Source organism: Amycolatopsis sp. WAC 04197 (assembly GCF_003947475.1).
Classification (GTDB): domain Bacteria; phylum Actinomycetota; class Actinomycetes; order Mycobacteriales; family Pseudonocardiaceae; genus Amycolatopsis; species Amycolatopsis japonica.
In genome coordinates, this window is record NZ_QHJK01000009.1 from 454,099 (window position 1) to 510,203 (window position 56,105).

Annotated in this window: 52 protein-coding genes (1 of these 52 running past the window's edge); 19 read left to right on the forward strand and 33 right to left on the reverse strand. The window is 69.2% G+C overall.

From position 1 onward, the window contains the following. On the reverse strand, positions 1-1,149 hold the 5' portion of the coding sequence (locus tag DMC64_RS32165) for an HNH endonuclease signature motif containing protein (protein ID WP_125736541.1). 33 nt of this gene lie to the left of the window's left edge; 1,149 of the gene's 1,182 nt are visible here — the first part of the coding sequence; the start codon lies at positions 1,147-1,149; its stop codon lies off the left edge, out of view. A gap of 109 nt (positions 1,150-1,258) precedes the next feature. Further along, positions 1,259-1,555: a hypothetical protein gene (locus DMC64_RS32170; protein ID WP_233629894.1), complete on the reverse strand. Its 297-nt coding sequence runs from the start codon at positions 1,553-1,555 to the stop codon at positions 1,259-1,261. Positions 1,556-1,642: 87 nt separating this feature from the next. Here DMC64_RS32170 and DMC64_RS32175 point away from each other — a divergent pair, with 87 nt between their 5' ends. Further along, complete coding sequence (locus tag DMC64_RS32175) at positions 1,643-2,689, forward strand: acyl-CoA desaturase (RefSeq protein ID WP_125736542.1); 1,047 nt, start codon at positions 1,643-1,645, stop codon at positions 2,687-2,689. A 31-nt stretch (positions 2,690-2,720) separates the two neighbouring features. Beyond that, complete coding sequence (locus DMC64_RS32180; RefSeq protein ID WP_037343583.1) at positions 2,721-3,071, forward strand: hypothetical protein; 351 nt, start codon at positions 2,721-2,723, stop codon at positions 3,069-3,071. Here DMC64_RS32180 and DMC64_RS32185 read toward each other — a convergent pair. From DMC64_RS32185 to DMC64_RS32210, 6 genes are all read right to left on the reverse strand, one after another. After that, entirely contained in the window at positions 3,059-4,192 is a 1,134-nt protein-coding gene (locus DMC64_RS32185; RefSeq protein WP_125736620.1) for a S8 family peptidase, read from the reverse strand. The genes DMC64_RS32180 and DMC64_RS32185 overlap by 13 nt on opposite strands. Positions 4,193-4,314: 122 nt before the next feature. Beyond that, entirely contained in the window at positions 4,315-4,869 is a 555-nt protein-coding gene (hsaB, locus tag DMC64_RS32190; RefSeq protein ID WP_038516026.1) for a 3-hydroxy-9,10-secoandrosta-1,3,5(10)-triene-9,17-dione monooxygenase reductase subunit, read from the reverse strand. After that, the gene (gene hsaC / locus DMC64_RS32195) at positions 4,866-5,780 is read right to left on the reverse strand and encodes an iron-dependent extradiol dioxygenase HsaC (protein WP_038516029.1); all 915 of its coding nucleotides are present in this window, start codon (positions 5,778-5,780) and stop codon (positions 4,866-4,868) included. The genes hsaB and hsaC overlap by 4 nt, the downstream gene beginning before the upstream one ends. After that, on the reverse strand, positions 5,780-6,628 hold the full coding sequence (hsaD, locus tag DMC64_RS32200; RefSeq protein ID WP_125736543.1) for a 4,5:9,10-diseco-3-hydroxy-5,9,17-trioxoandrosta-1(10),2-diene-4-oate hydrolase: 849 nt from the start codon (positions 6,626-6,628) through the stop codon (positions 5,780-5,782). The genes hsaC and hsaD overlap by 1 nt, the downstream gene beginning before the upstream one ends. After that, positions 6,628-7,803, reverse strand: a complete 1,176-nt coding sequence (hsaA, locus tag DMC64_RS32205; protein WP_037343573.1) for a 3-hydroxy-9,10-secoandrosta-1,3,5(10)-triene-9,17-dione monooxygenase oxygenase subunit — start codon at positions 7,801-7,803, stop codon at positions 6,628-6,630. Before hsaA ends, hsaD begins: the two co-directional genes overlap by 1 nt. Positions 7,804-7,846: 43 nt before the next feature. After that, positions 7,847-9,445, reverse strand: a complete 1,599-nt coding sequence (locus tag DMC64_RS32210; RefSeq protein WP_125736544.1) for an FAD-binding protein — start codon at positions 9,443-9,445, stop codon at positions 7,847-7,849. 99 nt (positions 9,446-9,544) lie between these two features. On the opposite strand from DMC64_RS32210, the gene kstD reads away from it, so the two are divergent. From kstD to DMC64_RS32245, 7 genes are all read left to right on the forward strand, one after another. After that, complete coding sequence (gene kstD, locus DMC64_RS32215) at positions 9,545-11,215, forward strand: 3-oxosteroid 1-dehydrogenase (RefSeq protein ID WP_125736545.1); 1,671 nt, start codon at positions 9,545-9,547, stop codon at positions 11,213-11,215. Further along, positions 11,212-12,351: a Rieske 2Fe-2S domain-containing protein gene (locus DMC64_RS32220; RefSeq protein WP_125736546.1), complete on the forward strand. Its 1,140-nt coding sequence runs from the start codon at positions 11,212-11,214 to the stop codon at positions 12,349-12,351. The genes kstD and DMC64_RS32220 overlap by 4 nt, the downstream gene beginning before the upstream one ends. Continuing rightward, complete coding sequence (locus DMC64_RS32225; protein WP_037343565.1) at positions 12,348-12,608, forward strand: hypothetical protein; 261 nt, start codon at positions 12,348-12,350, stop codon at positions 12,606-12,608. The genes DMC64_RS32220 and DMC64_RS32225 overlap by 4 nt, the downstream gene beginning before the upstream one ends. Further along, on the forward strand, positions 12,605-13,630 hold the full coding sequence (locus tag DMC64_RS32230) for a ferredoxin--NADP reductase (RefSeq protein ID WP_125736547.1): 1,026 nt from the start codon (positions 12,605-12,607) through the stop codon (positions 13,628-13,630). Before DMC64_RS32225 ends, DMC64_RS32230 begins: the two co-directional genes overlap by 4 nt. Before the next feature lie 9 nt (positions 13,631-13,639). Continuing rightward, positions 13,640-14,503 (forward strand): MaoC/PaaZ C-terminal domain-containing protein, encoded by an 864-nt coding sequence (locus tag DMC64_RS32235; protein WP_125736548.1) that lies wholly within the window; start codon positions 13,640-13,642, stop codon positions 14,501-14,503. Positions 14,504-14,555: 52 nt separating this feature from the next. Then, positions 14,556-15,305 (forward strand): class I SAM-dependent methyltransferase, encoded by a 750-nt coding sequence (locus DMC64_RS32240; protein WP_125736622.1) that lies wholly within the window; start codon positions 14,556-14,558, stop codon positions 15,303-15,305. A gap of 99 nt (positions 15,306-15,404) precedes the next feature. Further along, positions 15,405-15,866 (forward strand): riboflavin kinase, encoded by a 462-nt coding sequence (locus DMC64_RS32245; RefSeq protein WP_037343555.1) that lies wholly within the window; start codon positions 15,405-15,407, stop codon positions 15,864-15,866. Between the two features lie 264 nt (positions 15,867-16,130). Here the strand turns inward: DMC64_RS32245 and DMC64_RS32250 are convergent, their stop codons facing one another. The 7 genes from DMC64_RS32250 to DMC64_RS32280 all read right to left on the reverse strand — a co-directional run bounded on the left by DMC64_RS32250 (position 16,131) and on the right by DMC64_RS32280 (position 22,966). After that, the gene (locus DMC64_RS32250; RefSeq protein ID WP_125736549.1) at positions 16,131-16,700 is read right to left on the reverse strand and encodes a DUF5134 domain-containing protein; all 570 of its coding nucleotides are present in this window, start codon (positions 16,698-16,700) and stop codon (positions 16,131-16,133) included. A 73-nt stretch (positions 16,701-16,773) separates the two neighbouring features. After that, positions 16,774-17,943, reverse strand: a complete 1,170-nt coding sequence (locus DMC64_RS32255; protein WP_037343549.1) for a lipid-transfer protein — start codon at positions 17,941-17,943, stop codon at positions 16,774-16,776. After that, positions 17,943-18,338, reverse strand: a complete 396-nt coding sequence (locus tag DMC64_RS32260; protein WP_037343547.1) for a MaoC family dehydratase — start codon at positions 18,336-18,338, stop codon at positions 17,943-17,945. Before DMC64_RS32260 ends, DMC64_RS32255 begins: the two co-directional genes overlap by 1 nt. Then, entirely contained in the window at positions 18,335-19,249 is a 915-nt protein-coding gene (locus DMC64_RS32265; protein WP_125736550.1) for a bifunctional MaoC family dehydratase N-terminal/OB-fold nucleic acid binding domain-containing protein, read from the reverse strand. The genes DMC64_RS32260 and DMC64_RS32265 overlap by 4 nt, the downstream gene beginning before the upstream one ends. Then, the gene (locus DMC64_RS32270) at positions 19,246-20,418 is read right to left on the reverse strand and encodes an acyl-CoA dehydrogenase family protein (RefSeq protein WP_125736551.1); all 1,173 of its coding nucleotides are present in this window, start codon (positions 20,416-20,418) and stop codon (positions 19,246-19,248) included. Before DMC64_RS32270 ends, DMC64_RS32265 begins: the two co-directional genes overlap by 4 nt. Positions 20,419-20,422: 4 nt before the next feature. Further along, positions 20,423-21,487, reverse strand: coding sequence for an acyl-CoA dehydrogenase family protein (locus DMC64_RS32275; protein ID WP_125736552.1), 1,065 nt, complete (start codon positions 21,485-21,487; stop codon positions 20,423-20,425). Positions 21,488-21,574: 87 nt separating this feature from the next. After that, positions 21,575-22,966: a wax ester/triacylglycerol synthase family O-acyltransferase gene (locus tag DMC64_RS32280; protein WP_125736553.1), complete on the reverse strand. Its 1,392-nt coding sequence runs from the start codon at positions 22,964-22,966 to the stop codon at positions 21,575-21,577. A 66-nt stretch (positions 22,967-23,032) separates the two neighbouring features. On the opposite strand from DMC64_RS32280, the gene DMC64_RS32285 reads away from it, so the two are divergent. Further along, positions 23,033-24,274 (forward strand): alpha/beta hydrolase, encoded by a 1,242-nt coding sequence (locus DMC64_RS32285; protein ID WP_125736554.1) that lies wholly within the window; start codon positions 23,033-23,035, stop codon positions 24,272-24,274. Between the two features lie 368 nt (positions 24,275-24,642). Here the strand turns inward: DMC64_RS32285 and DMC64_RS32290 are convergent, their stop codons facing one another. From DMC64_RS32290 to DMC64_RS32300, 3 genes are all read right to left on the reverse strand, one after another. Beyond that, positions 24,643-25,827, reverse strand: a complete 1,185-nt coding sequence (locus DMC64_RS32290) for an SWIM zinc finger family protein (RefSeq protein WP_125736555.1) — start codon at positions 25,825-25,827, stop codon at positions 24,643-24,645. Continuing rightward, positions 25,827-28,613: a DEAD/DEAH box helicase gene (locus tag DMC64_RS32295; protein ID WP_370325206.1), complete on the reverse strand. Its 2,787-nt coding sequence runs from the start codon at positions 28,611-28,613 to the stop codon at positions 25,827-25,829. Before DMC64_RS32295 ends, DMC64_RS32290 begins: the two co-directional genes overlap by 1 nt. Before the next feature lie 94 nt (positions 28,614-28,707). After that, positions 28,708-30,783, reverse strand: coding sequence for an acyl-CoA dehydrogenase (locus tag DMC64_RS32300; RefSeq protein ID WP_125736557.1), 2,076 nt, complete (start codon positions 30,781-30,783; stop codon positions 28,708-28,710). 145 nt (positions 30,784-30,928) lie between these two features. Here DMC64_RS32300 and kstR point away from each other — a divergent pair, with 145 nt between their 5' ends. Next, positions 30,929-31,576 carry a cholesterol catabolism transcriptional regulator KstR gene (gene kstR, locus DMC64_RS32305; protein ID WP_038523880.1) on the forward strand — a complete coding sequence of 216 codons (648 nt, stop codon included), beginning with the start codon at positions 30,929-30,931 and terminating at the stop codon, positions 31,574-31,576. A gap of 60 nt (positions 31,577-31,636) precedes the next feature. On the opposite strand, the gene DMC64_RS32310 is transcribed toward kstR, so the two are convergent. From DMC64_RS32310 to icmF, 3 genes are read right to left on the reverse strand one after another with little or no spacing between them, the layout of a single operon-like run. Then, entirely contained in the window at positions 31,637-32,626 is a 990-nt protein-coding gene (locus tag DMC64_RS32310; RefSeq protein WP_125736558.1) for a TIGR03557 family F420-dependent LLM class oxidoreductase, read from the reverse strand. Beyond that, on the reverse strand, positions 32,623-33,468 hold the full coding sequence (locus tag DMC64_RS32315; protein WP_125736559.1) for an LLM class F420-dependent oxidoreductase: 846 nt from the start codon (positions 33,466-33,468) through the stop codon (positions 32,623-32,625). The genes DMC64_RS32310 and DMC64_RS32315 overlap by 4 nt, the downstream gene beginning before the upstream one ends. A gap of 43 nt (positions 33,469-33,511) precedes the next feature. Further along, positions 33,512-36,748, reverse strand: coding sequence for a fused isobutyryl-CoA mutase/GTPase IcmF (icmF, locus tag DMC64_RS32320; RefSeq protein WP_125736560.1), 3,237 nt, complete (start codon positions 36,746-36,748; stop codon positions 33,512-33,514). A 135-nt stretch (positions 36,749-36,883) separates the two neighbouring features. Between icmF and DMC64_RS32325 the strand changes: the two genes are divergently transcribed. The 3 genes from DMC64_RS32325 (at position 36,884) to DMC64_RS32335 (ending at position 38,570) form a co-directional block, all read left to right on the forward strand. Continuing rightward, complete coding sequence (locus tag DMC64_RS32325; protein WP_038516088.1) at positions 36,884-37,222, forward strand: helix-turn-helix transcriptional regulator; 339 nt, start codon at positions 36,884-36,886, stop codon at positions 37,220-37,222. Continuing rightward, positions 37,215-37,868 (forward strand): DUF899 domain-containing protein, encoded by a 654-nt coding sequence (locus tag DMC64_RS32330; RefSeq protein WP_125736561.1) that lies wholly within the window; start codon positions 37,215-37,217, stop codon positions 37,866-37,868. Before DMC64_RS32325 ends, DMC64_RS32330 begins: the two co-directional genes overlap by 8 nt. A 144-nt stretch (positions 37,869-38,012) precedes the next feature. Next, a complete protein-coding gene (locus DMC64_RS32335) occupies positions 38,013-38,570 on the forward strand; it encodes a dihydrofolate reductase family protein (RefSeq protein WP_125736562.1) in 558 nt (185 codons plus the stop codon). Between the two features lie 37 nt (positions 38,571-38,607). Here DMC64_RS32335 and DMC64_RS32340 read toward each other — a convergent pair whose 3' ends face one another. The 4 genes from DMC64_RS32340 to DMC64_RS32355 are packed head-to-tail and all read right to left on the reverse strand — an operon-like array spanning position 38,608 to position 43,825. Further along, positions 38,608-39,171, reverse strand: a complete 564-nt coding sequence (locus DMC64_RS32340) for an ATP/GTP-binding protein (RefSeq protein ID WP_007033694.1) — start codon at positions 39,169-39,171, stop codon at positions 38,608-38,610. Between the two features lie 28 nt (positions 39,172-39,199). After that, complete coding sequence (locus DMC64_RS43030) at positions 39,200-39,946, reverse strand: DUF742 domain-containing protein (protein WP_199755164.1); 747 nt, start codon at positions 39,944-39,946, stop codon at positions 39,200-39,202. Positions 39,947-39,953: 7 nt separating this feature from the next. After that, positions 39,954-40,406, reverse strand: coding sequence for a roadblock/LC7 domain-containing protein (locus tag DMC64_RS32350; protein WP_005166055.1), 453 nt, complete (start codon positions 40,404-40,406; stop codon positions 39,954-39,956). Next, positions 40,403-43,825 (reverse strand): nitrate- and nitrite sensing domain-containing protein, encoded by a 3,423-nt coding sequence (locus DMC64_RS32355; protein WP_125736623.1) that lies wholly within the window; start codon positions 43,823-43,825, stop codon positions 40,403-40,405. The genes DMC64_RS32350 and DMC64_RS32355 overlap by 4 nt, the downstream gene beginning before the upstream one ends. A gap of 978 nt (positions 43,826-44,803) precedes the next feature. Here DMC64_RS32355 and DMC64_RS32360 point away from each other — a divergent pair. Both DMC64_RS32360 and DMC64_RS32365 read left to right on the forward strand, forming a co-directional pair. Further along, positions 44,804-45,232 carry a DUF485 domain-containing protein gene (locus tag DMC64_RS32360; protein ID WP_037343422.1) on the forward strand — a complete coding sequence of 143 codons (429 nt, stop codon included), beginning with the start codon at positions 44,804-44,806 and terminating at the stop codon, positions 45,230-45,232. Continuing rightward, positions 45,229-46,803, forward strand: coding sequence for a cation acetate symporter (locus DMC64_RS32365; protein WP_037343421.1), 1,575 nt, complete (start codon positions 45,229-45,231; stop codon positions 46,801-46,803). The genes DMC64_RS32360 and DMC64_RS32365 overlap by 4 nt, the downstream gene beginning before the upstream one ends. Before the next feature lie 60 nt (positions 46,804-46,863). On the opposite strand, the gene DMC64_RS32370 is transcribed toward DMC64_RS32365, so the two are convergent. Beyond that, a complete protein-coding gene (locus DMC64_RS32370) occupies positions 46,864-47,433 on the reverse strand; it encodes a TetR/AcrR family transcriptional regulator (RefSeq protein ID WP_125736563.1) in 570 nt (189 codons plus the stop codon). A 137-nt stretch (positions 47,434-47,570) separates the two neighbouring features. On the opposite strand from DMC64_RS32370, the gene DMC64_RS32375 reads away from it, so the two are divergent. Next, positions 47,571-48,992 carry an MFS transporter gene (locus DMC64_RS32375; RefSeq protein WP_125736564.1) on the forward strand — a complete coding sequence of 474 codons (1,422 nt, stop codon included), beginning with the start codon at positions 47,571-47,573 and terminating at the stop codon, positions 48,990-48,992. Here the strand turns inward: DMC64_RS32375 and DMC64_RS32380 are convergent. The 5 genes from DMC64_RS32380 to DMC64_RS43035 all read right to left on the reverse strand — a co-directional run bounded on the left by DMC64_RS32380 (position 48,989) and on the right by DMC64_RS43035 (position 52,173). After that, the gene (locus tag DMC64_RS32380; RefSeq protein ID WP_005166062.1) at positions 48,989-49,342 is read right to left on the reverse strand and encodes a DUF3817 domain-containing protein; all 354 of its coding nucleotides are present in this window, start codon (positions 49,340-49,342) and stop codon (positions 48,989-48,991) included. The two genes, DMC64_RS32375 and DMC64_RS32380, sit on opposite strands and share 4 nt — an antisense overlap. Before the next feature lie 23 nt (positions 49,343-49,365). Then, positions 49,366-49,737 (reverse strand): hypothetical protein, encoded by a 372-nt coding sequence (locus tag DMC64_RS32385; RefSeq protein WP_037343419.1) that lies wholly within the window; start codon positions 49,735-49,737, stop codon positions 49,366-49,368. A gap of 428 nt (positions 49,738-50,165) precedes the next feature. Beyond that, the gene (locus DMC64_RS32390) at positions 50,166-51,050 is read right to left on the reverse strand and encodes a lytic transglycosylase domain-containing protein (protein WP_037343417.1); all 885 of its coding nucleotides are present in this window, start codon (positions 51,048-51,050) and stop codon (positions 50,166-50,168) included. A gap of 131 nt (positions 51,051-51,181) precedes the next feature. Next, positions 51,182-51,664, reverse strand: coding sequence for a hypothetical protein (locus DMC64_RS32395; protein WP_037343415.1), 483 nt, complete (start codon positions 51,662-51,664; stop codon positions 51,182-51,184). Between the two features lie 353 nt (positions 51,665-52,017). After that, positions 52,018-52,173: a hypothetical protein gene (locus DMC64_RS43035; RefSeq protein ID WP_162182762.1), complete on the reverse strand. Its 156-nt coding sequence runs from the start codon at positions 52,171-52,173 to the stop codon at positions 52,018-52,020. Between the two features lie 133 nt (positions 52,174-52,306). Here DMC64_RS43035 and DMC64_RS32400 point away from each other — a divergent pair, with 133 nt between their 5' ends. Both DMC64_RS32400 and DMC64_RS32405 read left to right on the forward strand, forming a co-directional pair. Next, positions 52,307-53,092, forward strand: a complete 786-nt coding sequence (locus tag DMC64_RS32400) for a crotonase/enoyl-CoA hydratase family protein (RefSeq protein WP_125736565.1) — start codon at positions 52,307-52,309, stop codon at positions 53,090-53,092. Between the two features lie 10 nt (positions 53,093-53,102). Further along, complete coding sequence (locus tag DMC64_RS32405) at positions 53,103-53,627, forward strand: GNAT family N-acetyltransferase (RefSeq protein WP_125736566.1); 525 nt, start codon at positions 53,103-53,105, stop codon at positions 53,625-53,627. Positions 53,628-53,701: 74 nt separating this feature from the next. On the opposite strand, the gene DMC64_RS32410 is transcribed toward DMC64_RS32405, so the two are convergent. Both DMC64_RS32410 and DMC64_RS32415 read right to left on the reverse strand, forming a co-directional pair. Further along, positions 53,702-54,850, reverse strand: a complete 1,149-nt coding sequence (locus DMC64_RS32410; RefSeq protein ID WP_037343411.1) for a CaiB/BaiF CoA-transferase family protein — start codon at positions 54,848-54,850, stop codon at positions 53,702-53,704. Between the two features lie 29 nt (positions 54,851-54,879). Beyond that, positions 54,880-56,031 carry an acyl-CoA dehydrogenase family protein gene (locus DMC64_RS32415; protein ID WP_037343499.1) on the reverse strand — a complete coding sequence of 384 codons (1,152 nt, stop codon included), beginning with the start codon at positions 56,029-56,031 and terminating at the stop codon, positions 54,880-54,882. Positions 56,032-56,105: the final 74 nt, after the last annotated feature.

Below are 56,105 nucleotides of genomic sequence, written 5' to 3' on the forward strand. Positions count from 1 at the left end.
GCGTGGGTCGTGGAGTGGTTCGGGGGCTGCGGTGTAGGTGCGGCCGGTGGGGGTGGTGATGGTCATGCCGCCGTTGCCGGTGGGTTCCGCGGTCCAGCCGGGTTCTTCTTTGAGCATGTTGTGGATCTTGCAGGCGGCGTGGCAGTTGTGGTGGTCGGTGTCGCCGTGGCGGGCCCAGGTGGTGATGTGGTCGATTTCGGAGAATTCGGCGGGTCGGTGGCAGCCGGGGTGGGTGCATTCCCGGTCCCGTGCCTTGATCAGACGGGCCAGCGAGGCAGGGGGTCGGTAGGTGCCGGGGCTGGCTTCGAGGAGCTGTCCGGTGGTGGGGTCGGTGATCAGCCGGGACCAGGTCGAGCCGGGATCGGCGGCGATCTCCCGGGTGAGCCAGCCGGGGATGGGCCCGTAACCGGCCAGCGTCGCGGGATCCTCACGCGCACCGGTCAGGGTCAACAGGTCGACATAGACGTGGACGTGCGCGCGAGGCGTGCCGTGACCGTCCTCGGCCAGCAGCCGTTCGGCGAAGATGTCCGCACGGTGCTGATCGAGAGTGCGGGTCTTGTCGGATTGGCGGCGGGCTTTGGCCGCACGGGACAGGGACGCGTAGACCGAACTGGCGACTTCGACGGGAAGGTAGCCCGTCAGTTTGGACATGGTCTCGTCTTCGTGGTCCAGCGAAACATGCCGCAGCGCGCGTTTCTTTTCGGCGCGTTCCCGATAACCGTCGGGGTCGAATTTCTGCACCGCGTGATCCACCGATTTTCGGATCGCCGTCGGGTCACGACCGGCGAGCCGCTTGGTCATGAACGCGTCCACCAGCGCGGCGACCTCGTCGGACACCTCGCGGGTCAGCTGGCTGACCTTCGACGCTTTGTACAGATCGATGTCACCCTTCTCCAGCGCCGCCAACGTGTTCGGCAACCGGCGAACCAGCGCGCACGAGGTTTCGACCAGCAGGTACGCCTGATTGCGAGAGACCGAGAAGGCCAGAGCGACCTCCTCGGTCACCGATCTTCGAGAACCACCCACCCCAGCGAACCGGGCTATCGAATGCACCTGCCGCCCCTGAGCACGGCGAAGAACCACCTCCTCGTCATAGGCGGCGTCGAGAAACTGAGCGGCCTTCGGATTGAAAGCAAGAGACTGGGTCATGACCAAGATCATACTCGAACATTCGTTCGACCGCCACGAATGGAGCAGCGACCGGGCGAAACCTCAGAAAATCTTCCCCGCTGAGCGAAGGCCCTCCGGAGCCGGACGCTCACTGCCCGCCGAGCGCTTGCCGCCATACCTGTTCGAACTCGTCGCCGGTGATCCTGGACGCCACGAACTCCCGCTGCGCGTTGATCTCGGCGAGCGGCGGAACGGGGACCAGTCCCAAACCTGTGCCGCCGACCTCGCGCTCCTCGTCGGCCCAACCGAGCCTGCCGTCGCGGAACCGCTCCACTTTCCGGCGCTCATAGCCATCGATGCCGACCTCACTGAGGATCTCCACAGGCTCCTCAGCGAATTCGTGCGCCCACACGACACGCAGGTACCACATCCGCGCCCTGATCATCACGACCTCAGGGTAGGGCCAACCCCCGCACCAACCCACCGGCGCACCGCATTCACCCCACCCCCGCCCCGAACCAGACTCACAACGGTGACCGCAAACCTCCGCACAGGCAGCGATTTCGCCCGCCTGTCCCGCCGCGTCAGCGAAGCGGGCCTCCTCGACCGCCGTCCCGGCTACTACGTCTTCCGCATCGGCCTGGTCGCCACCCTCTTCGCCGGCGGCTGGATCGCCTTCTTCGCGATCGGGGATTCCTGGTGGCAGCTGGGGATCGCCGTGTTCCAGGCGGTGATGTTCGGCCAGATCGCCTTGCTGTCGCACGATCTCGCGCACCGCCAGGTGTTCCGGACCCGCCGCCCGAGCGAGATCGCCGGCCGGATCGCGGGCAATCTCGGCGTCGGCATGAGTTACGGCTGGTGGATGGACAAGCACACCCGCCACCACGCGAACCCGAACCACGAGGACCTCGATCCCGACGTCGATCCGGACATCCTCGTCTGGTCGAAGGAGCAGGCGCGGGCCAGCAAGGGACTTCCCCGGTTCATCGGCCGCTACCAGGCGTTCCTGTTCTTCCCGTTGCTCACCCTCGAAGGCCTGAACCTGCACTTCTCCGGGATCCGCGCGGTGTGGAAGCCGGGTCTGCGACGACGCGGGCTCGAAGCGGCCTTGCTGCTGACGCATTTCGCGCTCTACTTCAGCGCGCTGCTCGTGGTCCTCTCGCCCGGCAAGGCGCTCGCCTTCTTCATCGTCCACAAAGCACTGTGGGGTGTCTACATGGGATCGATCTTCGCGCCGAACCACAAGGGGATGCCGATCCTGTCCGGCGACACCGAACTCGACTTCCTGCGCAAGCAGGTGCTCACCTCACGCAACGTCCGCGGCGGCCACGTCGTCGATGTCGCGCTCGGCGGGCTCAACTACCAGATCGAGCACCACTTGTTCCCGAGTATGCCGTCGCCGCATCTTCGCCGCGCCCGGCCCATCGTCCAAGAATACTGCGCGGAAATCGGCGTCCCGTATCACGAGACGGGACTCCTCGAGTCGTACTCGCTCGCGTTGCGGAGCCTGCACGAAGCGGGTGAGCCGATCCGACTTTCGTCGGGTTCACCGGCTGAGACGCCCGCCGGACGCCGTTGACACTCCAGATACGGCTTCTTACGTTCAGTGCATGTCGCCCCCGAAGATCTTCCCCGGCGCCACCCTGCATCCAGAACCGTTCCCGCGGGCCCTGCGCGCGGCGATCACGGCCAGCGGGCTCCCGCTCGACCGGATCCGCCATCGCCTCGAACTCCGCGGCGTCTCCATCAGTGTGCCGACGCTGAGCCATTGGCAGTCCGGCAGACGGAGACCGGAACGCCCGGAATCGCTCCGGGCGCTCGCCGAACTCGAACAACTGTTGTCCTTGCCGCCGTTGGCCTTGCGTTCCTTGCTCGGCCCGCCCCGGCCCCGCGGACGAAAGAGCTCGGTCCCGGCACAGCGCCGGGACCGAGCCACCCCCGAGGAAACCTATCCGACGTAGAGCGTGCGGTTCGGGCTGCCGCTACCGGGGTTGGTGACCTTCCCCGGAGTCGAAGCGCTGATCAGCGCCTGAGCGACCTGCGCCGCGGTGGCGCCGGTGTGCGTCGAGAGGTACAGCGCCGCGGCACCCGCCACGTGCGGCGCGGCGAACGAGGTGCCGTTACCGGTGTAGGTCGCGGTGTCGTTGTCCTTCCAGGCCGAGGTGATCGAGACGCCCGGCGCGAACAGGTCGACCACGGAACCGTAGTTGGAGAAGGAAGCGCGGCGGTCGGTGCGGTCCGCCGCGGCGACCGTGAGCGCCTCGGTGACCCGCGCGGGCGAGGTGTTCGCGGCGTTCACGTTGGAATTGCCGGCGGCGATCGTCCAGGTGACGCCCGACTTGATGGAGTTCCGCACCGCGGTGTCCAGCGCGGTCGACGCGCCACCGCCGAGGCTGGCGTTGGCCACGGCGGGTTTCTTGGCGTTCTTGGTGATCCAGTCGACGCCCGAGATCACCCCGGCGGTCGTGCCGCTTCCGTCGGAGCCGAGAACGCGCACCGGGTACAGCGAAGCACCCTTGGCGACACCGTATTTCGCACCGGCGATCGTGGCCGCGACATGGGTGCCGTGACCGTAACCGTCGTCCGCGTTCGTGTCATTGTCGACGAAGTCGTAACCCTGCTTCACCCGCCCGCCGAAATCGGTGTGCGTGGCACGGATTCCGGTGTCGAGAACGTAGACGTTCACATTCGAAGCGGTCGTCGAGTAGTTGTACTTGCCGTCGAGAGGAAGATCGCGCTGATCGATGCGGTCGAGCCCCCACGACGGCGGATTCGTCTGCGTCGCCTCGGCGCGCAGCACCTTGTTCTGTTCCACGAAGGCGACCGCCGGGTCGGCCGCGAGCCGTTTGGCCTGCCGCTCCTTCAGCGCCACCGAGAAACCGCTGATCCCCTGCGTGTACTGCCTCCCGATGGCACCGCCGAACTTGCTTGCCAGCGAAGGCTTGTCGGCGGTCGAGCCGTCCTTGAGCACGACGATGTAGCTGTCGGCGACGGCGCCTTCCGCACCGGCGCCGACGATCGCGCCCTCGGCCGCCTGCGCCGGCGTCACGCCTGCCAAAACCGTGACGACGGCGGCGGCCAACCCGATTCCGGTCAGTCTGCGAGAATTCACGTTGCTGTCCCCATTCCTTGGTGAGCTTCCGCCGAAAACGCTAAGCGGAAGCCGCAAGAAAGGACAGCTTTACATTTTTTCGTTTATACGGATTAAAGCCAATCATCGGGACGCGGCCACGGCATGAGCGCGGCGAGCGCGTCCGTCACCGGTTCGGTCACCGTGTACCGCCCGCGGTGGAACAGCAGCGGCCGATCGTCGGACGGTTCCCCGAGCGCGGTGACCCGGCCGACGACGACGTAATGGTCCCCCGCCTCGTGCACCGCTTCGAGCGTGCAGTCGATCCACGTCAAAGCCCCGGTCAGCAAAGGAGATCCGGACGGCGCGGGGGTCCAGTCGACCGACGCGAACTTGTCCGCGCCCCGCGCGCCGAACACCGCGCTGACGTCTTGCTGGTCTTCGGCCAGCACGTTGACGGCGAACCGGCCGGACTCGGCGAGTACAGCCCATGTCCGGGAAGTCTTGGCAGGGCAGAAAAGCACCAGCGGCGGATCCAGCGAAAGCGCCGCGAAAGACTGGCACGCGAAGCCCACCGGAGCCTCGCCGTCGTGTCCGGTCACGACCGCCACGCCCGTGCAGAAATGCCCGAGCACCGTGCGGAACCGTGCCGGATCGATGTCCGCGCCGAGGTCCGTCACCGGGGTCACGACTGCCCCGGCGGCCTGGCGCCGACTGAAAAGTCGTGTCCCCACAAGGAAACCGCCGTACTCTCTCGGGCGATCCAGCTTTCGTCGTCCACCTGACGCCCCTCGCAGCCGTATTCGACATCGAAGCCGCCGGGGGTCTTCATGTAGAACGAGAGCATCAGATCGTTGACGTGCCGCCCGAGGGTCGCCGACATCGGCACCTTCCGGCGGATGGCCCGGTCGAGGCAGAGACCGACGTCGTCGGTGTTCTCCACTTCGACCATGAGGTGCACGATGCCGCTGGGTGTCGGCATCGGCAGGAAGGCGAGACTGTGGTGACGCGGGTTGCAGCCGAAGAACCGCAGCCACGCCGGCGCGCCGTCGGCGGGCCTGCCGACCATCTGCGGTGGTAGTTTCATCGAGTCCCGCAGCCGGAATCCGAGCACGTCGCGGTAGAAGCGCAAGGACGCCTCATCGTCGTGTGTGGACAGGACGACGTGCCCGAGCCCTTGCTCGCCGGTCACGAATTTGTGTCCGTACGGGCTCACCACGCGCCGATGTTGCAAAGCGACTCCGTGGAACACTTCGAGCGTGTTGCCCGAGGGGTCCTCAAAGGACACAAGGCCGTCGACCCGGCGATCGGCCAGCTGATCCGGCGTGCCTTCCTTGTACGGCACCGAGTGCGCGTCGAGCGACGCCCGGATCTCGTCGAGTTCGCCGGCGTTGGCGACCTCCCAGCCCGCGACGGCGAGCCTGTCGCGCTCGCCGGGGAACACCACCAGCCGCGCCGGGAAATCGTCCATGCGCAGGTAAAGCGCCTCGGGATTCGTGCCGGAGCCCTCGACCATGCCGAGGACCTTCAGCCCGTATTCGCGCCACGCGGCCATGTCGGTGGCTTCGATACGCAGGTAGGCGAGCGAACGGATACCCATCAGGAGGCTCCCAGGAAGTCGAGTGCCAGCCGGTTGAACTCGTCGAACTTCTCCAGCTGCGCCCAGTGCCCGCAGCCGCCGAACACGTGCAGCTGCGCACGCGGGATCGTCTTGAGCGCGAGCAGCGCGCCGTCGAGCGGGTTCACCCGGTCTTCCCGGCCCCAGATGAGGAGCACACGCTGGCGCAGGCGATGCGCCTCACGCCACAGCATGCCCTCTTCGTAGGTGTCGGGCTGGGCGAACGACTTCCCCATCGCCTTCATCGCCGCCAGCGACTCGGGCGCGCTCGCGGCGGCGAACCGTTCGTCGATCAGCTCGTCGGTGATCAAAGACTGGTCGTGCACCATGATCCGCAGGAAGGCTTCGAGCTTCTCCCGGCTCGGCCCCGGCGGGGCACTGAACCGGCCGAGGTTCTTGATACCTTCGGTGGGATCGGGCGCGAACAGGTTCACGCTCAGACCGCCCGGCCCCATCAGGACCAGCCGCCCGGCGCGTTTCGGATGGTTGAGCGCGAGCCGCACGGAAGCCCCGCCGCCGAGCGAGTTCCCGACGAAATGCGCCCGCTCGATCCCGAGTTCGTCCATCAGCCCGGCCACGGCGTCCGCGCTGTGCCGGAAGTACTGCGGATGCTCGGTCGGTTTGTCCGACCGGCCGAACCCGGGCTGGTCGATGGCCAGCGTCCGGTAGTTCTTGCCGAACACCGGGAGGTTGCGGCCGAAGTTGCTCCACGCCGACGCGCCGGGCCCGCCGCCGTGCAGCAGGATCACCGTCTCGGGATGTTCCGCGCCCGCCTCGTGGTAATGCAGCTTGAGTCCACCTTGGACGGTGACGTACTTGCCTTCGGTCATCAGACCATCGCATTCTCGACGGGCAGCCCGAAGGCGCCGGTTCCGAACATGACGTAGGCGCGCTCGGCGTCGTTCGCCGCGTGCACCCGGCCGGCGTGGGCGTCGCGCCAGAACCGCTGGATCGGGGTTCCGGCCTGCAGCGCGCGACCGCCGGAGTTCTCGAAAAGCCTGTCGATGGCGAAGATCGCGCGTTCCGTGCCGCGGACCTGGTCACGGCGGACCCGCAGCCGCGTGGGGAACGGGAGCTTCTCCCCCTGGCACGCCAGCTGGTACAGCTCGTCGATGTTGTGCGTCAGCTGGAGCCAGGCCGCGTCGATCTCGCTGGCCGCCTCCGCGATCCGCACCTTCGCGAACGGGTCCTCTTTGGACTGTTCGCCCGCGTACGCCGCGCGGACCCGCTTGCCCTGGTACTCGACGTGCGCGTCGTACGCGCCCTGCGCCATCCCGATGATCGGCGCGGTGATCGTGCTCGGATGCACCGAACCGTACGGCAGTTTGTAGAGCGGCCCGGGGTTGATCTCCTGTCCCGGCGTCTTGCACTTCGACGTCGCGATGAAGCTCAGCGCGCGGTGCTTCGGGACGAACACGTCGTTCACGATGATGTCGTTGGACCCGGTGCCACGCAGGCCCACGGTGTCCCAGACGTCTTCGATCGTGTAGTCGGAGATCGGCACCAGATAGGTGCAGAAGTCGACGGGTTTCCCGTCCTTGAACGTCGGCCCGCCCAGCAGCACCCAGGTCGCGTGGTCGCAGCCGGAGGAGAAACTCCAGCGCCCGCTGAGCCGGTAGCCGCCCTCGACGACGTCCGCCTTGCCCATCGGCGCGTACGACGACGAGATCCGGACGTCGGTGTCGTCACCCCAGACGTCCTGCTGCGCCTGCGCCTCGAACAGCCCGAGGTGCCACGGGTGGACGCCGAGGATGGAGGCGACCCAGCCGGTGGACCCGCACGCGCTCGCGACGAGTTTGACCGCGGTGTAGAAGCTCACCGGGTCGGCTTCGATGCCACCGAAGGTCTTCGGCTGCAGCATTTTGAAGAACCCGGTCTCCTGCAGGGATTTGACGGACTCCTCGGGAACGCGCCTGGCGTCCTCCGCCTCCTGCGCCCGTTCCCGCAGGACCGGCAGCAGCTCCCGGATCCCCGCGATCACGTCCTGCGCGGCGTGCTCGCTCATATGCGTTCCCTCTCTCGCCATACTCCGTGAACCGGATCCAAGACTAGAACACGTTCTCGTTTTTGTCGACCGATCCCCGGTCGAGCGCACTGTGCAGTCCGGCGCGCCGACCGGAAAACACGCAGTCGGCCAGCGACAGACCGCTCACATAGGACCTAGAACAGATTCCCACCGCGGTCCGGCCCGCCGCGTACAGACCGCGGATGGGAACACCGGCCCCGGATCGCACGGCACCGGTCTCCTCGTCGACCACCAGGCCGCCCAGGGTCAGCATCGGGCAGGGATAGCCGAGGTTGGGCTTGATCGAGACGTCGATCAGCGAATACGGCGCCCGATCCAGCGGCCGCGCGAATTCCGCGGGCTTACCCGTCGGATCCGCACCGGAACGCGCGGCCTCGACCGTGGCGGCGAGCCCGCCCGGATCGACGCCCGCCTTGCGCGCGACCTCGTCCAGCGACCCGGCGACGACCCGCTGCCGCAGGAGATAACGCACCTGAAGTCCTTGGAACCATTGGCTTTGCCCGCGCGCGTCCCGTTTGACCTCCCCGACGATGGCGTCGTCGACCAGCAGCCAGCCGCGGCCGCCGTGCCCGGTGATCATGCGTTCGCCGACGGCGGCGCCGTAGCGGGATTCGTCGATGATCCGGCCGCCCGTCTCGTCCACGAGCAGGCCGCCGAGGAACGCCGACGGCGGGGTGATGAACCGCCAGGCGGAGATCCGCCCGAGTTCGGCGGTGGCCCCGCCCGCCTCGACACCCATCCGGATACCGGATCCGTCGTCGGCCGAGGTCCCGAGCGCCAGCCCGCCCCGGTACGCGGGCGCGTGCTCACGCACCATCTCGCGGTTCGCGATGAACCCGCCCGCCGCGAGAACGACCCCGCGCGTGGCGGAAATCCGCAGCTCACGGCCGTATCGGCGTTCGATCCGCTCCGCCCGCCGGTGCAGCGACTTCCGCAGCGACGGCACATAGATCCCCGGCTTCGCGGCATACGCCGACAGCCTCCGGTGCGCGGCCCGCACGCGAGCGGGAGCGTCCCGCAGGGTGGACACCACGACGCCGGTGACGGTTCCGTCGTCGTCCACGATCAGGTTCCGCGCCGCCGTCTGCGGCAGTACCTGGATCCCGCGGCTCCGGACCGCCGCCATCAGGCGTTTCATCAGCAGTTTCCCGGAAGTGCCGGTCCCCTTGACGCGATGTCCGCGCGGCGCGGGCTTGGCCGCGTCACGGAAACCGCCGGCCGCCTCGCTACCCGAGTAGTACAGATAGTGCTTGTCGCTCGGATAAGACGTCTTGTACGGGCACAAACTGCCCTCGAAGGGCACGCCGTTGCCTTCCAGCCACGAGATCATCTCCGTACTCCCCGCGCAGAACCGCCGCAGGGTCTCCTCGGAGACGACGTCGCCGACCTCGAGCCGCAGGTAGTCGTACATCGCGTCGACGCTGTCGTCGACGCCCGCGTCCCGCTGCTGCGCCGTCCCGCCACCGGCGTAGACGACACCGCCGCTGACCGCGCTCGCGCCACCGCCGGAGAACCGGTCCAGCACGAGCACCCGGGCACCGGCGTCGGCCGCTTCGATCGCCGCGCAGGCGCCCGCCGCACCGAAACCCACGATCACCACATCCGCGACGAGGGAGTCCATGGCCCCACCCTAGAACTAGAACACGTTCTCGTCTATGGTGACTGGAGCAGCGCGGATGCTGCTCGATGCTTCCTACAACGTGTTTCAGGTGAGGGGCGTATGGAGTTCGACGTGATCGTGGCGGGCACCGGTGCCGCCGGGATGACCGCCGCACTGTCCGCAGCCCACCGGGGACTCGAGGTCCTGGTCGTGGAGAAGGCCGCCCACTTCGGCGGCTCCACCGCGCGCTCCGGCGGCGGCGTCTGGATCCCCGGCAACCACGCGCTGCGGGCGGCCGGGATCTCCGAACCCCCGGAGCGGGCGCGCGAATACCTCGAAGCGATCGTCGGTGACGTGGTCCCCGCCGAACTCCGGTCGGCCTTCCTCGACCGCGGCCCCGAGGTGCTGTCCTTCGTCTGCGACCACACGCCGTTGCGCTTCCGCTGGGTCCGCGGTTACTCGGACTACCACCCGGAAGCCCCCGGCGGGCGCGCCGGCGGACGCTCGGTCGAACCGGTCGCGCTCGACGGCAACCTGCTTGGCCCGGAACTGGCGAATCTGGAGCCGCCGTACAGCGCTCCCCCGCTGGGCGCGCCGATCACCCAGGCGGACTACCGGTGGCTGAGCCTGCTCGCCCGGCACCCGCGCGGCGTCCTCCGCGTGCTGAGCCTCGGCGGCCGCTGGCTCGCGGGCCGGATCCGCCGTCAGCGGCTGCTGTCCATGGGGCAAGCGCTTGCGGCCGGGCTGCGTGAGGGACTGCGACGGGCGGAGGTTCCCGTCTGGCTGAACACTCCCCTGGTGGATCTGGAGATCGAAGGCGACCGGGTGACCGGCGTCGTCGTCCGCCACGAGGGTGAGGACAAGACGATCCGCGCGCGGCTCGGTGTCGTCCTCGGCGCGGGCGGGTTCGAGCGCAACGAGGAGATGCGGGTCAAGTACCAGCGGGCGCCCATCGGTACGGAGTGGACCGTCGGCGCGGAGGCCAACACCGGCGACGCCATCGACGCCGGACTCAAACTCGGCGCGGCCGTCGATCTGATGGACGACGCCTGGTGGGGTCCGTCCATCCCGCTCACCGGCGGCCCGTGGTTCGCGCTCGCCGAGCGGTCGCGGCCGGGCTGCCTGATGGTCAACGGGCGGGGCGAGCGTTTCGTCAACGAGTCGGCGCCCTACGTCGAGGCCGTGCACGCGATGTACGGCGACGGGGACGGCCCCGGCGAGAACTTCCCGACCTGGCTGGTGTTCGACCAGCGCAACCGCAACCGGTACATGTTCACCGGCCTCGGGCCCCGCCAGCCGCTGCCCGGCCGCTGGTTCAAAGCGGGCATCGCGGTCAAAGCGAGCACCATCGCGAAACTCGCCGAGCGGATCGAGGTCCCGGCCGACGCGCTGGAGAACACCGTGCGCCGGTTCAACGGGTTCGCGAAAAGCGGCGTGGACGAGGACTTCCACCGCGGGCGCAGCGCGTACGACCACTACTACGGCGACCCGCGGAACAAACCCAACCCGAGCCTGGGCCCGCTGGACGTCGCGCCGTACTACGCGGTGAAGATCGTGCCCGGCGACCTGGGCACCAAGGGCGGATTGAGGATCGACCCGCACGCCCGCGTCCTGCGCGAGGACGGGTCGGTCATCGAAGGGCTTTACGCGGCGGGCAACACGAGTGCGGCGGTGATGGGCCGCACCTACGCCGGCCCCGGCGCGACGATCGGCCCGGCGATGGTGTTCGGCTACCTTGCGGCCGAGCACCTCGCGCAGCAAGATCACACCAAAGCGGGAGGCAGCCGATGACGACGGAATCCGTACGGCAGATCGACGCGGGCGCACCCCCCACGCGGTTCGCGCGCGGGTGGCACTGCCTCGGCCTCGCCGAGTCGTTCCGCGACGGGAAACCGCACGCCATCACCGCGTTCGGGACGAAACTGGTGGTCTTCGCCGATTCGTCCGGCAAGCTGAACGTGCTCGACGGGTACTGCCGCCACATGGGCGGCGACCTCACCCAGGGCGAGGTCAAGGGCGACGAGATCGCCTGCCCGTTCCACGACTGGCGCTGGAACGGAAACGGCAAATGCGTCTCGATCCCCTACGCCAAACGGGTTCCGCTGCGGGCACGCACGAAGTCGTGGCAGGTGCTGGAGGAGAACAAGCAGCTGTTCGTCTGGCACGACCCGGAGGGCAACCCGCCGCCGGACGACGTCGTCATCCCGCGGATCGAGGGCATCTTCACCGGTGAGTGGAGCAACTGGACCTGGGATTCGGTGCTCATCGAGGGCTCCAACTGCCGCGAGATCATCGACAACATGGTCGACATGGCGCATTTCTTCTACATCCACTACGCCTTCCCGACCTACTTCAAGAACGTGTTCGAAGGCCATATCGCCACGCAGTACCTCAACACGAAGGGCCGCCCGGACAAGGGCATGGCGTCGAACTACGGCGGCGAGGAGAACCTGCTGCGGTCCGAGGCGTCGTACTTCGGCCCGTCGTACATGATCAACAAGCTGCTCAACACGTACCAGGGTTTCGAGATCGAGAACGTGCTGATCAACTGCCACTACCCGGTCACCGAGAACTCGTTCGTCCTGCAGTGGGGCGTGAGCGTGAAGAAGTTCGAGGGTGTCTCGGACGAGCACGCGGACAAGATCGCCGGGAAGTTCGCCAAGGGTATCGGCGTCGGCTTCCTGCAGGACGTCGAGATCTGGCGGAACAAGACCCGTATCGACAATCCGTTGCTGTGCGAGGAAGACGGGCCGGTGTATCAGCTGCGCCGCTGGTACGACCAGTTCTATGTGGACGCGGCCGACGTCACCGAGGACATGACGCGGCGGTTCGAGTTCGAAGTGGACACCAGCCGCGCCAACGAGGTCTGGGCGGCGGAGGTGGCCGAGAACCTGGCACGACAGCAGGCGAAAGAGGCCGGGGTGTGAAGCCCGAGACCGTCGAATTCCTCACCGCCGGGCTGCGGCCGCTGACCTGCCGCTCGTGCGGGACGTGCGTGCTGGTCAAGAAGAACAGCATGCAGCACACCAGCATCCAGTGGACGAGTGACGCGTCCCGGAGCTGCCCGGTGTTCGCCGAGCAGAAGGCTTCCGGCGCGCAGACCGCGTTGCTCGACACCTGCGGCAATCTCACTGAGAGCATCGAGATCGCCTTGAAAGACGGACTGCTGGAGGTGCCCGAATGAGCGGTCCCGTCACCGTGACCGTGGCCGAGGTGATCACCGAGACGGCCGACGCGCGGTCGATCGTGTTCGACATCCCGGCCGAGCACGTCTCCTCTTTCGCTTACGCCCCAGGACAGTTCCTCACGTTGCGCGTGCCGAGCGAACGGACCGGCTCGGTGGCCCGCTGCTACTCGCTCTCCAGCGCGCCGCATGAGGGCCGGGTGCAGGTCACCGTCAAGCGCACCGCCGACGGCTACGGGTCGAACTGGCTGTGCGACAACCTCCAAGCAGGGCAAGAGGTCCAGGTGCTCCCGCCGGCCGGGGTGTTCAGCCCCGCGTCGCTCGACGAGGACTTCCTGCTGCTCGCGGGCGGCAGCGGGATCACGCCGGTGATGTCGATCCTCAAATCCGCGCTGGAACACGGCACCGGCAAGGTGGTGCTCCTGTACGCGAACCGCGACGAGAAGTCAGTGATCTTCGCGCGGGAGCTGGCGGACCTCGCCGCCCGGTACCCGGACCGGCTGGCCGTCGTGCACTGGCTGGAGAGCCTGCAGGGGCTGCCGACGGAAGCGCACCTGCGCGCGCTGGTGGCGCCGTACACCGCGCACGAGGCGTTCATCTGCGGACCCGGGCCGTTCATGGACGCGGCGCGCGCGGTGCTCAAGGACCTCGGGCTGCCGCGCAAGCGGATCCACCTGGAGCGGTTCCTGTCGCTGGGCGGGAACCCGTTCGAGGTGGCCGAGCCCGTCGCCGTCGAAGAGGCCGAGACCCCGGCGTCGGTCGAGGTCACCCTCGACGGCGAGACCAGGAACCTCGCCTGGCCGCGCCGGACGAAACTGCTGGACCTGTTGCTGGAAAAGGGCTTCGACGCGCCGTACTCGTGCCGCGAGGGGCAGTGCAGCGCGTGCGCCTGCCGGATCGTCTCCGGCGAGGTGAAGATGCTGAACAACGAGGTCCTCGACGGCGACGACATCGCCGAAGGCATCGTGCTGGCGTGCCAGTCCCTGCCGCTGACCGACGAGGTCACCGTCACCTACGAGTAGGAGTCCCCCGTGCCCATCGATCCTTCGGTCGCGATCGGCGCCGACCTCGGCGAGGTGAGTTTCGCCTGGACCGCCTCCGACGTGCAGCTCTACCATCTGGCGCTGGGCGCCGGCGCGGACCCGATGAGCCCGCGCGAACTGCGCTACACCTACGAAGACGGCCTCCAGGTGCTGCCGACGTTCGCCACCGTGGCGGCGAACCTGCGTGTGTTCGAGCCGCCCGCGGTCTCGTTCCCCGGCGTCGAGGTCGACCTCGGGAAAGTGCTGCACGGCAAGCAGGAAGTCATCGCGCACCGGCCCCTCCCGGTCTCGGGGAAGGCCGTGGCGCGGACGCGGATCGTCGACGTCTTCGACAAGGGCAAGGCGGCCGTGATCGTGAACGAGACGATCGCCACCGACTCGGACGGCACTCCACTGTGGACACTGCGGTCGAGCATCTTCGCCCGTGGTGAAGGAGGTTTCGGCGGCGAACGCGGCCCGTCCGACCGGGCCGAACCCCCGTCGCGGGAGCCGGACGCCGTCATCGACACCCCGACGCTGCCGCAACAGGCGCTGCTCTACCGGCTCTGCGGGGACCGCAACCCCCTGCACGCCGACCCCGCGTTCGCCGCGGCGGCCGGGTTCGACAGGCCGATCCTGCACGGCCTGTGCACCTACGGCGTCGTCGCGAAGGCGGTCACCGACGCGTGCCTCGACGGCGACACCGCCCGCGTCGCGTCGTTCTCGGCCAAGTTCGCCGGTGTCGTCTTCCCCGGCGAGCCGCTGCGGACCCGGGTCTGGCGCGAGCCCGCCGGGCTGCTGATCGCGACCACGGCGCCGGACCGGGACGACGCGCCCGTCCTTTCCGACACTTTCTTGACCACGACAGACTGAATCATCGTTCCCGCAGGTAGCGCACCTGGCTAGACTCGGCCGGGTGCGCCCCTTGATCTCGGACCCGTATGCCGAACTCGGCCGGGACTACGCGCGATCGAGACGGCCGGATCCCCGCGTCGCCGCCGCCATCACCGCGGCCCTCGGCGACGCGCGCTCGGTGGTCAACGTCGGGGCGGGAGCCGGTTCCTACGAGCCGGAAGACCGCGACGTGGTGGCCGTCGAGCCGTCACGGCGGATGATCGCGCAGCGTCCCGCCACGGCGGCGCCCGCCGTCCAGGCGTGCGCGGAAGGCCTGCCCTTCGCCGACGGCGCCTTCGACGTCGCCCTGGCCGTGCTCACCGTGCACCACTGGACGGACGTGACCGCAGGGTTGGCCGAGTTGCGGCGCGTCTCCCGCCGCCAGGTGATCGTGACCTGGGACCAGGCGGTGTTCGCGCGGTTCTGGCTGGTGCGGGACTACCTGCCGGAGATCGCCGAACACGAGAGCAGGCTGGCCTGCCTCGACCGGATCGTCGCAGAACTGACCGAGGCGGGTTCGGCGCCCACGGTGGCGCCGCTGCCGGTGCCGTCGGACTGCGTCGACGGATTCCTCGGCGCGTATTGGCGCAGGCCGGAGGCGTACCTGTCCGAGCGCGTGCGCGCGGGGATGTCCGGCGTGGCCCTGCTGGATCAGAACGTCGTCGCGACGGCCGTCGAGCGGCTGCGCGCCGATCTCGCGGACGGGCACTGGCACCGGCACCACGTCGGGCTGCTCGGCCGGACGGAACTCGACCTCGGCTATCGGCTTGTCATCACGTGACCGAGTACACAGTGGACACTCCCGGGTCGTGAACGGCGGTCGACCCCGGCCGCGAGGCATGGTATTCATGGCTCTCGTGACGGCAGGGACGGGAGCGGCATGACGACGGAGTACTTCGTGGTCCGTGGCCAGGTGGAGAAGGGCGATCAGCGGGGCAGGGAACTGGGTTTCCCGACCGCCAACATCGCGCTGCGCGACCAGGACGGCCAGGTCGGCGACGGAGTGTGGGCGGGCTGGGCCGAACGCGCCGACGGCACCCGGATCGCGGCCGCGGTCTCGGTCGGCAGGCGGCCGACCTACTACGGCGCGGACGGATACCGGCTCGTCGAGGCGCATCTGCTGGACTTCAGCGGCGACCTCTACGGCGAGGTGCTGACCGTATGGCTGGGCCACCACCTGCGCGAGCAGGAGGCGTACCCGTCGTCGGAGGCGCTGATCGTCGCGCTCAACAAGGACATCGCCGACGCGCGCAAGTGGGCCGCGGAGAACCCGGCCGGCGGTTTGCCGGACGCGGGTGCCGCGGAGGCCGGTGTCGTGCGGCGCGTGCCGCTCGGTTCCTAGACCGCCGCAGGACATCTGCTTCAAGCGGTCCGATCGCCCACGACCGCCGCGTGGCGAGGGCGCGAAAGCCACTTTCGCGACCTTAGATGTCTCGAAAGTGGCTTTCGCGACACGTCTTCCAGCCCGGCTCACCACTTACGCCCCTAGAACCGGCACTTCATCCAGGACTTCGGCACCGGCTTCCGACGGCCGTTGCGAAAGCCACTTTCGCAACGTTGAGTGTTGCGAAAGTGGCTTTCGCAACACGCGCGACGGCTCCCGCCCCTAAACGGCCGCACCCAGCAGCATGTAGCCCATGCCGAGCCCCATGATCACCCGGCACACCCGCCGCGACGTCTGACCGGAGGCCGTGGCGCCCCGCGACGCCAGCACCCCGGCGCGCACGGCGTCCGCCGCGAAATACGCGGCCACGGCGCCGAACAGCAGCGAAAGCCACAGCGCGGAAGTGCCGCCGGGGCCGGACATCACCAGCCACGGCCCGTGGGACACCTCGCTGTGCGGCATGAACGTCACCATGAACAGCATCGCGACGGCGGACACGGCGTGATGCCCGCACGACGAGTGCCCGGAGCGCCGCCCCTTCCACCACGAGACGGCGAACCACCCCGCGGTCAGCGCCAGCACCGCCTGCCAGCCCGCCGCCGGGATCGGGCCGCCCACCGGCGACAGCATCGCGACCATGGCGACGACGAGGAGCAGTTCGGCCAGGTCGCCGTTGCGGACCGCCGCGCCCTGCCTGCCGTAGTCCAGCCGGACGAGTCTCAGCACGCAGGGCAGGACGAGCGCCGCGAACACCGCGGTCAGGGTCCACGCGACGACGATTGGTCCAGACATGGCACCTCCCGGCCGGTAACCCCTTCACCGTGGCAGGTGGCGCTCTAGTACACCATCGGGCATTGAGGTGATCTCAGCCCGCGGTCAGGACCAGTCCGCTCGTGGGCACGCCGGTGCCGGCGGTCACCAGCACCCGCGCGGCCCCGTCGACCTGGTTGACGGCGTCGCCCCGGAGCTGCCGGACCCCTTCGGCGATCCCGTTCATCCCGTGGATGTAGGCCTCCCCCAGCTGCCCGCCGTGCGGGTTGAGCGGGAGCTTCCCGTCGAGTTCCAGGGTGCCGCCGCCGATGAAGTCCTTGGCCTCGCCCTTCCCGCAGAAGCCGAGTTCTTCCAGCTGCATCAGGACATAAGGGGTGAAGTGGTCGTACAGCACGGCGAGGTCCATGTCGCCAGGGCCCAGCCCGGACTGCTCCCACAACTGCCGCCCCACGACCCCCATTTCGGGCAGCGCCGGGAGATCGTCGCGGTAGTAGCTGGTCATCACGTACTGGTCCGGCCCGCTCCCCTGTGCCGCCGCCGCGATCACGGCGGGCCGGTGCGGCAGGTCGCGCGCCCGCTCGGCGCTGACGATCACCAGGGCGACCCCGCCGTCGCTCTCCTGGCAGCAGTCCAGCAGATGCAACGGTTCGGCGACCCAGCGGGAGGCCTGATGCTCTTCGAGCGTGATCGGCTTGCCGTAGAACCACGCCCGCGGGTTGGTCGCCGCGCGGGCGCGGTCGACGACGGCCACCCGGCCGAAATCCTCGCTGGTCGCGCCGTACTCGTGCATGTAGCGCCGGGCGAGCATGGCGACGGTCGCGGCCGGCGTCGCGATACCCATCGGGTAGTGGAACGCGTTGTCGACGCCGGACGAGTTCACCTGCCCCGCCGCGGCCGAGGACACCTGCCCGAACCGCATCCCGGACCGTTCGTTGAACGCCCGGTACGCGACGACCACGTCCGCGACCCCGGTCGCGACGGCCATCGCGGCCTGCTGCACGGTCGCGGCCGCGGCCCCGCCGCCGTAGTGGATCCGGCTGAAGAACTTGAGCTCCGGAATGCCGAGTTCCCGCGCGACGGCGATCTCGCTGTTGCCATCCATGGTGAACGACACCAGTCCGTCCACATCGGACGGAGTGAGCCCGGCGTCCTTCAGCGCGCTCGAAACCGCTTCCGCCGCCAGCCGCAGCTCACTGCGCCCGGAATCCTTCGAGAACTCCGTCGCGCCGATCCCGGCGATGGCCGCCCGTCCGGAGAGGGTCATCACTCGCCTCCCAACGTGATCGCCACGGTGCCCACCACATGTTCGCCGAGACTGTCCACACCGGACACCGCGATCACTACGTCGTCGCCGTCCCGTTCGGTGACCCGGCCGGTGAAGGTCAGTGTGTCGTAGGCGTAGCAAGGTACGCCGAGCCGGATCTTGATCGACCGCACGAACGCCTCCGGGCCCGCCCAGTCGGTCACGAACCGTTGCACCAGGCCGGTGTCGGTGAGGATGTTGAGGAAGATGTCCTTCGAGCCGCGCTGGACGGCGGCGTCGCGATCGTGGTGGACGTCCTGGAAGTCGCGCGTCGCCAGCGCGGTGCTCACCACGAAGGTCGGGGTGGCCTCGATCGTCAGCGGCGGCAGCTCGGTGCCGACCGAACAGTCCTTCATCGCGCGACCCTCCAAGCGGGCAACGTCAGTTCCTCGTCGATCTTCACGAAGGCCGCTTCCACCGGAAGTCCGATATGGACTGTCTCGGGATCGACGTCGAGCAGCTCGCCCATCACCCGGACGCCCTCCTCCAGTTCGACGAGCGCGACCACGAACGGCAGATCCTTGCCGGGGACCTTCGGATGGTGGTGCACCACGTAGCTGTAGACCGTTCCGCGGCCGCACGCGACGACGTAGTCCGGCTTGGCGTCGAAGTCCCCGTCCGGCGGCATGGGTCCGGGCGGATGCCGCAGGGTCTCGCCCCAGCGCTGGATCCGCAGTTCCCCTTCCCGCAGACCGGCCCAGAAGAACTCGGTGTCCTTGCTGATCACCGGCCGCAGCACGGGCGCGGCGGTCTTGGCGGGCTCGGCGCCCGGCGGACGGAACTTCAGCACCCGGAACACCATGTCCGCGACGGCCTCGTCGCCGACGTACCAGGTGGTCTTCGTCGTCACGAACCAGCCTTCGCCCAGCGCGGTGCGTTTGGGCCCGACGACGCTTTCGAGTTTCGCGGTCGCGGCGACCCGTTCGCCGTGCCGCAGATACCGGAAGTAGTTCTGCTCGGAGTTCGTCGCGACGACCGAGGTGAACCCGGCCTCGTCGAGCACCTCCATCATCGCGCCGAGCGGATCGTCCGACGCCCTGGTCCAGTGCAGCCCGCCCATCGTCCACACCTGCGCCATCGCGGGCGGCGCGACGAGTCCCTTGTGGACACTCGCGGCGGCGAACTCCTCGTCGACGTACACGGGATTGCGGTCGCCGATGGCTTCGACCCAGTTGTTCACCATCGCCTGGTTGACCGCGTCACGTGCGGCCCTCGGCGCGGATTCCCCGCGCGCGGCGATGCGTTCGGCCGCTTCCTGGATGCTCATCGCGGCACCCTCGGCAGGCCGAGCCCGGCGGTGGCGATCAGCTCGCGCTGGATCTCGCTGACGCCGCCGCCGAAGGTCAGCACCAGATTGCGTTTGGCCACCACGTCCAGCCACCGCGCCAGGTCCGCGGTTTCGGTGTCGGCCTGATCGCCGTGTCGCGCCACGATCTCCTCCAGTTTCCTGGTCAGCCCCTGGATGCGCTCGGAGCCGAGGATCTTCGTGGCCGACGCGTCGGCCACCGCCACCGGTCCGGTCGCCGACGACGCCGCGACCTGCCAGTTCAGCAGTTCGTTGATGCGGGCGGTCGCCAGGGTTTCCGCGAGTACGGCCCGGACGTCGGGCAGCTGGAGCAGAGGTGTCCCGTCCGGGGTCTTCCTCGACGCCGCCCACTCGCGGACCCGGTCGTGGAGACCGCCGATCCGCCCGGCGGGGCCGAGCATGACGCGTTCGTGGTTCAGCTGCGTGGTGATCAGCCGCCAGCCCTCGTTCTCCTTGCCCACCAGCATGTTCGCGGGCACCCGGACGTCCGAGTAGTAGGTGGCGTTCACGTGGTGGGCGCCGTCGCAGGTGATGATCGGCGTCCACGAGTAGCCCGGGTCGCGGGTGTCCATGATGAGGATCGAGATCCCCTTGTGCCTGGGCGCTTCGGGATCGGTGCGCACGGCCAGCCAGATGTAGTCGGCGTCGTGCCCGCCGGTGGTGAAGATCTTCTGGCCGTTGACGACGTACTCGTCCCCTTCGCGCACCGCTGTCGTGCGCAATGCCGCCAGGTCCGTTCCCGCCTCGGGTTCGGTGTACCCGATAGCGAAATGCACCTCGCCCGCGAGGATCTTGGGCAGGAACAGGGATTTCTGCTCCTCGGTGCCGAACGCCTGCAACGTGGGGCCGACGGTCTGCAGGGTCACCGACGGCAGCTGGACGTCGGCACGGGCGGCCTCGTCGACGAAGATGTGCTGCTCGATCTCGCCGAAACCCCGGCCGCCGTACTGTTCCGGCCAGCCGACCCCGAGCCATCCGTCGCGGCCCATCCGGCGCACGATCTCGCGGTACACCGGCCCGTGCCGCTCCCGCAGCATCGCGCGCCGCTCGTCCGGGCTCACCAGCCCGGCGAAGTACTTTCGCAGTTCGGAGCGCAACTCGTGTTGCGCCGCGGTCAATTCGATCAGCATCGGTTCACCCCGCCACCAGTTCGCCCAGACCGGCCAGCCGATACGAGGCGCCGCCGAGCGTTCGTCCCAGATCCTTGACCGCCGACGAGAACCGGTGCAGCGGATACGTTTCGTCCACGCCGATCCCGCCGTGCAGGTGATGGCAGACGGCCAGCGCCGCAGGCGCCTCCTCCGCCAGCCAATAGGCCGCGATGTCGAGTTCCGCGTCGGCGTCGAGCCCCGTCGCGAGCCGCCAGACCGCCGACCGCGCGGCCAGCTGGACCGTCCTCGAAGCGACGTAGACGTCCGCGATCTGTTGCGCCACCGCCTGGAACGCCGCCAGCGGGCGCCCGAACTGTTCCCGTTCGCCGACATGTTTCGTGGTCAGCGCGAGCGCGCCGGCGAGCAGCCCGTCGCCGAACGCCACGGCACCCGCAAGCGCGAACCGGTGCAGCGTCGCGATCGACTCGCCGGGGCCGTGCCCGTTGAGGAGATCGGCGTCGGTGACGGTCACCGAATCCAGCGTCATCGTGTAGTCCGGTGTGCCGGAAGAGGTTCTCGTCGGCGTCAGGGTCACGCCGTCCGCGCGCGGATCGACGAGGAAGACGCCGGTGCCGCCGGGCAGCGAGGCGGGCGTCAGGATCCGGGTCGCCTCCGCCGCGAACGGCACGCCGACCTTGACCCCGCTCAGCCGCCAGTCCCCCGCCGATTCCGCGACGGTCGCGGGCCTGGTGGTGAACGGCGCGGAAGGTTCGTTCAGCGCGGCGGTGAGCACGGAGTCGCCCGCGGCGACCGGCGGGAGCAGCGCCGAACGCTGATCCGGTCCGCCGAGCGCGGTGACCGGCAGGACACCGAAGGCCAGCGACGCCAGCGCGGGCGACGGCGAGGCGACCCGGCCGAGTTCGGTCAGCACCAAGGCGACTTCGGCGACACCGAGGCCGTCGCCGCCGAGTTCGGCGGGCAGCGCCAGGGCGAGCAAACCGGCGTCGGCCAGCGCGCGCCACGTGTCCGCGGGCTCACGCTCCTTGCCGAGCACACGCGCGGCCAGCGCGGTGACCTCGGTCTGCGTCTCGTCGAACTGGAAGTCCACACTGGCTCCTCACCGGGGCGAACGGGCACAATATTGAAACCTGTTCTAGTCTTATCCGGAAGGAGCCGCGACGGCAAGGGGGAGGATCTAGGAGGTGGCCTCGATCAGTTCCGCGAGCGCGTCGGCGAAATGGTCGGCGAGCGGCCACAGGTCACCGGTGAGTTCGCGGGCGCCGAGCAGGCCGACGTCGACCCTGCCCGCGTTGGACAGCACGGTGATGTTGAGCCCGGCGCCGTGGAACACCGGGCCGAGCGGGTGGAGCCCGGTGATCCGGCAGCCCAGCAGGTACAGCGGCATCGGCGGGCCGGGCACGTTGGAGACGACCAGGTTGTGCACCACCGGATGCCGTTCGGCCAGGCGCAGCGCGGAATACGCGCGGACCGCGAGCCCGAACATGGTCGCCGCCGAGAACTGCGCCCAGTCCTGCAGCATGTCCGCGTCGATGTCGTGGTGATGGTCCTTGGACAGCCGATTCGACTCCGCCAGCATGAACACGCGCGCGGCGGGATCCTCCAGATGGGTGGGCAGCGACGCGAAGAACGCCGAGACCTTGTTGATCCCGTGCTCGCGCTCGGTGCGTCCGTGCACCGACACCGGAACGGTCGCCACCAGCGGATCCTCCGGCAGTTCACCCCGATCCCGCAGGAACTGCCGCAGGGCGCCGGCGACCACGGCGAGGACGACGTCGTTGACGGTCACCCCGAAGGCGTTCTTGACCCGCTTGACGTCGTCGAGGTCGAGAGAGGCGTAGGCGACGCTGCGGTGCGCGGTGATCGTCCCGTTGAACGACGTCCGCGGCGCCGTGAATGGGACCGGCATTCCCTTGCCCTGCAACGCTTTGCCCAGCCATCTCGGCACGAGTTCGAGCAGGCCGGGCAGCAGTTTCGCCACCTCGACCGGACGTTTCGCGAACGACGTCAGCCCCGCGCCGAACAGCGCTCGCCTGCCGGGAACGCCCGCGTTGCGGCGTTCGTCCTGGGTGGTCTCCGGCGGCGGGGCGTCCGGTTCGAGCCCGGCGAGCGAGGCGATCAGGCTGGCGCCGCCGACCCCGTCGACGCTGGCGTGGTGCATCTTCAGCAGGACCGCGATCCCGCCGTCGGCCAGGCCTTCGATGACGTACAACTGCCAGAGCGGCTGCGCGCGGTCCAGGCGTTGTCCCGCGATGTGGGCGCAGAGTCCGGCCAGTTCCCGCCGGTCGCCGGGCGCCGGTACGCCGATGCGGTGAACGTGGGCTTCGAGGTCGAAGTCCTCGTCCTCCACCCAGACCGGATGCGCCAGATTCCAGAGTGGATTGTGCAGCTTGCGCCGGAACGCCGGGATCAGCTCGACCCGTTCGGCCAGTTTCTCCTTGAAGCGCTCGAAATCGTAGCCGCCGGGCATGGTCGAACCGTCCAAGGTGAGCAGCCCGCACACGTGCAGTACCTGGGCCGGTGTCTCCAGGTACAGAAAACTCGCGTCCAGACCACTCAATCTCTGCATGAGAATCACCTTAAGTGAACTTTGCAACCCGTTCTAGGCGGTCACCCGGCGGTAGGATCGGTGGCCATGCAGCCGAGTTTCGTCGTCCGCCAGGCACTCCAGCTCGCGCTCACCGCGAACGCGCTGAAGCCACCGAGAGGGGCCCGGACGGCGGTCCCGGCGTTCTTCGCGGGCTGGCTCACCGGGGAGCTCGCCCCGCATCTGCTCGCGCTCACCGCGGCCGACGCGGCGGCGCACGTCGCCCGGCACCGCGGCGCGTCGAGCAAAACGGGGCTCGCCCTCGCGGCGGCGTCGGCGGCCGGACTCGGCACGCTGATCGCGCAGTCCCAGCGGGCGCGCGACGAGATCGAGACCGCGCTGACCGAAGGCATCGGTGACGCGTACGCCGACGAACTCGAACACCCGCCGAGCCCGACCGACCTCGCGACGCCGTGGGGCCAGCTGGCCATGCCGTTCCGCATGCGCGACCCCGAGGTCCGGCGGACACGCAACGTCGCCTACGCGCCCGGCGGGAAACGGTTCCTGCTGGACATCTACGCCCCGCGTGAACCGGTCACCGGCGCGCCGATCCTGTTGCAGGTGCACGGCGGCGCCTGGGTGATCGGCAACAAGGACCAGCAGGGCCTGCCGCTGATGCTGCACATGGCCAAACGCGGCTGGATCTGCGTCGCGATCAACTACCCGCTCTCCCCCGCCGCCCGCTGGCCCGCGCACATCGTCGCCGCGAAACGCGCGCTGGCCTGGATCCGGGACAACGCGGAGACCTACGGCGGCGACCCGTCCTTCGTCGCCGTCACCGGCGGATCCGCGGGCGGGCATCTCGCCGCGCTGCTGGCACTGACCGCCAACGACCCCGCGCTGCAGCCCGGCTTCACCGAAGCCGACACGAGCATCCAGGCGTGCGCCCCGCACTACGGTGTGTACGACTTCGCCGCGACCAGCGGACGGCGCTCCAGCCAAACCCGGCTGAAGACGCTCATCGCCCGGCACGTCTTCGAGGCGGACCGGGATCCGGTGAACTTCCTCGACGACTACATCGCGGCGTCCCCGCTCGACCGCATCACCGAGGACGCGCCGCCGTTCTTCGTCATCCACGGCGTCCACGACTCGCTGGTGCCGGTGGGCGAGGCGCGCGAATTCGTGCGGCGCCTGCGGGACAAGTCCCAGCGTGAGGTCGCGTACGCGGAGATCTCCGGCGCGCAGCACGCCTTCGACGTCTTCCCCTCGATCCGCAGCGCCCATGTGGTGCGCGGGGTGGAACGGTTCCTGGAGTGGAGCTATCGCACCTGGCGGCGCCGCTCCGGCTGACCTCGGTCCCGGTCCGTGAAGGCCTCCTTGCCTACCCTCAAGGTAGTGAAGGAGGCCTTCACGGACTACGCGATCGCCACCGCAGCCTCAGTGGCACCAGCAGTCACAGCGGCCGCGCGTGAAGGCACTCCACACCTTCCTCAAGTACATGAAGGCCCCCTTCCTTGCGGCTAGCGCAAGGAAGGGGGCCTTCATGTACTTGAGGGGCGAGCGAGCCAGCGGCGTGGTGGGGCGCGTCTCGTGAACGGCAAGGACCGTTGGAGCCAACCGTGTCCTGGACACCTACTGGCGGACTTGCGTGACCGGCTGGACGACTCGCGTGATCAGACGGACGACTCGCGTGTCTGGACGGACGACTCGCAGCGAGGTCAGGGCGGGTAGATCACATCGGTCGGCCGGGCGGAGGACGGGCCGTCGACCCGCCAGCCCTCGCCGTCGCGCACGAAGCGGTACCACCGTTCGTCGCGGCCGTAGCGCAGTTGCAGGTCGCCCTGGGTGATCCGGTTCCGCCAGATCTTGGGCTCTCCCGGCAATCCCGACTCGGCGAGGTCCGCCTTGGCCTGGGCGAGCGGCGCCTGCCCTGGCGGCCACGCCTCCCGGACCACCGCCATCCCGCCCCGGCCCGCCTCACGCCAGGCCTGCGCCCAGAGGGCCAGATCCCGCACCGCCACCCCGGCCGCTTCGGCGAGTTCGGTGACCACATCGGGATCGCTCGCCGCCGCGCGGCGAGCGAGGTCCTCCTCGAACGACAGCTCCGCTTCCCGCTCGGGCCCCATGACCAGCAGTTCCCAGGCCCTCGCGGCGGCATCGGCGGCCAGCTCGACGAACATCTCCCCGCTCCAGCCGGTGCGGTGCGGCGGGTCGACGTCGAGGACCGCGGGCGGGCCGACCGTGCCCGGGACGGCCAGTCGCGGCGGCAGCGCGGCGATCCGCCGGGTGTAGGCCCGCTTCGGGTCGACCCCGGGCGCGGCGGGGGCGCGCATCCGCTTGCCCGGCGCGCCCGCGGGCGCGCGGCGGGACCGCAGTTCCGTGAGCACCGCCTCCCTCGGCCTGCCGCGCAACAGGAACAGCACGAACGGGTCGGCGTCGACCTCGTCCGCGACCAGGTAGTACACCGCGGCGACGTGTTTGCACGGGTTCGCGCTGTCCGGGCAGGAGCACTTCGGCCGCAGATCGCCGGGGCCGGGCAGCAGATCCGCGCCGGCGCTGCGCGCGTCCTCGGCCAGCTCGCCGGGCAGTTCGCCGTCGAGGAGGGCGGCGACGTGCCCTAGCCGCGAGCCGACCATGCCGAGCAGGCTCTCCCACTGCGACTCGGTGAACGCCCGCATGTGGATGGTCACCCGGTACGGCACCGCCCGGCTGCCCTGCACCCAGGCCGTCACCTCCCCCGCGCCGACCGCGAGCTTGCTGACGGTGCCTTTGCGCGCGTACGTCCGGCCTCGCGGCAGGCGGTTCGGGTCGAGTTTGGCGCGTTCCTCCAGCGCCTCGACCCATGCCTTGCCCCACCACGTGTTGCCGAAGGTGCGTCGTTTCCGCCCTGTCGCGCCGGGCATCACGGCTCCCCGAGCCGGACCAGATCGGCCAGTTCGTCGTCGGACAGCTCGGTGATCCAGTCCTCGCCGGCGCCGATGACCGCGTCGGCCAGCCCGCGTTTGGTCTCCAGGACCTTGGCGATGCGCTCCTCGAGCGTGCCTTCGGCGATCAGCCGGTGCACCTGGACCGGCCGATCCTGCCCGATCCGGTACGCGCGGTCGGTGGCTTGATCCTCGACAGCCGGGTTCCACCAGCGGTCGTAGTGGATCACGTGGGTGGCCTTGGTCAGGTTGAGCCCGACCCCGCCCGCCTTGAGCGAGAGCAGGAAGACCGGGACCTCGCCGGCCTGGAACCGGGCGACCATGTCCTCCCGGACCTTGGGCGTGCTCGATCCGGACAGCAGCATCGTCGGCAGGCCGCGTTCCGCCAGGCGTTTCTCCAGCAGACGGCACAGCTGGACGTACTGGCTGAACACGAGCACGCTGTCGCCCTCGTCGAGGATGACGTCGAGCAGTTCCTCGAACGCGGCGAGCTTGCCGGACCGGCCGTGCAGCACGCCGGGTTCCTTGAGGTACTGCGCCGGGTGGTTGCAGATCTGTTTGAGTTCGGTGAGCAGTTTGAGCACCTGCCCACGCCGGGCCACCCCGTCCAGCTCGCGGATCATCGCGAGATTCTCCCGGACCACGGCCTCGTACAGCGTCGTCTGCTCGGCGGTGAGCGGGACGAACCGGTCGGTCTCGGTCTTGCGCGGGAGTTCTGGCGCGATGTCCGGGTCGGTCTTCTTGCGGCGCAACAGGAACGGGCGGACGGTCGCGGCGAGCCGTTCGGTCGCCGCGGTGTCCCGGTCCCGCTCGATCGGGCGGGCGACCTTGCGGCGGAACCCGTCGAGCGAACCGAGCAGCCCCGGCGTCGTCCAGTCGACGATGGACCAGAGTTCGGTGAGCCGGTTCTCCATCGGCGTCCCGGTCAGCGCCACCTTCGCGGCGGCCGGGATCTTCCGCAATTCCTTGGCGGTGACCGAAAGCGGGTTCTTCACGTGCTGCGCCTCGTCGGCGGCGATCATCCCCCAGTCCACTTCGGACAGTGCTTCGCGATCGCGGCGGAGCACACCGTACGTGGCGAGCACGACCTCGTCCGGCGCGACCTCGTCGAGATGCCGCCCGCCACCGTGGAACCGGCGCACCGGGATGTCCGGCGCGAACCGGGCGAATTCGCGCTCCCAGTTGCCCAGCAACGACGTCGGGCACAGGACGAGCGTCGGCCCCTCGCCGCGCGGGCGGCGGTGCAGGTGCAGGGAGATGAGCTGGATCGTCTTGCCGAGCCCCATGTCGTCGGCGAGGCAGGCGCCGAGACCGAGCCCGGTCATCGTCGCCAGCCAGGCGAGCCCGGCCTTCTGGTACGGCCGCAGGGTGGCCTTCAGTTCGGCGGGCTGCTCGATCGGTTCCGCCGCGCTGTCGCGGATCCGCTGGAGCAGCCCGGTCAGCGCCGACGGGGCGGTGAACTCGACCTTTTCGCCGTCCAGCTCCAGTTCGCCGGTGAGCGCCGCGGCCAGCGCCTCGGCCCCGGACAGCTTCTTCGCCCGGTGGGCGCGCACCTTGGCGATCAGACGCGCGTCGACCTTGACCCATTTGCCCCGCAGCCGCACCAGCGGCCGCTTCGCCTCCGCGAGCGCGGTGACCTCGGCGTCGGTGAGGTCTTCGTCGCCGAGGCTCATCCGCCAGCGGAACCGCAGCAGGCTCTTGAGCGTGAACTCGGGCCCGGTGACGCTGCCCGGGGCCTGCGTCGCGCTCGCCTTCGCCTTGAGCTCGCCCGCGAAGAGGTCTTTCGGCCACTGCACCTCGATGCCGGCACCGCCCAGCGCCGCGTCGCCGTGGGTCAGCAGGTCGACGACCTCGTCGTAGTCCAGCGCCAGCCCGGTCGGCGCGGCGGACTGGAGCATGCGGCCGAGCGGCGCCCACGCCCTGGCACCCCGGCGCAGACCGAGCAGCAGCTGCGTCTCGACCTGCTCGCCCATGCGTTCCAGCACCGCCTCCGGCGCGTCCCACAGTGTCGCCGCCTCGACGATCAGGCTCGGATCGGCGGCGCTCCGCACGGCGAGGACGGCCTCGAACGTGGGGTCGTCTTCGGGGTTTTCGGGTTCGTGCACCTCCATGCGCAGGACGAGATGCGCGCCCTGGGCCTGCCGGGCGCTCAGTTCCGCCAACCACGCGGCGCCGTCCGGCCCGACCAGCGTCGGCTGGGTGGCCGCGAACGCCGGACCGCCCGCCGCCACGCTCGCGGCGGGTGTGCGGACCAGCACGTCCGCCGTCGCGTCCCAGAGCGCGCGGATCAACGACTCCGGCGAATGCAGCCGGATCCGTTTCAGCCCGGACAACGGCAGCGCGTGCGCCTCGGGAGGCAACGCGGCGGCGAGCCCGCGCAGCATCTCCTCGTCGGCGACGTCGAGCGGGCCGACCCGCCACGAATCCACCCCGCCGGGTGAGGCCGCGGGCAGCAACCTGCCGCGGGCGATCAGGTTCACCCCGGCCTCGGCGACGGCCGACCACGCGGCGATGGCCGGGCTCAGCTCACCCTCCGCGGTGAGCAGCCGCGGAATCGCGCGTGACAACGGGACGAGTGCCGCGTCGACCTTCGTGCGCCGGAAGACCTTCCCCACCGGCAGCACGAGTTCGATCGCGGTGTCACCCGCTACGCCGTCTCCCCAGAGCGCCAGCACTCCGTCCCGCGGGGGATCCGAGGGGACGAAGGTGGCCTGGGTTCCTGTGCCGAACTCCACGCCCCGCACGCTAGAGCACCGGACCGACATCTCCCGGGCGGCGGTGTCATGAAAGGGCCGTTCAGGACACGAAACGTCCTGAACGGCCCTTTCATGACACTCGGAACCGGCGTGACAGGTACTTTCAGGACCGCGGCAGCCCCAGCAACCGCTCTGCCGTCAGCGACAACAGCACCTGGGTCGTCCCGCCCGCGATGCTGAGGCACCGGGTCAGCAGGAACTCGTGCTGCGCCGGGTCACCGTCCACGAGGGCGCGCTCACCGAGCGATTCCAGCGCGAACTCCGCCACCGCCTGCCGATGCCGCACGCCCAGCAGTTTGCGCACACTCGATTCGGCGCCCGGGTCTTGCCCGTCGAGCCGCCGCAGCGTCGCCCGCAGGTCCAGCACCGAACACGCGCTCCCGTCGGCGATCAGCGCGCCGAGTTCCTCCAGGTCGGCGCCGTCGCCCAGGGTGGCGAGCAGGTTCTCGACGCCCTCCCCCACCGCCGAGCCGCTCCCGAGGGCGACCCGTTCGTTCGCCAGCGTCGTCCGCGCGAGCCGCCAGCCGCCGTCGATCTCCCCGACCACCATCTCGTCGGGGACGAACACGTCGTCGAGGAACACCTCGTTGAAGACGGCGTCGCCGGTGATCTCGCGCAGGGGCCGCGTACTGATCCCGTCGGTGGTCATGTCGACCAGGAAGTAGGTGATCCCCTGGTGTTTCGGCGCGTCCGGGTCGGTGCGCGCGAGGCAGATCGCCCAGTCGGCTTCGCGCGCGAGCGAAGTCCACACCTTCTGGCCGTTGAGCAGCCATCCCCCGTCGGCACGGCGGGCCGTCGTGCGCAGCGACGCGAGATCCGAACCCGCCCCCGGCTCGCTGAACAACTGGCACCAGGTGATCTCGCCGCGCAATGTCGGTGCGGCGAATCGTTCTCGCTGCGCCGGGGAGCCGTGTTCCAGCAACGTCGGCACGGCCCAGCCGCCGATGACCAGATCCGGACGGCGGACCCCCGCGTCGTCGAGCGCGGCGTCGATCCGCAGTTGCTCGGCGGCCGTGGCGCCCCTGCCGTACGGCGCGGGCCAATGCGGGGCGAGCAGTCCCGAATCGGCCAGCGCGACCCGCCGTTCCGGCTCGGGCAGGGCGGCGATTTCGCTGACCACGTCACGGAGTTCGGCGTCTTCACCGACGTCGACGCTCAACGTCCGGCGGTCACCGCGCAGCGCGAGTTCGGCCGCGCGACGGCGCCAGCGGGCGGAACCGCCGAGCCACTGCCGCAGGGCGACGGCGCGACGCAGGTAGAAGTGCGCGTCATGCTCCCAGGTGAATCCGATGCCGCCGAGGACCTGGATGCAGTCCTTCGCGTTGGCCACGGCCGCGTCGAGCGCGTAGGCCGCGGCCGTCGCGGCCGCGAGGGAGTGCTGCGCGGGATCTTCGGCCGCCCTCGCCGCGTCCCACGCGAGCGCGTCGGTGGCTTCGGCCCGGCACAGCATTTCCGCGCACAGATGTTTGATCGCCTGGAACGCCCCGATGGGACGGCCGAACTGCTCCCGCACCTTCGCGTACTCGACGGCCGTCCGGAGACACCATCGGGCGATTCCCGCGGCTTCGGCGGCGCCGAGCGTGGCGGCGTAGGCATCCACCGGCAACGCCTCGAAAACCGCTTCGGGCCGCACCTTTTCGCATCGGACGCGGCCGACCGCACGCGAGAGGTCGAACGGCTCACCCTGCTGAATGTCCATTCCGGACGCTCCGGGCGGAATGAGGGCGGACACCGTGCCGTCGGAGACCAGCGTCCACGCCGACGGGTGAACATCGAGAGCCGGTCCCGATTCGCCGTCGACCACCTCGTCCGCGATACGGAAACCGCCGCCCAGCACCACCGCCAGCCGTTCGGTCCCGTCGGCGAGACCGGGCAGGATCTCCTTGGCGGTCTGGGGAACCGTCGCGAGCAACGCCCCACCCAACGCCGTCCCGAGGACAGGGCCGGGTACGAGCGCTTCGGCTGCTTCGGCGAGCCCGGCGGCCAGATCGGCGAGCGTGCCGCCGGCGCCGCCGACGTCTTCGGGAATCGCCACGCCGAACAGCCCGAGTTCCGCCAGCCCGGGCGGCGGCTCGGCGATCCGGCCACTTCGGACGGCGTCGACGGGACGGGCGGACGTCGCCCAGGCGCGGATCGACGCGGCCAGGGCCGCCTGTTCTTCGGTGAGCGCGATCGACACGGGTGAGACCTCCTCGCCGGACCTACCCGCGAGTGTAGAACGTGTTACAGTTTCTTGCCCAGTGGGTCACGTCTTGAACAGTTCGTCCGCTTAGGTACGCTACGTGAGGAAAGTGGAACAAGTTCCGACGAAGGGGGACGTGGCGATGCCAGGGAAGGCCAAGGCACCCACGAGCGCGAAGGCGCGAAGCGGCAACGGTCTCTCCGCGCTGGGCGGCGAGGAACTCGGGTCCGCGGCCCAACGCGACCGGCGGCGCCGCATCATCGACGCGACCCTGACGCTCGCCGCGAAGGGCGGGTACGACGCGGTCCAGATGCGGGCGGTCGCCGAGAAGGCGGACGTCGCGCTCGGCACGCTGTACCGCTACTTCCCCTCCAAGATCCACCTGCTGGTTTCCGGGCTGGCCAGGGAATTCGAGCGCGCGCAGGAGAAACTCGACCGCGCCGCCATCCCCGGCGACACCCCGAGCGAGCGGCTGATGTTCGTCCTCGGCCGCAACACCCGGCTGATGCAGCGGGATCCGCATCTGACCGAGGCGATGGTCCGCGCGTTCATGTTCGCCGACACGACCGCGGCCGCCGAGGTCGAGCAGGTCGGGCGGCTGATGGAGAACATGTTCGCCAAGGCCATGGGCATCGAGGATCCGACCGAGGCCGATCGCGACATCTTCCACGTCATCGCCGACGTCTGGATGGCGAACCTGGTCGCCTGGGTGACCCGGCGCGCGTCGGCGGCCGACGTCGCGAACCGGCTGGAGCTGTCGGTGCACCTGCTGCTGGACAAGAACGTCTGAACGCTATGAACGGGACGTTCCTTGTGAAATTTGCAAGGAACGTCCCGTTCATAGCGCGCGTCAGGCGGTCAGCTTGGGCAGCACGTCCCGCCCGAAGGTCTCGATGAACTGATCCTGGTTCCGCCCCACGTTGTGGATGTAGATCCGGTTGAAGCCGGCGTCGACGTACTTCTGCAGCGCCGCGCGGTGCACGTCCGGATCGGACGACACGACCATGCGTCCCTCGAAGTCCTCACGCCGCACCAGTTTCGCCATCTGCGCGAAGTCGAACGGCGAGCGGATGTCGGCCTTCGGGAACTTCATGCCGCCGTTGGGCCACTGGTCGAGCGCGTTGGCCCACGCCGTCTCGTCGTCCTCGGCCCACGACAGGTGCACCTGCAGCAGCTTCGGCATCGAGTCCGGGTCCTTGCCCGCCTTGCGCGCGCCGGTGCCGAAGTTGTCGAGGATCCCCGCCAGCTTCTCGATCGACGCGCCCGGCGTGATCAGCCCGTCCGCGAGCTCACCGGTCTTGCGCGAGGTGTACGGCCCGGCCGACGCGATGTAGATCGGCGGCGGCTCGTCCGGCAGCGTCCACAGCCGGGTGGTGTGCAGTTTGAAGAACTCGCCGCTGTGCTTGACGTCCTTGCCGGTGAACAGCTTCCGGATGACTTCCAGCGCCTCGAACATCCGCCGGACCCGCTCGGGCGCTTCGGGCCAGTAACCGCCGATGATGTGCTCGTTGAGCGCTTCGCCGGACCCGATACCGAGCCACGTCCGGCCCGGATAGGTCGCCTCCAGCGTCGCCGCGGCCTGCGCGACGATCGACGGGTGCAGCCGGAACGACGGGCACGTCACGCCCGGCCCGAGGTCGCCCGTGGTGTTCTCCGCCAACGACGCGAGCACGCTCCACACGAACGACGCTTCACCCTGTTGAGGGACCCACGGCTGGAAGTGGTCGGCCGCCATCTGGCCGGAGAACCCGTGCTGTTCGGCCAGCGCGGCCAGCCGGATCGACTCGCGCGGGGAGAACTGCTCCAACGCCGCGGCCAAGCCGATTTGAACCTCAGTCACGCCTGCTGCCCCTTTCGAAAGCTCTCGGCGACCTTCGCGAACTGGTCGAGTCGGTCCAGTGTCGCCGCTTCGGGCTCGGTCGGCAGGAAGAGCGTCGCCTCGTCGACGCCGCCCTCGACGAGCCTGCCCAGCGCGTCCTCTTCCGGCGTGGCACCGAAGGCCGAGAACCTGATGTCCTCGCGTCCCTGGCCGGCCAGCCACTGCCGTGCCCGGCGGAGCTCCTCCGGCGGGGTGTGCGCGTGCGGCAGCCAGCCGTCGCCGAACTTGGCGATCCGCTCCATCGCCTTCTGCCCCGCGCCGCCGATGTAGATGGGCGGATGCGGTTTCTGCACCGGCTTCGGCCACGCGAAGATCGGGTCGAAGTCGACGTGCTCGCCGTGGAATTCGGCCTCGTCCTTCGTCCAGATCTCCTTCAGCGCGGCGAGCTGCTCGTCGACGAGCGCGCCGCGGGTGCGCGGATCCGTGCCGTGATTGCGCATTTCCTCCCGGTTCCAGCCGACGCCGACGCCGAAGACGAACCGGCCCCGCGAGACGAGGTCCAGCGAAGCGACCTCCTTCGCCGTGTGGATGACGTCGCGCTGCTGCAGCAACGCGACGCCCGTCCCCAGCTTCAGGGTCGACGTGGCCCCGGCCGCCGCCGTCAGCGCGACGAACGGGTCCAGGGTCCGGTAGTACACGCGCGGCAATTCGCCGCCGCCCGGGTACGGCGTTTCCCGGCTGACCGGGATATGCGAATGCTCCGCGATGTGGAGCGAGCTGAAGCCGCGCTCTTCGGCTGCCGCGGCGAGGACGTCCGGCCTGATGCCTTCATCGGTGATGAAGGTGGCGATTCCGATCTCCATGTCCAGCAACTACCCGGACACGCGCCGCGATATTCCCGTGCCGCTAGACGTTGCGCCGGTACTGCCCGCCCACTTCGAAGAACGCCTCGGTGATCTGGCCCAGCGAGCACACCCGCGCCGCGTCCATCAGGACACCGAACAGGTTGCCGCCGCGGGTCGCGGCCTCGCGCAGCGTCTTGAGCGCGACCTGCGCCTCGGCGTGGTGGCGGCGCTGGAAGTCCTCGAGCCGCTCCAGCTGCGAACGCTTCTCGTCCTCGGTCGCCCGCGCGAGTTCCACCTCGACGTCGTTCTCGCCGCCGTTCGGGTTGCGGAAGGTGTTGACGCCGATGATCGGCAGCGTGCCGTCGTGCTTCTGGCGTTCGTACAGGATCGACTCGTCCTGGATCTTGCCGCGCTGGTAGCCGGTCTCCATCGCGCCCAGCACCCCGCCGCGCTCGGAGATCCGGTCGAATTCCAGCAGTACGGCCTCTTCGACCAGGTCGGTCAGCTCGTCGATGATGAACGAGCCCTGCAGCGGGTTCTCGTTCTTCGACAGGCCCCATTCCTTGTTGATGATCATCTGGATGGCCATCGCGCGGCGCACCGAGCTCTCCGACGGCGTGGTGATCGCCTCGTCGAAAGCGTTGGTGTGCAACGAGTTCGCGTTGTCGTAGAGCGCGCACAGCGCCTGCAGTGTGGTGCGGATGTCGTTGAAGCTCATCTCCTGCGCGTGCAGCGACCGGCCGGAGGTCTGCACGTGGTACTTGAGCTTCTGCGAGCGCTCGTTGGCGCCGTAGCGCTCCCGCATCGCGACCGCCCAGATCCGGCGCGCGACCCGGCCCAGCACCGAGTACTCGGCGTCCATGCCGTTGGAGAAGAAGAACGACAGGTTCGGCGCGAAGTCGTCGATGTCCATCCCGCGCGCGAGGTAGCTCTCGACGTAGGTGAAACCGTTCGACAGGGTGAACGCCAGCTGCGAGATCGGGTTCGCCCCGGCCTCGGCGATGTGATAGCCGGAGATCGACACCGAGTAGAAGTTCCGGACGCCGTGCTCGATGAACCATTCCTGGATGTCGGCCATCATGCGCAGGCTGAACTCGGTGGAGAAGATGCAGGTGTTCTGCCCCTGGTCCTCCTTGAGGATGTCCGCCTGCACGGTGCCGCGGACGTTGCGCAGCGCCCATTCGCGCAGTTCGGCGGCCTCGGTTTCGGACGGCTCGCGGCCGTGCTCGGCCTTGAACGCCGCCATCCGCTGGTCGATCGCGGTGTTGAGGAAGAACGCGAGGATCGTCGGCGCCGGGCCGTTGATCGTCATCGACACCGAAGTGCTCGGCGAGGTCAGGTCGAAGCCGTCGTAGAGCACCTTCATGTCTTCGAGCGTCGCGATGGAGACGCCCGAGGTGCCGACCTTGCCGTAGATGTCGGGCCGGGTGTGCGGGTCGTGCCCGTACAGCGTCACCGAGTCGAAGGCGGTCGAAAGGCGCTTCGCGTCGGAATCGGCCGAGAGGAGCTTGAACCGCTTGTTGGTCCGGAACGGGTCGCCCTCGCCGGCGAACATGCGCGCCGGGTCCTCACCCTCGCGCTTGAACGGGAAGACGCCCGCGGTGTAAGGGAAGTATCCGGGCAGATGCTCGCGGCGCAGGAACGACAGCAGCTCGCCGGATTCGGTGTAGCGCGGCAGCGCCACGCGCGGGATCCGGTTGCCGGACAACGTGTCGCGCCAGAGCTGGGTGTGCAGCTCCTTGTCGCGGATCTTCACGACCAGCTCGTCGGCACGATAGGACTCGGCCAGCTCCTGGAAGCGCGCCAGGAGATTCGTCGATTCACCGTCCACATCGGACTCGGCGGCGGCGAGCAGGCCGTCGAGCGCGTCGGTGCTCGCGTCGACGGCGGCCAGCGCCTCCTTGGCGGCGGCGAGGTGCTCGCGTTTGCGCAGCGCGGCGACCTGCTGCTCGGTCTTGGCGTGGTAGCCGCGGACGGTCTCGGAGATCTCCGCGAGATAGCGCGTCCGGTTCGCCGGGATGATCGTGCTGGCGTCGGTGGAGACCTTGCCTTCGACGTGCGGGAGCACCCCGGCCGACACGGTCAGCCCGCGTTCGGCGAGGGTGTCGCGCAGGTGCTGGTAGAGCGCGGTGACGCCGTCGTCGTTGAACTTCGCGGCGCTGGTGCCGTAGACCGGCATGTCCTCGGGCGAGGAGCTGAACGCCTCGCGGTTGCGCACGAGCTGGCGCGCGACGTCGCGACGGGCGTCTTCCGCGCCGCGGCGCTCGAACTTGTTGATCGCCACCGCGTCGGCGAAGTCGAGCATGTCGATCTTCTCCAGCTGCGACGCCGCGCCGAACTCCGGCGTCATGACGTACAGCGACTGGTCCACGTAGTCGACGATGCCGGCGTCGCCCTGGCCGATGCCGGGCGTCTCGACGATCACGAGGTCGAAGCCCGCCGCCTTGCAGGCGAGGATGGACTCGGAAAGCCCGGTGGGGATCTCGCCGCTGGTGGTCCGCGTGGCGAGGGACCGGAAGTAGACCGGGCTGCCGTCGAGGCAGTTCATCCGGATGCGGTCGCCGAGCAGCGCTCCCCCGCCCTTGCGGCGCGACGGGTCGACGGCCAGCACGGCGATGCGGAGCTTGTCCTCCTGGTCCAGCCGGAACCGGCGGATCAGCTCGTCGGTGAGCGACGACTTGCCGGAACCACCCGTCCCGGTGATGCCGAGGACCGGCACGGTCCGCGACTTGGCTGCCTCCGTGATCTTGTCGAGCACGTCCTGCGGCAGGGCCTCGCGTTGAAGCTGCGTGATGACCCGCGACAGCGCCGGGATGTCACCCGAGAGCAGTTTGTCCAGCGAGCCGGGCGATTGCGCCGCGAGATCGGTGTCGCAGGCCTTGATCATCAGGTTGATCATGCCCGGGAGGCCCATCTCGTAGCCGTCTTCCGGCGAGAAGATCCGCGCGACACCCCGCGAGTGCAGCAGGTCGATCTCCTCGCGGACGATGACGCCGCCACCGCCGCCGAACACCTTGATATGCCCCGCGCCGCGCTCGTTGAGCAGCTCGACCAGGTACGAGAAGTACTCGACGTGCCCGCCCTGGTAGGCGCTGATGGCCACCCCCTGGACGTCCTCGGCGATGGCCGCGGTGGCGACCTCGTCGACCGACCGGTTGTGCCCGAGGTGCACGACCTCCGCGCCCTGCGACTGCAGGATCCGCCGCATGATGTTGATGGACGCGTCGTGCCCGTCGAAGAGGCTCGACGCCGTCACGAAGCGAACGGGGTTCACGGGCCGGTGCAGATCGCTGCTCATCCCTCCAAAATACTAGGACTTCCTACTGTTTTAAACCCATCCACTCGCGTGACGGCGCTCTCACTCGTCCTTGACAGATCAAGGCGCACCAGTATATTCAACCCAAGGGTTAAACAACCGATTGATTGAGCAGCGATGACCACTGATCAGCTCAGCGCCACGTTCGCCGCCCTGGCGGACCCCACCCGGCGGGCGATCCTCGCCCGGCTCGCCACCGGCGAGGCCAGCGTCAACGAGCTGGCCGAACCCTTTCCGGTCAGCCTCCAGGCCGTCTCGAAACACCTCAAGGTCCTCGAGCGCGCGGGGTTGATCAGCCGGAGCCGGACGGCGCAATGGCGGCCCTGCCGGCTGGAGGCCGCCCCGCTCGGCGACGTCTCCGCGTGGGTCGAGCGGTACCGGCGCTTCTGGGAAGGCGGTTTCGACCGCATGGAAGAACACCTGGCCGAACTTCAGAAAGGCGAACACGATGCCTGAGACCGCCACCCTGCCGCCGATCGTCTCGGCCGGCGAATGGCAGATCGCCCGAGACGCGTTGCTGGCGAAGGAAAAAGAACTCACCCGGGCCGCCGACGCGGTCGCCGCCGAACGGCGGCGCCTGCCGATGGTCCGCTTCGACAGCGGATACGAATTCGAAGGCCCCCAGGGCAAGATGACCCTGCTGGACCTCTTCGAGGGCCGACGTCAGCTGATCGTCTACCACTTCATGCTCGCGCCCGGGCAGAAGGCGGGCTGCCCCGGCTGCTCGATGCTCGTGGACAACATCGGCCACCTCGCCCACCTGCACGCCCGCGACACCACGCTGTACGTGGTCGCGCCGGCGACGCTGCCCGAGATCGAGCGGTACAAGGAGCGCATGGGCTGGACCATGCCCTGGGTCTCGACCCTCGGCTCCTTCAACCCGGACTCCGGTGTCGACGGCGGCTTCGGCGTCAGCGTCTTCCTGCGGGACGGCGACGACGTGTTCCGCACCTACTTCACCACGAACCGTGGCGGGGACCAGCTGATCGGGACACTGCGCTACCTGGACCTGACGCCGCTCGGGCGGCAGGAGGCCTGGGAGGAGTCCGGTCGGGGGACCGACGGCCCCGGGCACTGGTGGAAGCGCCACGACGAGTACTGAGCCGCCCGCGTTTAGTCCTCTGAATGCGCCTGGGCGCATTCAGAGGACTAAACGCGGGGAGGTGTGTCGAGAACCCGGCGGCCGCTCCGACCCCTCGGTGTCCGGCGCCCGGAAGGCGGGACGCCACACCGAAGGGATCCAGCCATGCGCAAGCTCGTCTACGCCGTCCACACCTCGCTCGACGGCCACATCGAAGGCCCGAAGGGCGAGTTCGACTGGGCCGAGATGGGCTCCGACCTGTCCGGCCACTCCAAGGAACTCACCGGCCGCGCCGACACCCTCGTCTACGGGCGGCGCGTCTGGGAGATGATGTCGTCGTACTGGCCGGAGGCCGAGACGATCTCGGACCACCCGCACGACCTGGAGTACGCCCCGATCTGGCGCGAGACGCCGAAGATCGTGTTCTCCCGGACGCTGGACAAGGCCGGCTGGAACACCGAGGTGATCGGCGGCGACCTCACCGAACGGGTCACCGAACTCAAAAGCAGGCCCGGTAAGGACCTCCTGCTGATGGGCGGGGCCGAACTCGCCACCGCGCTCTCGGACCGCGGCCTAATCGACGAGGCCCACGTCGTCGTGCACCCGGTGGTGCTCGGCGGCGGCAAGCAGGTGTTCGGTGGCGGCGTGCGCACGAACCTGCGGCTGACCGGCACCCGGACGATGGACGGGCGCGCGGTCCTGCTGACCTACGAGAAGGCGTGAAACCTGGGCGGCAGCCCCTACGCTGCCGCCGTCAGGATCACCTCGCGTTGCTCGCCCGCAACGCGATCCACTGCCGCATCGCGTACTCGACCAGCGTGATCAGCGTCTGCTTCGTCGACTCCCGCTCCCGCGCGTCACACCGGACGATCGGGATGTTGGGGTCGATCGACAGCGCTTCACGCACGTCGTTGATGTCGTGCTCGAGGATGCCGTCGAAGGTGTTCACCCCGACGATGTAGGGCAGGCCCCGGTCCTCGAAGAAGTCGATCGGCGCGAACGAGTCGGCCAGCCGTCGCGTGTCGGCCAGCACCACGGCGCCGATCGCGCCGCGGACGAGGTCGTCCCACATGAACCAGAACCGCTGCTGCCCGGGCGTGCCGAACAGGTAGAGGATCAGGTCCGCGTCCAGGGAGACCCGGCCGAAGTCCATCGCGACCGTGGTGGTCGATTTGTTGGGCGTCTGGTCGAGGTTGTCGATCCCCCGACTGGCGTCCGTCATCATCGCCTCGGTGGTGAGCGGGACGATCTCCGACACCGAACCGACGAAGGTCGTCTTGCCCGCACCGAAGCCACCCGCCACGACGATCTTCGCGGATGTCATGGTCGGGGGCGCGGTTTCCCGCGGTGCCTTAAAGCCGACGGAGTCCACTCAAAACCCTTTCCATCAACACCAGATGTGCCTCGGCGCCGTCATTGCCCGAAATCGTCTTGTGCACGCTGACCAATCCCGCGTCCGCCGCGTCGCTGATCAGCACGCGTGCCACACCCAGTGGTACGCGCAGGGTAGCCGCGATCTCGGCGACCGAACGCGGGGTGCGGCACTCCTCGATGATCGAGACGCACTCGATCTGGTCCGCGGCCACCGCGGGGAGGCTACCCGCCGCGACATGGTCCTTGGTGGAGATGAGGGTCTCCAGCTCGAGAGCGTAGTTCGCCTTGGTCCGGCCCCCGGTGAGGGCATAGGGACGGACGATCGCCGTCTCTTCGAGCGGCGACGGCGCCTGCTCGAAGACGGCGGGCATGATGAACTCGCCGCTGGGCGGGCCCGGGTCGAAAAGACCACCTGGTCTCGGCCCGACGGCACCTGCGCCGCTGTCGGGTGGAGAGGCAAGTGAGGTCACGCGGTCTCCTTGATCGGTCGGCTGCGGGACTGCCGGTTCCCCGGTGGCGTGTGCCCCGCCCACCTGGGGATCCTCTGACTGCTTGCTCTTCTTGCGCTTCCGACGACCACGACCCGAATCCAAGGTGAAGCCGTTGAGGACGTCGGCGAACGTGCCGTCGTCCCGTGAACCGGCAGCATGGGCAGCCCCCGCGTGCGGAGGCTGGTGTTCACCCGTCCCCGGCGGTTCGCCGAAGGATCCGGATCCGGTGCTCATCGGGACATCATCCCACCGGTTCGCCGATCAGCGACCCACCGGCGCCCTGCAATTGTGCGCGGAGTTCCGGCGTGAGGATCTGGCCGACGCGATCGACGAGCATCGTCATCTCGTAGGCGACCTGTCCGATGTCGCAGTTGGGGGCGGCGAGGATGGCCAGGCAGGAGCCGTCACTGATGGACATCAGCACCATGATGCCGAGTTCCATCTCGACGACGGTCTCGTTGACCGCGCCCGCCTCGAAGCAGCGCGCGGCGCCCTGGGTCAGGCTCACCAGGCCGGACGCGACGGCGGCCAGCTGATCGGCGCGGTCCAGCGGGAGCCTGCTGGACGCGGTGAGCAGGAGGCCGTCCGCCGACACGACCACGGCGTGCGCCACTCCGGGTACCCGCTCGGCGAAGTCGTTCACCAGCCACCCGAACTGGTTCTGCTGGGGCTGGGCCGGGTTCGGCGAGGTCATTCACCCTCCAGGGTTTCGTGGTTGGCTTCGGTCGCCTGGGCTGTGTGGTGCCGTCCGCGCTGGATGCCCTGCTGGAAACTGCTCAGGCGACCGCGCACGTCGTGCGCGTCTCGCTGTGGTCGGGGGGTGACCGCCCCGGCGGGCGGTCCCGCGCTGCCCGGGAGCAACTGCTCCCCGCGACGGCGCCTGGGTAATCCTGCCGAAGTCATCCGCGAGGGCACGGACTGGGACACCGCTTGGGCGGCTTTCCAGCCCTCGTCGGAGCCGAAGTTCCAGGCGTCCGTCCGCTCGGTGGCGGCGACCGGCTCCGGTTCCGGGGTCGCTGCCTGCGGTTTCCTGCTCGGCAACGCGGCGGGCGGGGCCGCGGGGCGCTCGGCCGTCTCCGGTGCCTTCGCGGCCTCGGGGGCCTTCGCCGTGTCAGCTGCCTTCGACGGCTCGGGTGCCTTCGCGGGCTCGGGCTTCGTGTCCGGCTGGGCGGTCGCCGTCTCGGCGGCGGCCGGCGTGGCCTTGTCCGCCGCTTCCTTGCGGCCTCGTTTGACGCCCTGCTGGAAGCTGCTGAGGCGACCGCGCACGTTCGCCGGGTCGCGGACCGGCAGTTCCGCTTTGGCGGCGGGTTCGGCGGCCGGGATCGACGACGCCGCGCTGCCCGGCAGCAGCTGCTCGCCCTTGCGGCGACGCGGCAACCCGGCCTGGGTGAACGTCGACGGGGCGTTCTGGGAGACCTCCTGCACCGTGCGGAAGGCCTTGTCGCTGGCGAAATCCCAGTTGCGGGCTTCCTGCTCGGCGATGGAAGCGGCCTCGGCCGCCTTCTCCGCGTCGGGCTCCTTCGTCCCCGGCTTCTCCTTCTTGGCCGCGGGTTCCGCCGCGACCTTTTCCGGAGCGGGCGCGGGCGAACGGAACCACGCCGAGAGCATCTCGTCGAAGATCGGCGTCGTCTCCGATTTGGGCGCCGCGGTCGGCGCCGCCGGTGCGGCGGGCGCCGGGGTGGCCGCCTGGTTCCACCACTCGCTCAGCGTCGTGTTGTTCTTGGCCTCGAACAGTTCCTTGCCGCTGGGCAGATCGCCGTCGGCCGGGGCGGGCTTGTCCGCCTCCTTGGCGACCGGTTCGGGCTCGGGCTCGGCGGCGGGTTCCGGTTCGGGACGGCGGGGCTCCGGCGCGGGCGGTGTCGTCTCGTCCCTGGGGATCGGGCTGAACAGCGCCGTCCCCGAGATCTCCAGATCCGACGGCGGCCGCGCCTCCTGGGGGTGGCTGTGCCCGTTCACCCCGGATTTGGTGTGCCCGGCCAGATCGCCCGCCGACGGCCACCGCTCGCCGCCCTGCGACGGGACGCTCGGCATCGCCGGGCGCGAACCGTTCGCGGGCCGCTGGCGGCGGGGCAGGCCGCCCGGCTGCTGCGGCGGCAATGGCGCGAGCCGCTGGGTGATCGGGCCGGTCGCGGGGCCGGGGTCTCCCCCGGGCGGGGCCATCACGAGGTCGGCCGGGACCGAGACGGTGGCGCGCACGCCGACGATGTCCTTGCCGCCGTGCAGCGAGACCCCGATGCGGTGCCTGCTGGCCAGCCGTCCGACGACGAACAGGCCCATCCGGCGCGAAGTGGTGAGGTCGACGTTGGGGGCTTCGGTGAGCCGGGCGTTGGCCTCGGCGACCTCGGCCTCGTTCATGCCGATGCCCTTGTCGAGGATGTCGATGCCGAACGAGCCGTCTTCGACGAGCCTGGTCGCGACGGTCACCTGGGTCTCCGGCGCGGAGAACGCCGTGGCGTTGTCCAGCAGCTCGGCGATCAGGCGCATCAGGTCGTTGGCCGCGTACCCGACCAGCCGCACCGGCGGCGGGTTCTGCACGGTGACCCGTTGGTACTGCTCGATCTCGGACACCGCCGCGCGCACGACGTCGGTCGCGGAGACGGGCTGACCGGACCGCCTGCCCGGCTCGGCGCCGGAAAGGACCATCAGGTTCTCGTTGTTGCGGCGCATCCGGGTGGCGAGGTGGTCCAGCTGGAACAGCGTGGCCAGCTGGTCGGCGTCCTCTTCGTCGCGCTCCAGCCGCTCGATCAGCTGCAGCTGCCGCTGCACGAGGCTCTGGCTGCGGCGGGAGAGGTTGACGAACACGTTGCTGTAACCGGTGCGCATCGAGGCCTGCTCGGTGGCCAGGCGCAGCGCCTGGTGGTGCACCTTGTCGAAGGCCCTGGCGACCTCGCCGATCTCGTCGTCGCTGCCGACCGGGACCGGCCGCACGTCGGTGCCCTGCGAACGGCCCTCCTGGATGTTGCGGACCGCGTCGGGCAGCTGCTTCTCCGCGACGTCGAGTGCGCTGGCGCGCAACACCTTCAGCGAACGCAGCAGCTGACGGGTGATGAGGAAGACGACGGCGACGGCGAGCACCATCGCGCCGAACAGCAGGACCGCGAGCAGGCCCGCGCCGCTGCTGGCGTCGTCGACCAGTTCGGCCGACACCGCGCTCGTCTCGGCGCCGAATTTGTTCGCGACCTCGCCGACCTTGCCGATCACCGCGGTCGACGCGTCGGTCCAGCCCTGTGCGGACAACGTGCGGAACGCTTGCGCCGACGGGGTTCCCTGCTCGCCGAGCGCCGTTTTCGCCAGCCTGTCCCGGTTTTCCATCGCCTGGTCGGTGACGGCGGCGCCGAATTCCTGGCGTTGCCGTTCCGACGCGGCGGCGCGGAAGTCGGTGAGCCGGTCGGTCAGCCGGAGTTCGGCGGTGCGCAGCTGGTCGAGCTCGCTCGGCGCGAGGCCCGACCGCGCGATGCCGAAGGAGACCAGCGCCTGGCTCAGCGACAGTTGTTCCTTCATCACGGCGAGGTCGTGCAGCGCCGTCGGGGTGCCGCCGAGGTCGTCCTGGCTGGCGCCGGCCGCCAGCGCGGTGTCGAGGGCGAGCAGCGCGGTGGTCACCTCGGTGTATTCACCGATCGCCTGGACCGGGTCGAGCTGTCCGGAGGACGCCCGCTGCCGGATGTCGGGCAGCCGGTCGAGCTGGGCGGCCGCGGCTTCCCGCGCCTGACGGAGCGACGGCTCGTTCTCCACCGCGCGGGACGCGGCGGCACCGTAGAGCGGGATGGCGGTGTCGACGTCGGCGCGGGCCGAGCCGAGCTCCAGGGTCCCGCCGACGGTGCCGGCGGTCAGCCCGGCGGCGGACTGGGTGCGTTCGCGGCCGAGGCCGTCGGTGAGGGTGCGGATGTGCCCGCTCAGCGCGACGAGGCGGTCGAGCCGCTGGTAGCCGTCGGAACGGCCGACCTGGCCGGCGATGGTGGCGATGCCCAGTGCCAGCGCGATGAGGATCGGCACCAGCGTCACGGCCGACAGCTTCACCGGCAGGCTCCAGTCCCGCCAGCGCACGAGCGTGCGCCAGCCGGTGGCCCACCGAGATGGCCGGGGAGTGCGTCCCAGCAGCTCCCCGACCGGCACTTGGCCTTCTCCTGCAACGGTCACGTAGGTGACTCCCTGTCCGGCGTCCTGGCACGGTCTGAGGCGTCCGTTCCCGCGAGGTACCTGCCTGCGGGGAACTCGACCCCGGCCTGACCACGTGATCGATCGCGGCGTGAAGGACCTCGTCCGTCGTTCCCCGCGCTGCCAGTGTCCCCAGGAACACCGGTCCGCGCCGGGAGGTCTTGCACCTGCACGTGCAGGTCGCAACCTGCGAAGTGCATGGTCGTCGAGATCAACTTTTCTTTGCCAATCGATCACTGCGGGTCGGCCGGGCCAAAGAATCGTACACCAATCCGGGTGCCGTCAATTCCGTTCAGTACACGGGTGCTGACCAGCGAAAAGTGTGCTTCCGAACGATCCGCGCGCCCCGAAAACCGCCCGTGCGTCACAAACGAGGGAATTCCGGTTACGGGTTGCGCGGATGCACAGGGTGTCCTAATCACCCGATCAGCCTACGTACGGTAGCCGCGTCGCCCGGTCGAACTACTTTCCGTGCCCCCAACGGGTGGGTCAAGCCCAAATATGTGCCCGATGTTGTGGCCTTGCCGCCCAAGCCGGTTCGATGTCGCCCGACATGGTGATTTCTTTCGAGACACCCGGCGAAGCGGGGGATCTTCCCCGGTCCGGGATGGCGGGCACGGTATCGAAACCCGGCGGCCCCGGGTAGCGAAACTACGATCTGTCACCAAATTGAGGGACAGAGCGTGGTCATCGTCCGTCGTTTGCCGCAGTGGGCCGTTCGGGCGACGACCGCGCGTGACAACTCCGCTCACTATGACGAGTGATAAAGCCGGTTCATTCCGGCCGAAACGATTTTCCGAAACACTAATACGAGGTAAAACCGAATACCGGCTCACGCCTTCGCGGAACCGGGGTCGCCTATTCAGAGCGGGTGAAGCCGTAGTTAGTATGTGCGCTCCCCGTACCGCGCCACGGATGCAAGCCCCGGAGGAACCCATGCCCGACGTCGCGCGTCCCTACGCGGCGAGCAACGCCCTGGAGGACACCGGGCAGATGCCCGCGCTGTTCGTCCGCGAGCGCCAGCGCCAGTCCGCTCCCCCGCCGCCGCGCCCGGCGGGCCCGGACTTCGACCGGATCCAGCACGGCAAGGAGTTCGTCGCGCTGCGCAAGACCTTCCGGCGGTTCGTGTTCCCGATGAGCGTGCTGTTCTTCACCTGGTACATGACGTTCGTGCTGCTGGCGGCCTACGCCCACGACTTCATGAGCCGCAAGGTGTGGGGCGAGGTGAACGTCGGCATCCTGCTCGGGCTCGGCCAGTTCGCCAGCACGATCCTGATCACGATCGCCTACCTGAAGTTCGCGAACAAGCGGCTCGACCCCAAGGTCGAGGCGCTGCGGGCCTCCGTCGGAGCGGGTGAGCGATGAGCATCCCCGACAACAACCCGGTGCTGAACATCGCGGTCTTCGCGCTGTTCGTCGCGATCACCCTGTACGTGGTGTACCGCGTCAGCACGCGCAACTCCTCCACTTCGGACTACTACGCGGCGGGCAGCGCCTTCACCGGACGCCAGAACGGCATCGCCCTCTCGGGTGACTTCCTTTCGGCGGCGTCGTTCCTCGGGATCGCCGGGGCGATCGCGATCCACGGCTACGACGGCTTCCTCTACTCGATCGGGTTCCTCGTCGCGTGGATGGTCGACCTGCTGCTGATCGCGGAACTGCTGCGCAACACCGGCCGCTTCACCATGGGCGACGTGCTGAGCTTCCGGATGAAGCAGCGCCCGGTCCGCGCCGCGGCCGCGACGTCGACCCTGGTGATCTCCTTCTTCTACATGCTCGCGCAGATGGCGGGCGCCGGTGGACTGGTGGCGCTGCTGCTGGACATCCACGGCGGGATCGGCCAGGCGCTCGTGATCGGCGTCGTCGGCGTGATCATGGTGCTGTACGTGCTGGTCGGCGGGATGAAGGGCACCACGTGGGTGCAGATCATCAAGGCGACCATCCTGCTGCTGACCGGTGCGCTGATCACCGTGTTCCTGTTCGGCAAGTTCGGGTTCAGTTTCTCGAACCTGCTCGCGGCCGCCGCCGACAACAGCCCGCTCGGCGACGAACTGCTGGAGCCGGGCGGTTCCTACGGCAAGAGCGAGGTCACGAAGCTCGACTTCGTCTCGCTGGCGCTGGCGCTGGTCCTGGGCGCCGCCGCGCTCCCGCACGTGCTGATGCGCTTCTACACGGTGCCGAACTCGCGCGAGGCGCGGCGCTCGGTGGTGTGGGCGACCGCGTGCATGACGATCTTCTACCTCTGCACACTGGTCATCGGCTTCGGCGCGGCCGCGCTGGTCGGGCCGGAGGCGATCAAGAGCGCACCCGGCGGGGAGAACTCGGCGGCGCCGCTGCTCGCGCTGAACATCGGCGGCACCCTCCTGCTCGGCATCGTCTCGGCGGTGGCCTTCGCGACCATCCTCGCCGTCGTCGCCGGCCTGACGATCACCGCTTCGGCGTCCTTCGCGCACGACGTGTACGCCAACATCTTCAAGCGCGGCAAGGCGGAACCGGCCGCGGAGGTCCGCGTCGCGCGGCTGACCGCGGTCGCCGTCGGGGCGCTCGCGATCATCGGCGGCATCCTGGCGAACGGACAGAACATCGCGTTCCTGGTGGCACTGGCGTTCGCCGTCGCGGCGTCGGCGAACCTGTCGACGCTGCTGTACTCGCTGTTCTGGAAACGCTTCAACACCACCGGAACCCTGTGGGGTATCTACGGCGGGCTGATCGCCAGCCTGGTGCTCGTGTTCTTCTCGCCGGTGATGTCCGGGGCCGCGGACTCGATCATCTCCAGTGTCGACTTCCACTGGTTCCCGTTGAAGAACCCGGGTCTGGTGTCGATCCCGTTCTCGTTCCTGTGCGGGTTCGTGGGCACCTTCGTCGGCCGGTCGAAGGCCGATCCGGTCAAGCACGCGGAGATGGAGGTGCGGTCCCTCACCGGGATCGGCTCCTGACGCGTGGCTCAAGTGTCATGAAAGGGTCGTTCAGGACATCTTTCGTCCTGAACGACCCTTTCATGACATCCGGAGACCGTCCAGCACGATCGTGAGAAGCCGCTTCGTGTCCTCCTCCGAAGCCTTGCTCGCCGCCGAGCCCAGTCCGTGCCCGAGCCGCAGGATGTCGACACCGGCGACGTCGGCCCGGAGCACTCCCTCGTCCTGCGCCGCCTTCACGATCGTGTCGGCCGCGGCCCGCAACCGTGCCTGACACCAGCCGAAGACCTCGGAGCCGGCGTCGACCGACGCCTTGAGCGTCATCGCGAGGCCGTGCTTTTCGACCACGTAGACGACGTGCGTGGCCAGCCACGTCTCGAGCGCCTTCCCCGGCGGCAACTCGTCGAGCAGGTCGTACGCCTGCTGCGCCAGCCCGTCGATCTCGTCGCGGTAGACGGCCTCGATCAGCTTGTCGCGCGTCGGGAAGTGCCGGTACAGCGTGCCCGCGCCGACCCCGGCGCGTTTGGCGATGTCGTCGGCGGGCACGTCCACGCCGTCGGCGGTGAACGCCTCCTTCGCCACGGCCACGATGCGCTCGTAGTTGCGCCGCGCGTCCGCACGCATGGGGCGGGCCGGATCGGCCGTGACCATCTGCACCTCCTCGGGCGACGAAAACGGAGACGTTCTCCGAATTCACTTGCGTAAGCGGAGAGCGTCTCCATATCATCGCTCACGACCTCAAGTGGAGAGTCTCTCCGCTTCATCTCGTTACGTCTTTGGAGTATTCCTTGACCGAACGAACCCTGCGTGCCGAGCCTAGGCCGGAGACGGCCGGGTCCCCACCGACTCCACACCGGCTGGTCCTCCCGATCATCCTGACCTGCCAGCTCATGCTCATCCTCGACGCGACGGTGATGAACGTCGCGCTCCCCCGCATCCAGTCCGAACTGGGCTTCACCGACACCGGCCTGTCCTGGGTGATGACGGCGTACAGCCTGGTCTTCGGCGGCCTGCTGCTGCTCGGCGGCCGGGCGGGCGACCTGTTCGGCCGTCGCCGGACCTTCGTCGCCGGCGCGGCCGTGTTCACCGCCGCCTCCCTGCTCGGTGGCCTCGCCGGCTCGGCGGAACTGCTGATCGCCGCCCGGGTCGCGCAGGGTGTCGGCGCCGCGCTCGCCGGGCCGAGCACGCTGGCGCTGATCACCAGCACGTTCACCGAAGCCAAGGCGCGGGTACGCGCGCTGGCGTTGTTCTCGGCGATGTCCAGCAGCGGTTTCGCGATCGGCCTGCTGCTCGGCGGGCTGCTGACCGAATGGATCTCGTGGCGGGCGGCGCTGTACATCAACGTCCCGTTCGGGCTCGCGATCGTCCTGCTCACCTCGCGGTACGTGGCCGATCCGCCCCGGCGGCGCGCCCGGCTGGACCTTCCCGGCGCGTTCACCGGCACCCTCGGTGTCGGCTCGCTCGTCTTCGCCTTCACCCACGCCGCTTCGCACGGCTGGGGCGACACGATCACCCTCGGCAGCCTCGCCGCCGGGCTGGCCTTGCTGGCCGCCTTCGTCACCATCGAAACCAGGGTGAGCGAGCCGTTGATCCCGTTGCGCCTGTTCGCCGAACGCGACCGTGCCGCGGCCTACGTCAACTTCTTCCTCGGGCCGATGGCGATGATGTCGATGTTCTTCTTCCTGACCCAGTTCCTGCAGGACATCGCGGGTTTCGCCGCGTTGGAGACCGGCTTCGCGTTCCTGCCGATGGCGGTCTGCATGTTCCTGATGAGCAGGCTGATCCCGAAGCTGCTCCCGCGGTTCGGGCCGAAACCGCTCGCGCTCGCCGGGACCGCGCTGATGACCGGCGGGGTCGTCTGGCTGACCACGCTCGCCACGGACAGCGGCTACTTCTCACATCTGCTGGGGCCGATGCTGCTGATGGGCGTCGGCGCGGGGCTGGCGTTCTCCCCGCTCAGCGTGATCATCATGGCGACCGTGCCCACCGACGACGCCGGTGCCGCGGGCGGCGCGTTGCAGACATTGCAGCAGGTCGGGGCGACCTTGGGACTGGCGATCCTGATCACCGTGTTCGGCGCGGTGACCCGCACCCCGTCCGGAGATCCGGCCGAGACCACCGTCGACGGGATGACCTCGGCCTTCACCGTCGCCGCCGTGGTGACGGCGTTGTCCTTCCTGGTGGCACTGACCTTCCGGCGCCGGGCTTAGAGCTTCGCGCCCGCCTGGACCTTGTGCGTGACCTTGCGCTCCATCACGAACGAGAAGAACGGGATGCAGCCCGCGATCAGCACGAGCAGGGTGCCCTTCATCGACCAGCGGGCCTTGATCGCGAGGTCGACCGCGAGCAGCAGGTAGATCAGGTAGAGCCCGCCGTGGACCATGGGGATCATCTTCACGAACTGGGGAAGTTCCACGCGGAAGACGTACTGCAGCAGCATCTCGACGACCAGCCCGAGAAGGGCCACACCGGTGGCGTACGCCGCGACGCGGAACCGGATCAGCGGTCCGCCCAGCGAGACCGGGCGGGCCGGGGCGGCGTCGTCAGTTCGGGTGGTCATAGGGTCTCGAACCTCTCTGGGGACTACTTGTCGCGGGCGTTGAGTTCGCGCAGGTACCTGTTGTACGCGGCGAGCTCGTCGTCCTCGGGGGGCGGCGGCACCGGGGCACGCCGCTGCCGGGGCGCGGGCACCTCGGGCACGGCGGTCTCGGCCACCGTCTCCTGGGCGTCGGCCTCGGCGGCACGGCGGCGGAGCTTGCGGATCCGCCAGAACATGAACGCGGGGAACAGCCCGAACAGCGGCCACTGCAGGACGTAGCCGAGGTTCTGGAACGTCCCGCTGGCCGAGGAGAACCGCTCCCACTGCCACCAGGCGAGCCCGCAGCACAGCGCCAGGCTCACCAGGCAGACGACGGCGATGCCGAGGCGGCGCAGGAGGACGGGCGAAGCGGACACACATCGACGCTAGCACTGGGTGCGCGGCGAATCGTCGCCGACCTGGGCGTTCGGGACCTTGGTCCCGGGTCCGGTCTCGTGAGTGGTAAGGACGGTTCTATTGAGGGGCAAGTCAAACGTGTCGTGTTCGCGATCGAGGCCTCCGCCGGGTCGAAGGCTCCCTTGGCCGCGTCCGACGCAGGGAGCCTTCGACCCGGGGTCGTGAGTGGCGATGCTCGTTCTAACCCTCTTTGCCACTCACGACTCCCCGCGAAACCGGACTTACCCCTCAATAACCAAGGGTGTCTTGGCTACCTACGGGTGTCGCGAAAGCCACTTTCGCAACCTTCAACGTTGCGAAAGTGGCTTTCGCAACCCCGGTCAAGGCCGGCACCCAGGTACCCGACCGCAGGCCAGAGGACAGGATTGGCCCTAACCGTCCTTACCACTCACGAGGCGGCGGCCACGGACTTCGCGTAGCCGTCCGCCAGCCCGAAGACCTTCTGCGCGTACTCGGTCGAGTTGTTGTACGACAGGATCCCCTGCCACCAGCCCGAGGCAGCCGACATGTCGCGGTTGTTCACGCACAGGTAGCGCGCCGCGGCCAGCGTCGCGTCGTCGATCTGCTGCGGGTCGCCGACGCCGTCGCGGTTGCCGTCGGCGGCGTACCGGCGCCAGGTGCTGGGGATGAACTGCATGGGGCCGACCGCGCGGTCGACGGCCGCGTCGCCGTCGAACTGGCCGCCGTCGGTGTCGCCGATCGCCTTCACCCCGGGCGACCCGTCGAGCGGGACGCCGATGATGGGCTTCGACGGCCGTCCGTCCTGGCCGAGGACGGCGCCGCCGTACTGGCCGTGGTTCGACTCGATCCGGCCGATACCCGCCAGGGTCGCCCACGAGATCTTGCAATTGGGCTGCATCTGCCGCATCGCCAGTTCGGCGTTGCCGTAGGCGAGCAGCGCCCTGGCCGGGATACCGGTGGCCTGGGCCGCCCGCTCGGTCCAGGCGGTCAGCGGGTCCTTGCCCGGTTTCGGCTGCGCCTGCTGCGGCGAGGTCTGCTGGGCGGCACCACCCGCGAGGGTGGCATTGACCGGGGCGACCGAACCGGGTTTGACGTCCGCCGCCTTGACCTGCAGCGCGGGGATCTCCATCGTCGTGGGGCTCGCGACCGGGGCGGACGCCTTGGTCACCAGCCAGATCCCGCCCCCGGCGAGGCCGAGCACGGCCAGCACGATCACCAGCCTGCCGAACACGGCGGCGCCCACCCCGCGGCGTGGCGGAGCGGGCGTGGCCGGGTCGTCGACGAGCTCGTCGTTTTCCGGGGTGGTGCGCACGAAGCGAGTCCTCCAGCGTGGGCGGCGATCACGACCGATGCTCGAACAACGAGCCCGCGCAGGTTAGCGTTACGCGGTAGCCGAGATCGCCCTTGCCACGCCGGTTCACCCGCGCGTGCGAGAAGTTCTCATCAGGCGGACTTCTGCTGCCTCGCCAGCCGCGCGACGCACCAGGCCGGGGCGCTGCCGCGGCGAAGGTGCTGCAAAACGGTCATCGGGCCGAGACGGCGGCTCAGGTCGGACGGGGCGAGCCCGGCCGCGCGGTAGTCGAGCGCACGCTGGTCGAGCGGGCTGATCCCGGCGTCCCACCAGGCTTCGGCCTCGGCGACGCCGCCCACCATCTGCCACCAGCCGGCGGCCGCGACGAGCAGGTCCTGCGGGACCTCCGGGAGACGGCGGCTCATGGCGTCGAGGTAGCCGGGGTCGGCGGCCTCGACCGGCGCCCAGCGCGCCTGGCCGGACTGCTGACGCTGGCCGGGGATTCCGGGAGCCTGCCTGGGCACGTCGGCCAGCCACGCCGACGCGATCCGGTCGGCCTCCTGCTCCTCGGGGGTCTGCTCACGCTCGGCCGCCCACTGCCGGATCAACGCATCGACTCCGGGATCTCCGGTCATCCCTGCCTCCTCATGATTCCCCGACTGACAAGTCCTGACTTACTTGCCCGGCTGGAAGTTCCCGCTGCCCTGGGGCTTGCACCTGCGGAAACTCCTCGCCCAGGAGGCCGGCTCCGGCGCCTGGAGGACCAACCGATCACGCAATGTGAGCACCGTAGGGGCGCGGAGGTCTTTTCCGCCAGAGCTTCCAGGGCACGAATTCGTCGACCAGCGGGTTTTCGGGGGCAATCCACCCGGATGGTCGAGTCGTCCGACCGAAATCCGAGACGGGTGACACTGAGTGATAACCGCAGGTGGCTGCGCACGGTGATCACCGGCGTCGCCGAGGACACCGGTGATCACGGGGACGAGGGTCAGGAGAAGAGGCTCCGGACGAAGGTCACGATGGCTTCGGCACCGGACCGGAGCCAGCCGAGCGCGGTGTGGACGGCATCGGCGGATTGCGTCGGCCTGCTGATCAGAAAGAAGAGCACGAGCGCGACGACGGCGATCACAACGAATTTCTTCAAGCCGGGCGACATGGCTCCATCCCATCACACCGTAGTGTCCAGACGATGACTCCGCGCGCACTGCGGACTTTGTCACCACTTTAAGGAGAATCGGGCCCTGTTGCCCACCCGTATCCGCCTGAGGGAGCGATCGATGAGCGAAAACGTTCTCGTCCACCGGGAAGGGCCGGTGACGACGATCACGCTGAACCGGCCCGCGTCCCGCAACGCGGTGGACGGGCCGACCGCGGCCGCGCTCGCGGACGCGTTCCGCGCGTTCGACACGGACGAGGAAGCCGCGGTCGCCGTCCTCACCGGTTCGGGTGACGCCTTCTGCGCCGGAGCCGATCTGAAGGCCGTCGGCACCGACCGCACCAACTCCCTCAGCCCGGCGGGTGACGGGCCGATGGGCCCGACGCGGATGTCCCTGTCGAAACCGGTGATCGCCGCGGTCCGCGGGCACGCCGTCGCGGGAGGACTGGAGCTGGCGCTGTGGTGCGATCTGCGGGTCGCCGACACCACGGCCGTCTTCGGCGTCTTCTGCCGCCGCTGGGGCGTGCCGCTCATCGACGGCGGCACGGTGCGCCTCCCCCGCCTGATCGGCCATTCGCGGGCGATGGACCTGATCCTCACCGGCAGGCCGGTCGACGCCGACGAGGCGCTCGCCATCGGACTTGCGAACCGGGTCGTGCCGGACGGCGAGGCCTTGACCGCCGCGCAAGCGCTCGCGCGCGAACTGGCCGCGTTCCCCCAGGCGTGTCTGCGCGCGGATCGCAAATCCGCGTACGGCCAGTACGGACTCACCGAAGACGAGGCGATGCGAGCCGAGTTCTCGAACGCGCTGATCGGCGGAGGGCTCGCCGAGGAGGCTGTCGCGGGCGCCGGCCGGTTCAGTGACGGCGCGGGGCGTCACGGCAGTTTCGAGCGCGATCCGTCCTAGGGTCTGTCGGATGACAGAAACCGGAGTCGCGCTCAGACCGGTGTCCGAAGAAGACCTGCCGATGCTCGAAGCGCTCACGAACGACCCACGGGCCGCGGGCCCGTTCGAGTGGCACGGCTGGCACGACCCGCATTTCCTGCGCCGCCGCTGGTCGGAGACCGGCATGCTCGCGGCGGACAACGGGATGCTGATGATCGATCTCGACGGGCAGCGGCTCGGGTTCGTGTCGTGGCACAAGACCAGGACCGGGTCGACGTCGTACTGCTGGAACGCCGGGCTCGTGCTCATCCCCGAGGCACGCGGCCACGGCTACGGCACCGAGGCCCAGCGGCTGCTGGTCCGCTACCTCTTCGCGCACACGCAGATGAACCGGGTCGAAGCGTCGACGGAGGTCGACAACGTCGCCGAGCAGCGCTCCCTGGCGAAGGCGGGCTTCACCAGGGAGGGCGTGCTGCGCGGCTACGGGTTCCGGGACGGGGCCTGGCGCGACCACGTCCTCTATTCGGTGCTGCGGTCCGATCTCGACGTGGGCTGAAAGCGTCCTTCACCGCATGAGACGCGGCGAAGGACGCTTTCACCGCGTCTCATGCGGGCAGAGCGTCCTTCAGCTCACGCGATGGTGCCCGCGGCCCGGAGCCGTTCGATCCCGTCGGCGTCCACGCCGAGTTCGGCGAGGACCTCGGCGGTGTCGCCGCCCTTGGGCCGCGGCGGTTCCGGCGTCTCGGCCGGCGTGCGGTCGAACCTCGGCGCGGGCGCCGGCTGCAGCATGCCGCCGACGTCGACGAACGTCTTCCGCGCGACGTTGTGCGGATGCGACGGCGCCTCCTTCGGGGAGAGCACCGCCGTCAGGCACGCGTCGGTGCCCTCGGCCTTCGCCACCAGTTCGTCGCGAGTGTGCTTCGCGACGGCCTCGGCGACGATCTTGCGCAGCTTCGGCCACTCGTTCTTGTCGACGTGGACCGGTGTCTCCTCGGGGTCGAGCCCGAGCACCTTCACCAGATCGCCCCAGAACCGCATCTCGATCGCGCCGATGGCGACGTACTTGCCGTCGGCGGTCTCGTAGGTGTCGTAGAACGGCGCGCCGCCGTCGAGCATGTTCTCGCCGCGCCCGCCGGACCACAGCCCGGAATCCAGCAGGCCGTGCAGGCTGGTGGTCAGCAGCGCCGCACCGTCCACCATGGACGCATCGACCACCTGGCCCTTGCCCGACGTCTGGCGTTCGAACAGCGCCGCCAGCACGCCCATCGCGAGCAGGAGGCCACCGCCGCCGAAGTCACCGACGAGGTTGAGCGGCACCACCGGCCGCTGCCCGGCGTGCCCGATGGGTTCGAGCGCGCCGGAGATGCCGATGTAGTTGATGTCGTGCCCGGCGACAGTCGCCAGCGGGCCGTCCTGGCCGTAGCCGGTCATCCGGCCGTAGACCAGCCGCGGGTTACGGGCGTGGACCTGTTCCGGTCCGATGCCCATCCGCTCGGCGACGCCGGGGCGGAAACCCTCGATGAGCACGTCGGCGTCGTCGGCGAGTTTCAGCACCAGTTCGACGCCCTCGGGGGTCTTGGTGTTGATCCCGATCGACCGCCTGCCGCGGGCGAGCGGATCGTTCGGGAACCCGATGACGTCGTTGCCCGGTGTCGCCCGGTCGATCCGGACGACCTCCGCGCCGAGATCGGCGAGGATCGTGCAGGCGAACGGCGCCGGGGCGAGCCCGGCCAGTTCGACGACCTTGAGCCCGCTCAGCGGGCCGGCCTTCTTCGCCACGTCTTTCCTTCCTACGCCAACGGTTCCGCTCAGAGCGTGCGGGAGATGATTTCCTTCATGATCTCGCTGGTGCCGCCGAAGATCCGGGAGATCCGGATGTCGGCCCACGCCCGCGCGATCGGGTACTCGGTCATGTAGCCGTAGCCGCCGAAGAGCTGCAGGCAGTCGTCGACGACCTTGTTGACCCGTTCGGTGGTCCACAGCTTCGCCATCGCCGCGCCCTGCACGTCGAGTTCCTTGCGCAGATGCCGTTCGATGCACTGGTCGAGGAAGGCGCGGGACACCGCGGCCTCGGTCGCGGCCTCGGCGAGTTTGAACTTGGTGTTCTGGAAGTTGTAGACCGGGCGGCCGAAGGCCTGGCGGTCCTTGGTGTAGGCGATGGTCTGGTCGATCGCGGCCTCCATCCCGGCGACCGCGGTGACGGCGATGATCAGCCGTTCCTGCGGCAGCTGCTGCATGAGCTGGATGAAGCCGAGACCTTCCTGCGCGCCGAGGAGGTTGGCGGCGGGGACGCGGACGTCGTCGAAGTTCAGCTCCGCGGTGTCCTGGCCCTTGAGTCCGATTTTGTCGAGGACGCGGCCGCGGCTGAAGCCCGGCGTGTCGGTCTCGACGGCGATCAGCGAGACACCCTGCGCGCCCGCGTCCGGGTCGGTCTTCACCGCGACGACGACGAGATCGGCGTGGAAACCGTTGGTGATGAACGTCTTCGCGCCGTTGATCACGTAGTGGTCGCCGTCGCGCACCGCGCGGGTCTTGATGCCCTGCAGGTCCGAACCCGTGCCGGGTTCGGTCATCGCGACCGCGCCGACCATCTCGCCGGAGGCGAATTTCGGCAGCCACGCCTTCTTCTGCTCTTCGTTCGCGTACTCCAGGATGTAGTGCGCGACGATTCCATTGTGGACGGTGACACCCCAGGCGCTGTCACCGGACCGTGCCTGCTCCTCGTAGAGCACGGCCTCGTGGGCGAACGTGCCGCCGCCACCGCCGTACTCCTCCGGGATGGACAGTGCCAGCAGACCGACCTCGCCCGCCTTCGTCCACAGCTCGCGGTCGACCTTCTTCTCGGCCGCCCAGCGCTCCTGGTTCGGCGCGAGTTCCTTCTGGCAGAAGGTCCGGGCGAGGTCCCGGAGGTCTTCGAGCTCCGTCGTGCTCCACGAACTCTTCTGGATCTGCAAGGGCACGGCCAACGCCTCCTGATCGGACCTGGAAAACATGACGCTTAGGATGTAAGTTCCATTCGGAATGTACATCCGTA

Bases quoted from the DNA above. Each gene is read 5' to 3' on its own strand.
- DMC64_RS32405 (WP_125736566.1), top strand. From the start codon at position 53,103: ATGACAGAAACCGGAGTCGCGCTCAGACCGGTGTCCGAAGAAGACCTG.
- DMC64_RS32280 (WP_125736553.1), bottom strand. From the start codon at position 22,966: ATGCAGAGATTGAGTGGTCTGGACGCGAGTTTTCTGTACCTGGAGACA.
- hsaD (WP_125736543.1), bottom strand. From the start codon at position 6,628: ATGACCGAAGGCAAGTACGTCACCGTCCAAGGTGGACTCAAGCTGCAT.
- hsaC (WP_038516029.1), bottom strand. From the start codon at position 5,780: ATGGGTATCCGTTCGCTCGCCTACCTGCGTATCGAAGCCACCGACATG.
- kstD (WP_125736545.1), top strand. From the start codon at position 9,545: ATGGAGTTCGACGTGATCGTGGCGGGCACCGGTGCCGCCGGGATGACC.
- DMC64_RS32380 (WP_005166062.1), bottom strand. From the start codon at position 49,342: ATGACCACCCGAACTGACGACGCCGCCCCGGCCCGCCCGGTCTCGCTG.
- icmF (WP_125736560.1), bottom strand. From the start codon at position 36,748: ATGAGCAGCGATCTGCACCGGCCCGTGAACCCCGTTCGCTTCGTGACG.
- DMC64_RS32370 (WP_125736563.1), bottom strand. From the start codon at position 47,433: ATGGTCACGGCCGATCCGGCCCGCCCCATGCGTGCGGACGCGCGGCGC.
- DMC64_RS32315 (WP_125736559.1), bottom strand. From the start codon at position 33,468: ATGGAGATCGGAATCGCCACCTTCATCACCGATGAAGGCATCAGGCCG.
- DMC64_RS32230 (WP_125736547.1), top strand. From the start codon at position 12,605: ATGAGCGGTCCCGTCACCGTGACCGTGGCCGAGGTGATCACCGAGACG.
- kstR (WP_038523880.1), top strand. From the start codon at position 30,929: ATGCCAGGGAAGGCCAAGGCACCCACGAGCGCGAAGGCGCGAAGCGGC.
- DMC64_RS32395 (WP_037343415.1), bottom strand. From the start codon at position 51,664: ATGACCGGAGATCCCGGAGTCGATGCGTTGATCCGGCAGTGGGCGGCC.
- DMC64_RS32170 (WP_233629894.1), bottom strand. From the start codon at position 1,555: ATGATCAGGGCGCGGATGTGGTACCTGCGTGTCGTGTGGGCGCACGAA.
- hsaA (WP_037343573.1), bottom strand. From the start codon at position 7,803: ATGAGCGAGCACGCCGCGCAGGACGTGATCGCGGGGATCCGGGAGCTG.
- DMC64_RS32270 (WP_125736551.1), bottom strand. From the start codon at position 20,418: ATGCTGATCGAATTGACCGCGGCGCAACACGAGTTGCGCTCCGAACTG.
- DMC64_RS32350 (WP_005166055.1), bottom strand. From the start codon at position 40,406: ATGACCTCGCCGAACCCGGCCCAGCCCCAGCAGAACCAGTTCGGGTGG.
- DMC64_RS32340 (WP_007033694.1), bottom strand. From the start codon at position 39,171: ATGACATCCGCGAAGATCGTCGTGGCGGGTGGCTTCGGTGCGGGCAAG.
- DMC64_RS32335 (WP_125736562.1), top strand. From the start codon at position 38,013: ATGCGCAAGCTCGTCTACGCCGTCCACACCTCGCTCGACGGCCACATC.
- DMC64_RS32265 (WP_125736550.1), bottom strand. From the start codon at position 19,249: ATGAGCATCCAGGAAGCGGCCGAACGCATCGCCGCGCGCGGGGAATCC.
- DMC64_RS32325 (WP_038516088.1), top strand. From the start codon at position 36,884: ATGACCACTGATCAGCTCAGCGCCACGTTCGCCGCCCTGGCGGACCCC.
- DMC64_RS32285 (WP_125736554.1), top strand. From the start codon at position 23,033: ATGCAGCCGAGTTTCGTCGTCCGCCAGGCACTCCAGCTCGCGCTCACC.
- DMC64_RS32290 (WP_125736555.1), bottom strand. From the start codon at position 25,827: ATGCCCGGCGCGACAGGGCGGAAACGACGCACCTTCGGCAACACGTGG.
- DMC64_RS32245 (WP_037343555.1), top strand. From the start codon at position 15,405: ATGACGACGGAGTACTTCGTGGTCCGTGGCCAGGTGGAGAAGGGCGAT.
- DMC64_RS32295 (WP_370325206.1), bottom strand. From the start codon at position 28,613: ATGTCGGTCCGGTGCTCTAGCGTGCGGGGCGTGGAGTTCGGCACAGGA.
- DMC64_RS32365 (WP_037343421.1), top strand. From the start codon at position 45,229: ATGAGCATCCCCGACAACAACCCGGTGCTGAACATCGCGGTCTTCGCG.
- DMC64_RS32180 (WP_037343583.1), top strand. From the start codon at position 2,721: ATGTCGCCCCCGAAGATCTTCCCCGGCGCCACCCTGCATCCAGAACCG.
- DMC64_RS32330 (WP_125736561.1), top strand. From the start codon at position 37,215: ATGCCTGAGACCGCCACCCTGCCGCCGATCGTCTCGGCCGGCGAATGG.
- DMC64_RS32255 (WP_037343549.1), bottom strand. From the start codon at position 17,943: ATGACCCTCTCCGGACGGGCGGCCATCGCCGGGATCGGCGCGACGGAG.
- DMC64_RS32210 (WP_125736544.1), bottom strand. From the start codon at position 9,445: ATGGACTCCCTCGTCGCGGATGTGGTGATCGTGGGTTTCGGTGCGGCG.
- DMC64_RS32220 (WP_125736546.1), top strand. From the start codon at position 11,212: ATGACGACGGAATCCGTACGGCAGATCGACGCGGGCGCACCCCCCACG.
- DMC64_RS32400 (WP_125736565.1), top strand. From the start codon at position 52,307: ATGAGCGAAAACGTTCTCGTCCACCGGGAAGGGCCGGTGACGACGATC.
- DMC64_RS43030 (WP_199755164.1), bottom strand. From the start codon at position 39,946: ATGAGCACCGGATCCGGATCCTTCGGCGAACCGCCGGGGACGGGTGAA.
- DMC64_RS32260 (WP_037343547.1), bottom strand. From the start codon at position 18,338: ATGAAGGACTGTTCGGTCGGCACCGAGCTGCCGCCGCTGACGATCGAG.
- DMC64_RS32360 (WP_037343422.1), top strand. From the start codon at position 44,804: ATGCCCGACGTCGCGCGTCCCTACGCGGCGAGCAACGCCCTGGAGGAC.
- DMC64_RS32250 (WP_125736549.1), bottom strand. From the start codon at position 16,700: ATGTCTGGACCAATCGTCGTCGCGTGGACCCTGACCGCGGTGTTCGCG.